Origin of the sequence: Streptacidiphilus sp. BW17 (genome assembly GCF_041262485.1) — a bacterium.
In the GTDB taxonomy this organism is placed as follows: Bacteria; Actinomycetota; Actinomycetes; order Streptomycetales; family Streptomycetaceae; genus Streptacidiphilus.
Genome location: NZ_JBGCCR010000047.1, coordinates 1 through 45,188, shown reverse-complemented (window position 1 = coordinate 45,188; position 45,188 = coordinate 1). Strand labels below are relative to the sequence as shown.

At 72.3% G+C, this 45,188-nt stretch carries 32 protein-coding genes, 1 tRNA gene, 1 other RNA gene and 1 pseudogene; 28 read left to right on the top strand and 7 right to left on the bottom strand.

The features are described from left to right. Positions 1-181: 181 nt before the first annotated feature. Entirely contained in the window at positions 182-3,211 is a 3,030-nt protein-coding gene (locus ABH940_RS34505; protein ID WP_370067940.1) for an FHA domain-containing protein, read from the bottom strand. 426 nt (positions 3,212-3,637) lie between these two features. On the opposite strand from ABH940_RS34505, the gene ABH940_RS34500 reads away from it, so the two are divergent. The 4 genes and pseudogenes from ABH940_RS34500 to ABH940_RS34485 all read left to right on the top strand — a co-directional run bounded on the left by ABH940_RS34500 (position 3,638) and on the right by ABH940_RS34485 (position 10,209). Further along, positions 3,638-5,476, top strand: coding sequence for a serine/threonine-protein kinase (locus tag ABH940_RS34500; RefSeq protein WP_370067938.1), 1,839 nt, complete (start codon positions 3,638-3,640; stop codon positions 5,474-5,476). A 253-nt stretch (positions 5,477-5,729) separates the two neighbouring features. Next, positions 5,730-7,016: pseudogene (locus ABH940_RS34495) on the top strand (serine/threonine-protein kinase); the annotation flags it as partial. 1,277 nt (positions 7,017-8,293) lie between these two features. Then, the gene (prfB, locus tag ABH940_RS34490) at positions 8,294-9,406 is read left to right on the top strand and encodes a peptide chain release factor 2 (RefSeq protein ID WP_370107079.1); all 1,113 of its coding nucleotides are present in this window, start codon (positions 8,294-8,296) and stop codon (positions 9,404-9,406) included. A 284-nt stretch (positions 9,407-9,690) separates the two neighbouring features. Then, a complete protein-coding gene (locus ABH940_RS34485; protein ID WP_370067934.1) occupies positions 9,691-10,209 on the top strand; it encodes a hypothetical protein in 519 nt (172 codons plus the stop codon). Between the two features lie 126 nt (positions 10,210-10,335). Here ABH940_RS34485 and ABH940_RS34480 read toward each other — a convergent pair whose 3' ends face one another. Beyond that, complete coding sequence (locus ABH940_RS34480) at positions 10,336-10,530, bottom strand: hypothetical protein (protein ID WP_370067932.1); 195 nt, start codon at positions 10,528-10,530, stop codon at positions 10,336-10,338. A 282-nt stretch (positions 10,531-10,812) separates the two neighbouring features. On the opposite strand from ABH940_RS34480, the gene ftsE reads away from it, so the two are divergent. The 5 genes from ftsE (at position 10,813) to ssrA (ending at position 14,773) form a co-directional block, all read left to right on the top strand. Next, positions 10,813-11,502 carry a cell division ATP-binding protein FtsE gene (gene ftsE, locus ABH940_RS34475; protein WP_370067930.1) on the top strand — a complete coding sequence of 230 codons (690 nt, stop codon included), beginning with the start codon at positions 10,813-10,815 and terminating at the stop codon, positions 11,500-11,502. 15 nt (positions 11,503-11,517) lie between these two features. After that, positions 11,518-12,438, top strand: a complete 921-nt coding sequence (ftsX, locus tag ABH940_RS34470; RefSeq protein ID WP_370067928.1) for a permease-like cell division protein FtsX — start codon at positions 11,518-11,520, stop codon at positions 12,436-12,438. A gap of 118 nt (positions 12,439-12,556) precedes the next feature. Then, on the top strand, positions 12,557-13,717 hold the full coding sequence (locus tag ABH940_RS34465; RefSeq protein WP_370067926.1) for a S41 family peptidase: 1,161 nt from the start codon (positions 12,557-12,559) through the stop codon (positions 13,715-13,717). Between the two features lie 70 nt (positions 13,718-13,787). Further along, complete coding sequence (gene smpB, locus ABH940_RS34460) at positions 13,788-14,282, top strand: SsrA-binding protein SmpB (RefSeq protein ID WP_370067924.1); 495 nt, start codon at positions 13,788-13,790, stop codon at positions 14,280-14,282. A gap of 122 nt (positions 14,283-14,404) precedes the next feature. Beyond that, positions 14,405-14,773, top strand: a transfer-messenger RNA (tmRNA) gene (ssrA, locus tag ABH940_RS34455). A gap of 59 nt (positions 14,774-14,832) precedes the next feature. On the opposite strand, the gene ABH940_RS34450 is transcribed toward ssrA, so the two are convergent. Further along, positions 14,833-15,402 carry a flavoprotein gene (locus tag ABH940_RS34450; protein WP_370107078.1) on the bottom strand — a complete coding sequence of 190 codons (570 nt, stop codon included), beginning with the start codon at positions 15,400-15,402 and terminating at the stop codon, positions 14,833-14,835. 88 nt (positions 15,403-15,490) lie between these two features. Further along, positions 15,491-16,726: an FAD-dependent oxidoreductase gene (locus ABH940_RS34445; RefSeq protein ID WP_370107077.1), complete on the bottom strand. Its 1,236-nt coding sequence runs from the start codon at positions 16,724-16,726 to the stop codon at positions 15,491-15,493. Between the two features lie 127 nt (positions 16,727-16,853). On the opposite strand from ABH940_RS34445, the gene ABH940_RS34440 reads away from it, so the two are divergent. The 5 genes from ABH940_RS34440 to ABH940_RS34420 all read left to right on the top strand — a co-directional run bounded on the left by ABH940_RS34440 (position 16,854) and on the right by ABH940_RS34420 (position 23,944). Beyond that, entirely contained in the window at positions 16,854-17,990 is a 1,137-nt protein-coding gene (locus tag ABH940_RS34440; protein ID WP_370107076.1) for a winged helix DNA-binding domain-containing protein, read from the top strand. A 173-nt stretch (positions 17,991-18,163) separates the two neighbouring features. After that, positions 18,164-20,458 carry a UvrD-helicase domain-containing protein gene (locus ABH940_RS34435; protein WP_370067972.1) on the top strand — a complete coding sequence of 765 codons (2,295 nt, stop codon included), beginning with the start codon at positions 18,164-18,166 and terminating at the stop codon, positions 20,456-20,458. 489 nt (positions 20,459-20,947) lie between these two features. Next, positions 20,948-22,393 carry an NAD-dependent malic enzyme gene (locus ABH940_RS34430; protein WP_370067916.1) on the top strand — a complete coding sequence of 482 codons (1,446 nt, stop codon included), beginning with the start codon at positions 20,948-20,950 and terminating at the stop codon, positions 22,391-22,393. 399 nt (positions 22,394-22,792) lie between these two features. Then, on the top strand, positions 22,793-23,074 hold the full coding sequence (locus ABH940_RS34425; RefSeq protein WP_196197630.1) for an HU family DNA-binding protein: 282 nt from the start codon (positions 22,793-22,795) through the stop codon (positions 23,072-23,074). 96 nt (positions 23,075-23,170) lie between these two features. After that, positions 23,171-23,944, top strand: a complete 774-nt coding sequence (locus tag ABH940_RS34420) for a GNAT family N-acetyltransferase (RefSeq protein ID WP_370107075.1) — start codon at positions 23,171-23,173, stop codon at positions 23,942-23,944. Between the two features lie 86 nt (positions 23,945-24,030). Here ABH940_RS34420 and murA read toward each other — a convergent pair whose 3' ends face one another. Next, positions 24,031-25,362: a UDP-N-acetylglucosamine 1-carboxyvinyltransferase gene (gene murA, locus ABH940_RS34415; protein ID WP_370067911.1), complete on the bottom strand. Its 1,332-nt coding sequence runs from the start codon at positions 25,360-25,362 to the stop codon at positions 24,031-24,033. A 283-nt stretch (positions 25,363-25,645) separates the two neighbouring features. Between murA and ABH940_RS34410 the strand changes: the two genes are divergently transcribed. The 7 genes from ABH940_RS34410 (at position 25,646) to ABH940_RS34380 (ending at position 35,099) form a co-directional block, all read left to right on the top strand. After that, positions 25,646-26,224, top strand: a complete 579-nt coding sequence (locus ABH940_RS34410; protein WP_370067909.1) for a YqgE/AlgH family protein — start codon at positions 25,646-25,648, stop codon at positions 26,222-26,224. Positions 26,225-26,285: 61 nt separating this feature from the next. Further along, complete coding sequence (locus tag ABH940_RS34405; protein ID WP_370067907.1) at positions 26,286-26,585, top strand: DUF3039 domain-containing protein; 300 nt, start codon at positions 26,286-26,288, stop codon at positions 26,583-26,585. Between the two features lie 131 nt (positions 26,586-26,716). Next, positions 26,717-28,357: a beta-N-acetylhexosaminidase gene (locus tag ABH940_RS34400; protein ID WP_370067905.1), complete on the top strand. Its 1,641-nt coding sequence runs from the start codon at positions 26,717-26,719 to the stop codon at positions 28,355-28,357. A 327-nt stretch (positions 28,358-28,684) separates the two neighbouring features. Next, positions 28,685-29,536 (top strand): xanthine dehydrogenase family protein subunit M, encoded by an 852-nt coding sequence (locus ABH940_RS34395; protein WP_370067970.1) that lies wholly within the window; start codon positions 28,685-28,687, stop codon positions 29,534-29,536. Continuing rightward, entirely contained in the window at positions 29,533-31,494 is a 1,962-nt protein-coding gene (locus ABH940_RS34390; protein ID WP_370107074.1) for a (2Fe-2S)-binding protein, read from the top strand. The genes ABH940_RS34395 and ABH940_RS34390 overlap by 4 nt, the downstream gene beginning before the upstream one ends. 128 nt (positions 31,495-31,622) lie before the next feature. Further along, positions 31,623-33,953, top strand: a complete 2,331-nt coding sequence (locus ABH940_RS34385) for a xanthine dehydrogenase family protein molybdopterin-binding subunit (protein ID WP_370067968.1) — start codon at positions 31,623-31,625, stop codon at positions 33,951-33,953. A gap of 243 nt (positions 33,954-34,196) precedes the next feature. Further along, positions 34,197-35,099 (top strand): hypothetical protein, encoded by a 903-nt coding sequence (locus ABH940_RS34380; RefSeq protein ID WP_370067901.1) that lies wholly within the window; start codon positions 34,197-34,199, stop codon positions 35,097-35,099. An 8-nt stretch (positions 35,100-35,107) separates the two neighbouring features. Here the strand turns inward: ABH940_RS34380 and ABH940_RS34375 are convergent. Beyond that, positions 35,108-35,179, bottom strand: a tRNA-Cys gene (locus ABH940_RS34375). 146 nt (positions 35,180-35,325) lie between these two features. Between ABH940_RS34375 and ABH940_RS34370 the strand changes: the two genes are divergently transcribed. The 3 genes from ABH940_RS34370 to ABH940_RS34360 all read left to right on the top strand — a co-directional run bounded on the left by ABH940_RS34370 (position 35,326) and on the right by ABH940_RS34360 (position 40,318). Continuing rightward, positions 35,326-36,708, top strand: coding sequence for an MFS transporter (locus ABH940_RS34370; protein ID WP_370067899.1), 1,383 nt, complete (start codon positions 35,326-35,328; stop codon positions 36,706-36,708). A 220-nt stretch (positions 36,709-36,928) separates the two neighbouring features. Further along, positions 36,929-38,722, top strand: a complete 1,794-nt coding sequence (locus tag ABH940_RS34365) for a DEAD/DEAH box helicase (RefSeq protein ID WP_370107072.1) — start codon at positions 36,929-36,931, stop codon at positions 38,720-38,722. A 159-nt stretch (positions 38,723-38,881) separates the two neighbouring features. Then, positions 38,882-40,318 (top strand): sensor histidine kinase, encoded by a 1,437-nt coding sequence (locus ABH940_RS34360; protein WP_370067895.1) that lies wholly within the window; start codon positions 38,882-38,884, stop codon positions 40,316-40,318. A 26-nt stretch (positions 40,319-40,344) separates the two neighbouring features. Here the strand turns inward: ABH940_RS34360 and ABH940_RS34355 are convergent, their stop codons facing one another. Next, the gene (locus tag ABH940_RS34355) at positions 40,345-40,773 is read right to left on the bottom strand and encodes an SsgA family sporulation/cell division regulator (RefSeq protein WP_370067893.1); all 429 of its coding nucleotides are present in this window, start codon (positions 40,771-40,773) and stop codon (positions 40,345-40,347) included. 299 nt (positions 40,774-41,072) lie between these two features. On the opposite strand from ABH940_RS34355, the gene ABH940_RS34350 reads away from it, so the two are divergent. The 4 genes from ABH940_RS34350 (at position 41,073) to hppD (ending at position 45,071) form a co-directional block, all read left to right on the top strand. Continuing rightward, positions 41,073-41,549 carry a response regulator transcription factor gene (locus ABH940_RS34350; protein WP_370107069.1) on the top strand — a complete coding sequence of 159 codons (477 nt, stop codon included), beginning with the start codon at positions 41,073-41,075 and terminating at the stop codon, positions 41,547-41,549. Positions 41,550-42,151: 602 nt separating this feature from the next. Then, the gene (locus ABH940_RS34345; RefSeq protein WP_370067889.1) at positions 42,152-42,805 is read left to right on the top strand and encodes an IclR family transcriptional regulator; all 654 of its coding nucleotides are present in this window, start codon (positions 42,152-42,154) and stop codon (positions 42,803-42,805) included. Between the two features lie 130 nt (positions 42,806-42,935). Beyond that, positions 42,936-43,754 (top strand): S16 family serine protease, encoded by an 819-nt coding sequence (locus ABH940_RS34340; RefSeq protein WP_370067887.1) that lies wholly within the window; start codon positions 42,936-42,938, stop codon positions 43,752-43,754. A 201-nt stretch (positions 43,755-43,955) separates the two neighbouring features. After that, a complete protein-coding gene (gene hppD, locus ABH940_RS34335; protein WP_370067885.1) occupies positions 43,956-45,071 on the top strand; it encodes a 4-hydroxyphenylpyruvate dioxygenase in 1,116 nt (371 codons plus the stop codon). The last annotated feature ends 117 nt before the right edge of the window (positions 45,072-45,188 follow it).

The window sequence follows — 45,188 nt, the reverse complement described above, 5'->3', positions numbered from 1 at the left end:
GGTCCCCACCCCCCCCGGGGGGGGGGGGGGGGGGGCCCCCGCGGGGGGGGGGGGGGGCGCGGGGCCCCCCCGGGGGGGGGGGGGGGGGGGGGGGGCCCCCCCCGGGGGGGGGGGGGGGGGGGGGGGGGCCCCCCCCCCCCCCGCGCCCCTGAGGTATGTACAACCGACCCGGCTGCAAACGCTAGAGCAGCTTCGGTATCGGCGGAGCGCCCAGCGACTCCGCTGCCCGCTGCAACGCGCTGGCGAGCAGCGCGAGGTCGGTGGGGCCGTTGCCCAGTTCGCGGACCGGGCGTTGGGTCGGGGGTTCGCCGAGGCTCGTCCAGTCCAGCGGGGTGACCGTCGGTCGCAGCGTCGCGGTACGCGGAATGCGGCCGGTGATGCGCGCGGACTGGAAGGCGCTGACCCCGCCGTCCGGGTGGCGGGCCAGGCCGCGGCCGGGTTGGTCGTCGGCGAGGGCCGCGGCGTCCTCGACGTGGATCAGCAGGGCCGAGGCGACCGGGGAGTCGGTCCGCAGGGCGACCCGCAGTTGTGCGGCCTCGTCGACCGCTGTGCCCGCGCCGCGTTCCGGGTGGGAGGTGGTGACGGCGAGGCGCACGCCGAGCCGGGGGCCGCGCTGGGCGACGTCCTCCAGGACATGGGCCAGCGGGGAGCCGAGCAGCTCGTCCCAGTCGTCGACGGCGACGACCAGGTGGGGGAGTGGCTCGGCCTCGACCGCGACGGCGCTCTGCGTCGCCTGCTGCGGGTAGTCGTCGGCGGCGCGGCGCGGCGGGGCCAGCCGCGCGAGCGCGCGCTCGGCGTGCCACGCGGCGAACGAACGGCCCTGCAACAGCGAGGCGCGGCGGTCCAGTTCGGCGCTGAGCCCCTGCGCGGCGTCGCGCAGACCGGGGCCGTCGGTGGTGGCCACATGGCCGATGACGTGCGGGAGTTCGACGGCGGGGGCGAGGCCGTGGGCCGGATCCTGCGGCGGGCGGCCCTCGATCAGCAGCAGGCCAAGCCGGTCCGGGCGTTCGGCGACGGCGAGTGACGCCAGGAGTGACCGGAGCAGTTCGGTGCGGCCTGACTGGGGTGCGCCGCCGATCAGCAGATGGTCCGTCAGGTCGAAGGAACAGCCACCGTCGCGGGCGACGCCGACCGTCGCGGTCGGCACATCGCCGGAGCTGAGCCGCAGGTCGGCCCAGCGGGCGGAGATCTTGGCCGGGGTGACCAGGTCGAGATCGAGCAGGTCGAGCAGGCGGGCGGCCTCGGGCAGGGCGGCACGGGTGCTGCCCGGACGGCGGGCCGCGTCCTGCTCGCGAAGCGGGGCGAGGGCGCGGGCCAAGCGGCCGGCCCACGCGGCGCCGACCGCGTCCAGAGCGACCCCGGCTACCAACTCCCGCTCGGGCGCGGCACGGTGCTGTCCGGCCGCACCTCGCGCGGCGGAACCGGCCGAGGGGGCGGGGCGCTCCATGTCGAGCAGGGTGCCGACCTCGCCGGAGATCTGCACGACGGCTCCGCAGCCCTGCGGCAGCGCCTCCGGGTACTCGTCGAGGTGGAGCACGTGGATGCCTCGGGCGGGGCCGTGGGCCAGCAGTTCGGCGATGGCCTCGCGGGCCTCCTCGCTGCCCGGGTCACCGTCGATGACGATCACGGTGGCCCGACCGCGCGGGCCCGGATGCGCGTGAACCGACGCCGCGCCGGAGGCGGCGACCGGAGCGGCGTCCTCGCCCCAGCCGGGGGCCAGTTCGCCGAGTCGGGCCAGGGCCTGCTGGGCGTCGAAGGCGGTCAGCGCGCGGCACGGCTGTCCGTGGGTAGGGCGCAGATGCGGCAGCCAGGGCAGCCAGGACCAGGCGTCGGTGCGGTCGTCCAGCGGGCGGGACTCGTCGGCCGAGATCAGCACCAGCTCCAGCGCGGACGGTGCGTGCAGCACCGCGAGCTGCGCCAGCAACGCCCGGACCAGGCCGGTCAGCCGGGGACGCGGGCCGGTGAGACCGAGGCTGCCCGCCGCGCGCAGGTCCAGGGTGACCGGCGTGTGCGCGCGGGTGCCGAGGCGGAGCACCAGGGCGTCGGGGTGGTCGAGCGTGCGCTCCCAGAGCCGGGGGCCCGGGCCGATCGCGGTGAGCAGCACCTCCGCCGGGTCGGGCCAGCGGCCTGAGTCGCGCGGCGGGGCCTGCGCCGGGACCACGGCCGCGGGCTGGGCGGGACGGCGCAGGCCGAGGCCGATCCGGAAGCCGCGCCCGTGCGTCAGCTGCGGCCGACCGCCGGAGCCGGGATCGGACGCGCCACCGGCCGGGGCGTCGGACGCGGACACCGCCGAGGCTCCCGACGGGTGTTGAGGAGCGTGGTTGCGGGCGCGTGGTGCGCGCGGTGCGCCCGGTGCGGCCTCGGGCGCCGACGGCAGCATGCCCGTGCCGGAGGCGGTGCGCCCCGAAGGACGGCCCGGACCACCAGCGGCGCTGAGGCCGCCCGGACCACCCGAGAAGCCAGGACTGCCGCCCGGCGCGAAGGCCCCGGCGCGGGTGGGGACTTGGACCGTGCCGTGGCCGTCGGGCACGACATCGGCCCGGTCCGGCGAGGCGGGGACGACCCGCAGCGCGCTCTCGCCCAGCGCGATCAGCGCGCCCGGCGGCACCGGACGCGGCTCCGCGCCGACCGGCCGGCCGTCGAGCTCGGTGCCGTTGGTGGAGCCGGTGTCCGCGATCGTGACCCGCCCGTCGGCACCGACCTCCAGCGCCAGATGGAAGCGGGAGACGTCCGGGTCGTCCAGCGGGACGTCGGCGTCGGAGGAGCGGCCGACCACCACCCGGCCCGGGTGGAGCAGATGGATGCCGCCCGCGTCGGGGCCGCCGACCACGTGCAGCGCCGTGGTCGCGCCGCCGGGCTCGGCCGCGTCGTCCGGGTCAGGCGCGTCCAGGCGCAGCACCGCGCCGTCGACCAGCGGCGGGTGACCGAGCACGGTGTGCTCGTCGAGGCGGCGGCCCTGGGCGTAGAGATGGATGTGCGTGGCCGCGCGACCGGCGCGTCCGCCGGGACGCGCCCCCACCGCACCCGCGAGCGCCCCCGCGACCGCGCCGAGGGTGGTGCCCACCGGCGCACTGACCAGCACGTCCGCCACGGGGACGGAGGCGTCGCCACCGGAACGGTGGGCCGTTGCGACATGCGGGAGCGACGTGTGTGCCGTCTGCGACGGCGAACCGCTCTCGCGCGGCCCAAGCACGGTCAGCCGGATCTGCATGCGCCCTGCCCCTTCCGCCCGCACGCGATGGTCGTCGCCACGGTGTCGGATGCATCCTCCCATCCGCCACCGACAGTTCGCGCACAGCACCCGATCGGATGATCTTCGGAACGTATCAGTGCGCCCCGGGCGTCCTAGGGTGCGGCACCGGCATGCGGAACGCCCCGTCGCCGTCGCCCCGCCGAGTTCTGCCCCCAGTCTTGTCGCAGTCTTGTCGCAGTCCTGGCGGGGTGTTGTCGAGGTGTCGGCGAGGCCCCGTCGGCGCTTCTGCCAGGTCCGTGTCAGGATCTCGGCCGGATCGCCGCCTGCACGACACGACGGCGGCTTCGAACGCCGTTAGAGTTGCCGAAAACGCGAGCAGCCCCCATGGGGCCGGGGGACCGGCCACTCACGGCGCGGGACAGATGGCACGACGAGGAGCGCACGGTGCGGCCGGTTGGCAGTAAGTACCTGCTGGAGGAGCCGCTGGGACGCGGCGCCACCGGGACGGTCTGGCGTGCGCGGGTCCGCGAGGACCTCGACGCCACGGCGAGTGGCGACGGTCACAGCCTGGGCGTGGTCCCCGGTGCGGCCGTGGCGATCAAGGTCCTCAAGGAGGAGCTGGCCACCGACCCGGACGTGGTGATGCGGTTCCTGCGCGAACGCGCGGTGCTGGTGCGCCTGGTCCACCCGAACGTCGTCCGGGTCCGCGACCTGGTGGTCGAGGGTGAACTGCTGGCCCTGGTCATGGACCTGGTCGACGGCCCCGACCTGCACCGCTATCTCCGCGCCCACGGCCCGCTCAGTCCGGTGGCCGGTGCGCTGCTGATGGCGCAGATCGCCGACGCGCTGGCGGCCAGCCACGCCGACGGCGTCGTGCACCGCGACCTCAAGCCCGCCAACGTGCTGCTGGCCACGGTCGACGGACCGGACGGCGGCACCATGCACCCGCTGCTCACCGACTTCGGCATCGCCCGGCTCGCCGATTCGCCCGGCATCACCCGCACGGCGGAGTTCGTCGGCACGCCCGCGTACGTCGCGCCCGAGTCGGCCGAGGGCCGGCCGCAGACGGCCGCGGTCGACATCTACGGCGCGGGGATCATGCTCTACGAGCTGCTCACCGGTCAGCCGCCGTTCCGGGGCGACGGCGCGCTGCAGATCCTGCAGGCGCACCTGTCGCAGCGTCCGGAGCGGCCGCGGTCGATGCCCGAGCCGCTGTGGACCGTGATCGAGCGCTGCCTGGAGAAGGACCCGGCGCGCCGCCCGTCCGCGGTCGCGCTGGCCACCGCGCTGCGCACGGTGGCGGCGGGGATCGGCGTCCACGCCTCGGTCAGCGAGATCGAGGCGGCCAACGCGGTGGGCATGCTGCTCACGCCGCCGGTCCAGCCCACTCCGGCGGGCTCGGAGGATACGACGCTGCCGCGCGGCGTCCCGTCCTCGGCCGACGGTTACCCGCCCTCCGCACTGACCGAGGTGCTGCCGCACGGCGGTTACGGTCAGGCTGCGAGTGCTGCGAGTGCTGCGACGGCGGCTGGCTTCGCTGCCTCGGCGGCGGACCCGACGGCGGTGCTGCCGCAGAGTCAGGGGCAAGGCCCAGGACAAGGTCAGGCGCAGGGCCACGGCATGGGTCCGGGCCAGGGCCGTGGCTTCGGCCAACCCGCCGATCCCACCGCGGTGTTGCCGCAGGGTCAGCTCGGCGGCGGGCAGCAGCCCCTGCCGGACGGACCCCATCCCTGGGAGTCGCAGCTGCGCGCCGCACGGCACCGGAACGAGCAGACCCAGGTCGGTCAGCTGGGCGAGTTCGGGGTCGAGGACCCGTTCGCCGCGCCGCCGCAGGTCGCGCCCGCGCCGTACCGGCCGCAGCAGGCCCGCGCGCAGGCGGCGCAGGCCCAGCGTGGGCGTCCGCAGGTCGCGCCCCCGGTGTACCGCCCCGAGCCGGAGCCCGCCCCGCAGCCCGCGCGTCGCGCGGCGGAACGTGCGCCCGAGCGTGCGCCCGAGCGCGAGCGGGAACGCGAGCCGGAGCCCGCGCCCCGGCGTGAGCGTGCGCCCCGGAGGCGGCATCACATCCCAGGCAGCGGCTGCCTGAAGTTCCTGCTGGTCCTGATCATCGCCGGGTTCCTGATCTGGGAGTTCTCGCCGCTGCACGGCTGGATCGACCACATCGTGGGCACCGTCGAGGGCTGGTGGCACCAGGTCTCCAACTGGTTCCAGCAGATCACCAACACGGCCAACAAGGTCAAGCACACGGTCAACCAGATCCCGGGCACGGGGAGCAGCGGCGGCTGACGCCCCGTCGCCGGCCTCTGCCCAAGCCCCTCCTGGGCCCGGACGTGTTGCCACGGCGAGGGGTTGCAGGACGGGGTCGGATCCCAGGTTTGACGATTTGTCGACACCTGACGGCCCGTCCACCCCCTGCTGTCCCCCAAACGGCTCCAAGCCGCGTACTTTGGTCGCTGACACCGACGCTGGTCGACCGGCAGCCGTCGTCCCTATCGGCGTGCGTCGGTCCCAGCAGCCTCAGATCGCGCACGGAGCAGCCTTGGCACGCAAGATCGGTAGCCGTTACACCGCGCACACGGTGATCGGCCGTGGCTCGGCGGGCACCGTCTGGCTCGGCGATGGCCCGGAGGGTCCGGTCGCCATCAAGATCCTGCGCGAGGACCTCGCCTCCGACCAGGTCCTGGTCGGCCGGTTCGTGCAGGAGCGCACCGCGCTCACCAGCCTGGACCACCCCCGGGTGGTCGGCGTGCACGACCTGGTCGTCGACGGCGACGACCTGGCCCTGGTGATGGAACTCGTCCACGGCAGCGACCTGCGCTCCCGGCTGGAACGGGAGGGTCCGTTCACCCCGCAGGCCGCCGTCTCGGTCGCCGCCGACGTCGCCGAGGGGCTGGCCGCCGCCCATGCGGCCGGGATCATCCACCGCGACGTCAAGCCCGAGAACATCCTGCTCGACCAGGCCTCCAGCCCCGGCCCCGGCGGAGTGCCCCGCGCCAAGCTCTCCGACTTCGGCATCGCCCGCCTGGTCGACGCGCCCCGCCGCACCAGGAACACCCGGATCATCGGCACGCCCGACTATCTGGCCCCGGAGATCATCGAGGGCCTGGAGCCTCGCGCCGCGGTCGACATCTACGCGCTGGCCACCGTCCTCTACGAGCTGCTCGCCGGGTTCACCCCCTTCGGCGGCGGCCACACCGGTGCGGTGCTGCGGCGCCACGTGACCGAGACCGTGCCGCCGCTGCCCGGTCTGCCGGAGCCGCTGTGGAAGGTGCTGGCCCAGTGCCTCGCCAAGGCGCCGGCCTCGCGCCTGCGCGCCACCGAGCTCGCGTCCGCCCTGCGCGACCTGCTGCCCGGCCTGGCCGGACTGCCCGCGCTGCGCATCGCCCACCCCGACGCCCCGGACGTCCCCCCGCTGCCCGGCTACGACCCCGACATCCCGGCCGACTACGACGAGGACGAGGACGACCACGACGAGGGCGGGGACGGGGACTGGGACGACAGGGACGACCGGGGCGCCTTCGCGCGGTCCGCGGCCGAGGGCGCCCACCGTGGTTCCGGCTCTGCGCAGCGTCGTCGCCGGGGCGCGGCCGTGCCGCTGGTGCCCAGCAGCGCGCCCGACTCGACCCGCGAGACCCACACCAACCTGCGCCGCCCGCGTCCCGAGGACCTGGCCGCGCTCGCCGAGGCCTCCCGCGCCCAGCGCAACGGCCTCGGTGGTCTCGGCGGCCTGGGTGGAGCGCTCGGCGGTCTCGGCACCGGCCGGGGGCGCATCCCCGGCGGATCCCAGCGCAGCGGCGCCGGAGGCGCGGCGGTCCGGCGTCGTCGCCGGCTGCTGGCCGCGGCGGCCGTGGTCGTCTGTGCGGTCACCCTCCTCGGCGGCTACGCCGCACTGTCCGGCTCCGGTGACGGGAACCGGGACAATCCCGGCGACGCCGCCTCGCCCACCGCCCACCAGAGCCGGTCGGCCGGGCTGCCGCAGGCCCCGGTGGCAGGCCAGAGCGACGCCACCGACGCCGGCGGCACGGCCCACCTGCCGAGCTGGGCCTCCTGGTCCGACGCGCCCACGCCGCCGGCCCCGCTGGTCAGCGGCGTCCGCGCGCTGCGGCTCGGCACCACCGGCACCGTCTTCGTCTTCGGCACCGACGCGACCGGCGCCGTCCGCTACGTCACCCGCAACGGCCAGGCCTTCGGCCCCTGGGGCAAGTTGACGGGCATACACGTCAGCGGCGAGCCCGCACCGGTGGCGCTGCCCGACGGAACGCTGCGCCTGTTCGCGCGCGGCACCGACGGCCTGATCTACCTGCGCGACCTCGCCCCTGACGGCAGCTGGACCCCCTGGAGTCAGCTCGACGGTCAGATGCACGTCGACGCGCCCCCGGCAGCGGTCGCCACCGGCTCCCGGATCGACCTGGTCGCCCGGGTCGGCAGCGGGCTCGCCACCACCTCCTACGTCAACGGCGCGTGGACCGCCTGGGCGGCGGTCTCCACGGTCGGTGCGATCGGCGGGACGCCCACGCTGATCGGCGAGAGCGGGGGCCGGGTCGACGCCTTCGTCACCACCGCCTCGGGCACGGTCCAGCACACGCTGCTTGCCGGCGGTCTCTGGCATCTCGCCCGCCCGGTCACCGGCGTGACGGCGGCCAACCGCGTGGAGGCGGTTCAGGACGCCTCGGGCGGGCTGTTCGTCTTCTCCACCGGCACCGACTACGCGGCGTCCAACGGCGCCGGTCAGTCCTGGCTCGGGGCCTCCCTGCCCAGCGCGCCGGACTCCCCGTACGCCGCGGCGGCCTGCGCGGACGCGGGTGGTCTCGTCCTCTTCCGGGTGACCTCCTCGGGCAGCCTCCAGTTCACCCACGGCCGCTAGGCCCTGTCGTCAAACTCGCGTCGGATCAGCCCGGGTTGTCTGGTGCGGCCAGCTGCAAGGCGGAGGGTCGCCCTCGTACTGGGCCGTACTTGGGCGATGCGACAACGCAGCGTGGGGGCACCCCCTAGCCGAAGGCCGGGGGAGGCCGTGCCAGGCAAGCCGGGCCCGGCGGGAGTTTGACGACAGGGCCTAGGCCCTGGCGCGGTAGGCAGCTTGCCACTCTGCATTAGGCTTGGCCTGTGGCAGCCATTGATCCTTCCGAAGAGCTCAAGTCCCTCGAATCGACCATCGGGTCGATCGAGGCAGTCGTCGACCTGGACAAGCTCCGGGCCGACATCGCGGTCTTCGAGGAGCAGGCCGCCGCACCGGACCTGTGGGACGACGTCGACAACGCGCAGAAGATCACCTCCAAGCTCTCCTACCTCCAGGGCGAGCTGCGCAAGATCCAGACCCTGCGCAGCCGGATCGAGGACCTCGGCGTCCTCTTCGAGCTGGCCGAGGCCGAGGGCGACGCCGAAGCGCGCGCCGAGGCCGAGAACGAGCTGGAGTCGGTCCGCAAGTCGGTCCAGGAGATGGAGGTCCGCACCCTCCTCTCCGGTGAGTACGACGCCCGCGAGGCGCTGGTCAACATCCGCGCCGAGGCCGGTGGCATCGACGCGGCGGACTTCGCCGAGCAGCTGATGCGCATGTACCTGCGCTGGGCCGAGCGCCACGGCTACCCGACCGAGGTCTACGACACCTCCTACGCGGAGGAGGCGGGTATCAAGTCCGCGACCTTCGCGGTCAAGGCCCCCTACGCCTACGGCACCCTCTCCGTCGAGCAGGGCACCCACCGCCTGGTCCGGATCTCGCCGTTCGACAACCAGGGCCGCCGTCAGACGTCGTTCGCCGGCGTCGAGGTGCTGCCGGTCGTCGAGTCCAGCGACCATGTCGACATCGACGAGAAGGAACTCCGGATCGACGTCTACCGCTCCTCCGGCCCCGGCGGCCAGGGCGTCAACACCACCGACTCGGCGGTGCGCATCACCCACCTCCCGACCAACATCGTCGTCTCCTGCCAGAACGAGCGCTCGCAGATCCAGAACAAGGCCTCGGCGATGAACGTCCTCCAGGCCAAGCTGCTGGAGCGCCGCCGCCAGGAGGAGCGCGCCGCGATGGACGCCCTCAAGGACGGCGGCAGCTCCTGGGGCAACCAGATGCGCTCGTACGTGCTGCACCCGTACCAGATGGTCAAGGACCTGCGTACCGAGTTCGAGGTGGGTAACCCGCAGCAGGTGCTGGACGGTGAGCTGGACGGCTTCATCGAGGCCGGCATCCGCTGGCGCAAGGAGCAGGAGAAGGCCGCTTCGTAGATGCCGGCCGAGATGAACAATCGGCGCAGCACCGAGGCGGGCATCCGGTGGCGCAAGGAGCAGGAGAAGGCCGCTTCGTAAGCGCGCCGACGGACGTTCCGGCGCACGCCTTCACGGGGCCTCCACGGGCCCCTGACGGGGCCTCCACCGAGCATCTGGAGAGTCAGTAGGGGCCCGGCGGTCACAAGTTGACCGCCGGGCCCTCGTCACACCATGCTGTCGCGCGGCAGAGCCTTAAGTGAGTCTTTTGTGCGAAAGCCGCACGAAGTACGGAAGGGGCGGAAGTGGCGCGGGGACACCGGAGAAAGAGCGGCGGTATACGTGTCGCGGGCGTTGCGCTCGCGCTTGCCGGGGCGGGGCTGACGGTAGCGGGGGCGGCAAACGCCGCGACGACGACGCAGCCCGCTCCGAGCGCCTCACCGTCCACGGGAAGCAGCGGGGGTCTCCTCGGTGGGCTTCTCGGCGGCGGCAGCGGAAGCGGTGGTGACGACGGCGGCCTCGGCGGCAGCGCCAGCGCCACGCCGTCGGGGAGCGCGACGCCCTCCGGCTCGGCGTCCGCCACGGGATCGGCCTCCGCCTCGCCGTCGGGCTCGGCGTCCGCGTCGGCCTCGGCGTCGGACAGTGCGAGCAGCAGCGCCGCGCCGACCTACGCCGTGCCGACCCAGGCTCCGGCGCGGACCCAGCTCGCGGAGACCGGTGGCGGCTCGGACACCACGCTGATCCTCGTCGGCGGTTTCACCTTCGTGCTGGGCGGCCTCGTCTTCCGCTTCGGCCCGCGCGCGGCGAACGCCCGCAAGCACTGAGGCACCGGCACGACGTACCGGCACGACGCATGCAAAGGGCCCGGGCTTCCGACCGACCGTCGGAACCCGGGCCCTTTGCTGTGTTTCGGTCTGCTGTGTATCGGTGTAGGGGTGTATCGGTCGCCCTCAGGCGAAGGCGTGCCGCGCTATCAGCACGCATGCCACCAGCGCCGCCACCAGCGCGATCACGGCGGCGGGGGACAGGGAGGCGAAGAGCCCCTGCTGCTGCAACATGCGCTGTCGGCTCGCCCGGCAGGTCGGGCAACGGCCCTCGCTCACGGGACCCGAGCAGTTGGCGCACACCAGACGGTCGAGCGTCATCGCGATCTCCTCCTCCGATGTGCACAACGCACCACCTGGTCCGGGTGGTTCCCTCCACTGTGCCACGTCACTCGCGATCCAGCGTGATTCCGGTCTTTCCCCTGGTGGCCGTCCGTGATCAACCACATACGCAGGCGGATTTTGCCTGATGGATTGTCCTTGAATGTCCGCTACTGTCCGTGAACTCCCCCACCTTTCGCGGTGTGAACCTGCGGGTCCGCATCGGCTTCGCGTAAGGTCGGCCGAGCCCTGTCCGCCTACACTGCCCACCGTGATGCAGCCGTGATCCGATTCGACAACGTATCCAAGACCTATCCGAAGCAGAACCGTCCGGCGCTGGACAACGTCTCGCTCGAGATCGAGAAGGGTGAGTTCGTCTTCCTCGTCGGTTCCTCCGGCTCGGGAAAGTCGACCTTCCTGCGCCTGATTCTGCGCGAGGAGCGTCCGAGCACCGGAAGTGTGCACGTGCTCGGCAAGGACCTGGCCAAGCTGTCCAACTGGAAGGTGCCGCACATGCGCCGCCAGTTGGGCACCGTGTTCCAGGACTTCCGCCTTCTCCCCAACAAGACCGTGGGCCAGAACGTCGCGTTCGCCCTCGAAGTCATCGGCAAGCCCCGCGGGACCATCAAGAAGGTCGTCCCCGAGGTCCTCGAACTGGTCGGCCTGGCCGGCAAGCAGGACCGCATGCCCGGTGAGCTCTCCGGTGGTGAGCAGCAGCGTGTGGCCATCGCCCGCGCCTTCGTGAACCGCCCGATGCTCCTGATCGCGGACGAGCCGACCGGAAACCTCGACCCGCAGAACTCCGTCGGCATCATGAAGCTGCTGGACCGGATCAACCGGACCGGCACCACCGTGCTGATGGCGACCCACGACCAGGCGATCGTCGACCAGATGCGCAAGCGCGTCATCGAGCTGGACCAAGGTCACCTGGTCCGCGACCAGTCCCGTGGCGTCTACGGCTACCAGCACTGATTAGAGGACCTGTCCATGCGAGCCCAATTCGTCATGTCGGAGATCTGGATCGGTCTCCGACGCAACCTGACGATGACCATCGCCGTGATCGTGAGTGTGGCCCTGTCACTCACCCTCGCCGGTGCGGCCATGCTGCTGAACTCCCAGGTCAGCCAGATGAAGGGGTACTGGGGCGACAAGGTCGAGGTCTCGATCTACTTCTGCAACCACGACAACACGACCAACCTGCAGAAGACGCCCAACTGCGCCTCCGGCGTGGCGACCCAGGCGGAGATCAACCAGGTCCACGCGAACCTGGACAAGAACTCCCTGGTGCAGACGGTCTACACGGAGACGCAGCAGCAGGCGCTGGTCAACTTCAAGGCCCAGTTCCCGGATTCGCCGCTCTCTCCGTACATCAACGCTGACGCGTTCAACAACGCGCTGCGCGTCAAGCTGACCAACCCTCAGGACTACGACCAGATCGCCGGTCTGGTCGCGGGCCAGCCCGGCGTGGCCTCCGTCGACGACCAGAGCGCCGTGCTCAAGCCGCTGTTCAACCTGATGGACACCGGCCAGTGGGTCGCGGTCGTGGTGATGGTCGTCATGCTCGGCGTGACGCTGCTGCTGATCGTCAACACCGTTCGTGTGTCGGCGTTCAGCCGTAAGCGCGAGACCGGCATCATGCGACTGGTCGGCGCCTCCAACTACTACGTGCAGATGCCGTTCATCGCGGAGGCGGCCTTCGCCGCCGTGGTGGGCGCGGTCCTTGCCTCCGGCATGCTGGCGATCGGCAAGTACGTGCTGATCGACATGGTGCTGAAGAAGCAGATCACCCTGATCAGCTTCATCGGTTGGGGTCCGGTGGTCCAGGTCATGCCACTGCTGCTGGTGATCGGTGTCGGCATGTCCTCGTTGGCGGCCTTCCTCACGCTGCAGAAGTACCTGAAGGTCTGACGGACCGACAACTCTGCTGATCACCCCATACGAAAAGCCCCGGAACGCGTACTGCGTCCGGGGCTTTTCGTCGTCTTCGGGCATGTCGCCCGAGCCCGCACCTCTAGACTCTTCGTCCATGTCACCAACTCGTCGCGTACTACGGCTCCAGCTGACGCTGGGGCTGGTGTTCGTGACGGTGTGCGCGGTGGGTGTCGGGACCGGTGCGTGGGGGAGCGAGGGACGGTCGACGACGTCGGTCGCCGCGGCCGCTCCGTCGTCACACAGAGCAGACAGCTCCGACAACTCCGACGGCTCGGGAGCCTCCGGAGCTGCGGACCGGTGGGCCGCCGACTACACCGCGCAGCAGTTCGCCGCCTACAGCCAGGAGTTGGACGGTCACTACGTCGGCGTCGGGCTCTGGGTGGCCCGCTCGCCGCAGGGCGAGGTGAGCGTGACCCGGACGCTTCCGGGAGGCCCCGCCGCGCTCGGCGGTGTCCGCGCGGGCGAGCGGCTGCTCGCGGTCGGCGGCACCCCGGTGACCGGGCTGCCCGTCACCGAGGTGGTCGGCCTGCTGCGCGGCGGTGCGTCCGACGCGGTCGGCTCGCCGGTCGTGCTGCGGCTCCAGGAGGGCCCCACGAGTACGTCCAGGGCGGTGGATGCGACGCTGCACCGGGCCCTGTTGGACGAGGACGACGTCCACGTCGACCACCCGGCGCGCGGCGTCACCCGGATCAGCATGGACGCCTTCACCCTCGGTGTCTCCGAACAGGTCCAGGCCGCCGTACGGCAGTTGGAGCTGCATCCGGCGACGGACGGGCGCGGCATCCTGCTCGACCTGCGCGGCAACTCCGGTGGCCTGGTCAGCGAGGCGGTCGCCACGGCGTCCGTATTCCTGGACGGCGGACCGGTCGCCCGCTACCAGTCAGGCGGCGGCGCGCCGCAGCAGGTGCTGCAGGCCGCGTCCGGCGGCGACACCTCGACGCCGTTGGTGGTGCTGGTCGACAGCGGCACGATGAGCGCCGCCGAACTCGTCACCGGCGCGCTCCAGGACCGCGGTCGCGCGGTCGTGGTCGGCAGGCCCACCTTCGGCAAGGGTGCTGTGCAGCAGCCGCAGACCCTCTCCGACGGCGTGGTGCAGGAGCGCACGGTCGGCAACTACCTCACCCCCTCCGGCCACTCGCCGGACGGCCAGGGCATCCAGCCCGACGTCGAGGTCCCGACCGACGCCACCCCGCAGGCTGCGGAGAGCACTGCCCTGACTGTCCTGGACGACCTCTCCGACATGGACAGCCAGTAGGGCCTCCTGTACGGGCTCCGGAAAACGCCCGTGCCCGGAGCGGGTACGAAGTGCGAGAATGGCCCGCACTATGGCGAAGAAGAAAGACGACCCGCGCAACAAGCTCATCGCCTCCAACAAGAAGGCGCGGCACGACTACAACATCATCGACGAGTACGAGTGCGGCATGGTGCTGACGGGCACCGAGGTCAAGTCACTCCGCGCCGGCCGCGCCTCCCTGGTGGATGGCTTCGCCGACGTGACCAGCGGCGAGGCGTGGCTGCACAACGTGCACATCATGGAGTACGCCCAGGGCACCTGGACCAACCACGCCGCGCGGCGCAAGCGCAAGCTGCTGCTGCACAAGTGGGAGATCGACAAGCTCGACCAGAAGCTGAAGGAGACCGGCTACACCCTGGTGCCGCTCTCCATCTACTTCAAGGACGGCCGGGCCAAGGTCAGCATCGCCCTCGCCCAGGGCAAGAAGCAGCACGACAAGCGGCAGACGCTCCGCGAGAAGCAGGACCGCAGGGAGACGGACCGCGCCGTGGCCGCGGCACGCCGCCGTCAGCGGGCCCAGGGTTAATGAACTGGACCTTGCCAGTCGCTGCGCCGTAGCATGGACAGCGTTCCGCAGGGTCTCCCCGGACCAGGTGGGACGGCAACGGCGAAAGCCGGTGCTTTGACAACTGAACAGCACCCTTGCATGGGGGTGATCGGTTTCGACTGGGGATGTCGAGCCAGGAGAAGCGAGCCGAGGAACGCGGCAATGATCTCGTAAACCACGTGTCGCAAAACATAATCGCCAACACCAAGCGCGATACCTTCGCCCTCGCCGCCTGAGCGAGCATCGAAGGAGTCAGACCGGGCGCGTCTCCGTCCCGGATCCTGGCTTAATCTAGGAGACTCCACCGTTCGGCCCGGTCGCGGGGGCGCACGGAACACTAAACAGTGACTGAGCCCGTCGGGAGCTTGTCTGCGTGACTCCCGGGGCCGAGAAAAGCACAGCAGACTGCGCTCGGAGAAGCCCTGGTTCCGCACCACAGGACGCGGGTTCGATTCCCGCCACCTCCACCGATTCCCATGTGAACAGAGAGCCGCCCGGTCCGCCGGGCGGCTCTCTGCGTTTATGGCGTTCATGCCGTTCCGGTACGCGCTGCCTGGAGGCTGGCGTAGGCGGCGCGGGCCTCGGCGAGGCCCAGCGGCCAGTCGAAGCCCGGGGTGTCGTCCTGGCCCGGGGCGGTGACCGAGAGCGGGTCCGGGGTGGGGATGCGGGCGCCGGCGGCGCGGAGGGTGTCCAGGGAGCGGGCGTACTGCGGGTGTGCGGCGAGGGCCGCGTTGACGCAGGGGAGGGCGACGGTCGGGATGCCGCGGCCGAGCGCCTCGGCGGCGTAGCCGAGGACGAAGGAGTCGGTCAGGCCGAGGGCCCAGCGGTTGATCGAGTTGAAGGTGGCCGGGGCGAGCAGCACCACGTCCGCGGTGGGCCAGACGTCGGGCTCGCCGGGCAGCTTGTAGTGGGCGCGCACGGGGTGCCCGGTCAGCGCCTCCAGACCGGGAAGGTAGGGGTGGAGCCAGCCGGCCGCGGTCGGGGTGAGTCCGAGGCAGACCTGCCAGCCGTCGGCCTGGGCGCGTTCCACGGCGACAGCGATGTTCAGTACGGGTTGCGCACCGGTGCCGAGGAGATAGAGGGTGGGGTCTCCTGTCATGGCTCCACCCAACATCGCGATCGGTGGATCTTGCAAGTGATTCACCGATCGGCCCCAGGGTGTACCCAAACCGTCCTGAACTGCCTGTTCAGGCCACCGGTGCGGCGAAGTCGATCGGGTGGACGTACTGCCAGGCCGACTTCTCCGGCTTCATCACTCTGAACATCAGCGGCAGCAGCGCGTCCCTGACCACCCGTCCGACCGGGCCCGCGGCCTTGCGGGCGTTGGTGCGGGCGGTCGCCTTCATGATCCGCTCCACCCGGGGCCGGCGCAGCTGCTCGTAGGCGACCAGCGCCCGGTCGACCGGGAGGTCGCGCAGGCAGCGGGCGAGCTGCACCGCGCTCTCGATCGCCAGCGACGCGCCCTGGCCCGAGCTGGACGACGGCGCGTGCACCGCGTCGCCGACCAGCACGATCCGGCCGCGGCTCCAGTTCGGGACCGGCGGCATGAACTCCATACTGCCCGCGAAGATCAGCGCCTCCGGGTCGGTCCGCTCCAGCAGCCGGACGGCCGGGCTGGCGTCCTCGCGGAAGAGCTCGACCATCGTCCGGAGCCAGAACTCCGCGCCCTTCGCGCGCTGTTCGGCCACGGTGACCGGCATCGGGCTGGGGAGGTTGACGAACCAGAGGCAGCGGCCGTCCTCGAAGACCTGCCAGCCGAGGAAGGCCCGCTTGCCGAACGACATCCGCATCTTGCCGCCGGTGTCCGGCAGGCCGCTGTCCTCGACCCAGGCGCCGAAGCTGTGCGTGCCCGCGTACTGCGCCTCGGGGGCGGCGGGGTCGATCAGCCGCCGGACCGTGGAGTGGATGCCGTCCGCGCCGATCAGCAGGTCGGCCGTGGCGGTGGTGCCGTCCGCGAAACGTGCCGTGACCTGGGTGCCGTCGTCGACCGCGTCGACCAGGCGGCGGCCGGTCAGCGTGGTGACGCCGCCCGCCTCGGCCGCGTCGTTCAGCACCCGGTAGAGGTCGGAGCGCTCCACGAACCGCTGCGGCGGGATGCCCGGCAGATTGCCGAACTCGCCGAGCTGCCTGCCGTTCCAGCTCTCGATGATCATGCCCTCCATCGGCGTGCTGACGGCGCGGACCGCGTTGCCGATGCCGACTGCGTCCAGCGCCTGGAGGCCGTTGGGGGCGAAGCCCATGCCGCCGCCGACGCCGTCGGCGGTTCCGGCGTAGGCCTCGCAGACGGTGGCGCGGATGCCGACCTGCTGCAGGGCGGTCGCGACGACGGGGCCGGCGATGCCGCCCCCGATGACCAGTGCGGTGCGGACCCGCTGCTGCGGAGCGGTGTCCGTGGGGTGCTGGGTGGTGGTCGTCTCGTCCATGAGTTGATAGTTGCATTGCAACTAGTCTTGAGTCAACTAGTCAGATTGGGTCTATCGAGGCGGCGCGCGGCGTGGAGATCGGTGTAGTGCGCTCCGAGGGAGGGGGTGGCTGCCTAGGCTGGGTCCCATGGCGACCCTCCGCGCACTCGACCGCCGGGCTCTGAACCGTGCTCTGATGGAGCGTCAGTTCCTGCTGTCGCGCGTGCACAGGACGCCGCTCGACGTGATCGGGAGGCTGGTCGGCCTGCAGTCGCAGATCCCGCTCAACCCCTACACCGCGCTCTGGTCCCGGATCGCCGGGTTCGACCCCGCCGAGGCCTCCGCGCTGCTGGCCGAGCGGCGCACCGTCCGGCTTTCGACGCTGCGGGGGACGATCCACCTGCACGACGTCGACGACGCGCTCACCCTGCGCGCCTTCACACAGCCGGTGCACGACGCCACCCCGTTCGGCGAGCGGGCGGTCTTCCGCGGCCCGCTGGCCGGGGTCGAGCCCGAGGCGCTCTGGGCCGCCGCCCGTGAGCTGCTGGACGCCGGACCGCTGACGCCCGCCAAGCTGGGCGCGGCGCTGGCCGAGCGGTTCCCGGGCTGCGAACCCGCCGCGCTCGGCACGGCCGTCCGCTACAAGTTCTCGCTGGTCCAGGTCACCCCGCGCGGCGAGTGGGGCCGCAGCCGGGCGGCCACCCTCGCCACCGTCGAGTCCTGGCTCGGCCGCCCCCAGCAGCGGCCCGACGTCGAGGCGATCGTGCTGCGCTACCTCGCCGCCTTCGGGCCCGCGAGCGTCCAGGACGCGCAGAGCTGGAGCGGGGTGACCCGGCTCGGCGAGGTCTTCGAGCTCTTGCGGCCACGGCTCGCGGTCTTCGCCGACGCGGTGACCGGCCGGGAGCTGTTCGACCTTCCCGACGCGCCGCGTCCCGACCCGGAGACCCCCGCGCCGCCGCGCTTCCTGCCGGACTACGACAACGTGCTGATCGGGCATGCCGACCGCAGCCGGGTCCTTGCCGAGCGCGATCGGGCCGAGCTGTTCGCCCGCGGCAACGGCTACCGTCCCGCGCTGCTGGTGGACGGGCGGCTCGGCGGCGCGTGGTCGTACACCAGGCCGAAGCGGAAGGGCGAACCGGCCGCACTGGAGATCGAACTGTTCGCCCGGCAGTCGGCGGCCGTGCGTGAACGGATCGAGGCCGAGGCCGCTGAGCTGCTGACTTTCCTCGCACCCGACGCGACCGAGCGGACCGTGGCCCTCCACCCGAGCGCCCGGAGGGCGTAGGATCAACAGTTCCCTTTTTCAGGGAGCGCAGCGCCCACGTTGGACCACAGGGGATCTCATTGGCCTCGCCCACGCAGCACACGACCGATCACACGGCCGACCACAGACCCGACCGCGTCCACGACCGCGGCCCCACGGCGGCGGAGACGCCCGAGGGGTCCGGGACGCCCGCATTGTCCGGGACGCCCGCAGCGTCCGAGGAGGGGGTTCTCGACCACGAGATCGCGGTCGAGCAGGCCCACCTCGACACGGTCTACCAGCGGCTCGGCGAGAAGCTGGCCGAGGCCGAGTTCATCCTGGACGACGCCAACCGCAAGTTCCTGGCCGGGACGCCGGGCGCGCTCGCCGAGCGTGACGCCCAGGCCTACCAGGCTGGACGTCATCTCCAGCGACTCACCAACGAGTTCGAGGACTTCCTCTTCGGCCGGATCGACCTCCAGGCGCCGGACCGCCCCGAGGAGGACGGTTTCCCCTCGCAGACCCCGCTCGACCCGGCCGACCCGGACATCGCGGAGACCCTGCACATCGGCCGTCTCGGCGTACTCGACGCCGAGTACGGTCCGCTGGTGATCGACTGGCGTGCGCCCGCCGCCGCGCCCTTCTACCAGGCCACCCCGCGTCGGCCCGGCCGGGTGGTGCGCCGCCGGGTGATCCGCTCGCGCGGGCGCAAGGTGCTCGGCGTCGAGGACGACCTGCTCCGCCCCGACCTGGAGCCGCGCCTTGCCGGGCGGCCGATCACCGTCGTCGGCGACGGCGCGCTGATGGCGACGCTCGGCCGGGCCCGCGGTCACTCGATGCGCGACATCGTCTCCTCGATCCAGCAGGAGCAGGACGAGGTGATCCGCGCCCAGGCGGCCGGGGCCACCCTGGTCACCGGTGGTCCGGGCACCGGCAAGACCGCCGTCGCCCTGCACCGTGCCGCCTACCTGCTCTACCACGACCGCCGCCGGTACGCGGGCGGCATCCTGGTGGTCAGCCCGACGCCGCTGCTCGTCTCCTACACCGAGGGAGTGCTGCCCGCGCTGGGCGAGGAGGGCCAGGTCGCCATCCGCGCCATCGGCAGCCTCGTCGACGGCGAGCAGGCCGACCGCTACGACATCCCGGAGACCGCCCGGCTCAAGGGCTCCTCCCGGATGGTCGCGCTGCTGCGCCGCGCCGCGCGCGCCGCGCTCGACGGCCAGGACACCCCCACCGAGCTGCGCGTCGTCGCCATGGGCGAGGTGCTCAAGCTGGACGCCGCCGCCCTGCACGGACTGCGCCGCACCGTGCTCGGCGGCAACACGCCCGTCAACCTGCTCCGGCCGCGTGCCCGGCGGGCGCTGCTCGACGCGCTCTGGACCCAGCTGCGGCGCGGCCGGCCGACCCCCGTCGACCGCTACGAGCGCGAGGAGGCGCAGCGGCAGCGGGAGAGCTTCGAGGAGTACGTCACCGACGAGGACGCCTTCCTCGACTTCCTGGACGCCTGGTGGCCCGCGCTGACGCCGCGTGCGGTGCTGGCCGCCCTCGCCGACCAGCGCCGTCTCGGCGGCCTGGCCCGTGGCGCCTTCACCCGCGCGGAGCTACGGCTGCTGGTCGACTCCTGGCGGCATCTGGACCGGCGCGGTCGCGGCGGCGTCAGCGTGGCCGACGTGGCGCTGCTGGACGAGCTCCAGGTGCAGCTCGGCGAGCCGTACCGGGCGCGGGTGCGCGAGGTCGACCCGACCGAACTGCTCACCGGTCTGGACGAGGTCACCACCTACGGCGACCGCCAGCGCCGCGAGCAGGAGCAGCGCGCCGTGGCCGCGGCCGAGCGTCGCGACTACGCCCACGTCATCGTCGACGAGGCCCAGGACCTGACGCCGATGCAGTGGCGGATGGTCGGCCGCCGCGCCCGCAACGCGACCTGGACCATCGTCGGCGACCCGGCCCAGTCGTCCTGGATCGACCCGGCCGAGGCACAGGCCGCGATGGACGAGACCCTCGGGTCGAAGCCGCGGCGGCGCTTCACGCTGACCACCAACTACCGCAACCCGGCCGAGATCGCCGAGGTCGCGTCGCGGATCCTGGCCCAGGCCGCGCCCGGCATCGAGCCGCCCGTCGCGGTCCGCTCGACCGGCGTCGCCCCGCGCTTCGCGGCGGTCGCGGACGAGGAAGCGATGGGCGAGGCGGCGCGCACGGAGGTGGCGCGGCTGCTGGACGAGGTCGCGGGCACCGTCGGCATCGTTGTCCCGATGGAGCGCCGCGAGGAGGCGCGCGGGTGGATCGCGGGCCTGGGTGAGCGCGCAGTCGCGCTGGGCAGCCTGGAGGCCAAGGGCCTGGAGTACGACGCCACCGTGGTCGCCGACCCGTCCGGCATCGCGGGGGAGTCGGAGGCGGGTCTGCGGGTGCTCTACGTGGCCCTGACCCGCGCGACGCAGCGGCTGACCGTGCTGAGCGGCCCGCTCGACCTGCCGAACTCGGCCGGCGTCCCGGCGCTGCTGCACGGCTGACGCTGCGTCAGACTGCCGGGCGGCGGGCCGCCGGGGTCGGCGGAAGACGCAGTTCGGGCCCCCTACCGAATCGGTAGGGGGCCCGAACTGACTGAGCGTCTGATACGGCACCGACCCGCCATGCTCGCCTCGCGGCAAGTGGTCGCTCGAAGCGACGAAGGTTGGGCCCGGGGGCTTGGATCGAGCCGGTGCCGTACAGCCAGAGTAACAAAGGTCCCCCGGAACGCATTCCCCTCTTCCACATCTGTCCTGAAGTGCCTCCGTTCCGAACTCGGCGCGAACTCTCGGCGGGGCGCCGCCCCGGACGGCCGGGATCGGCAGCGGCGCAGGCAGGATGGTCTGTGGAAGCCGCGCGCGGCGGCCGGAGTATCTCAGGCTTCGTCCGCGCTGCGGAACAATATTTCCGCCTACCGGCAAGTAGGTGGGACGATCGGGACGACTCATCCACAGCACGGTTGAAGCAGCGGGTACAGGAAGAAGGCAACGTCGATGGCGGCGGTCCCCAGTGTGTCCAACTCGATCACGGTGCGGCTGGAGGTCCCGGCCCGCGGCAACGCGGTGAGCCAGATCACCACGTCCGTGGAGTCCTCCGGCGGGACCGTGACCGGTCTCGACGTGACGGCGTCCGGCCTTGAGGCGCTCCGGATCGACGTCACCATCGCGGCCGTCTCGGTCGCCCACGCCGACGAGATCGTCGAGAAGCTCCGCACCATCGAGGGCATCTCCATCGGCAAGGTCTCCGACCGCACCTTCCTGATGCACCTCGGCGGCAAGATCGAGATGTCCAGCAAGCTGCCGATCCGCAACCGTGACGACCTGTCCATGATCTACACGCCGGGCGTCGCCCGCGTCTGCATGGCCATCGCCGAGAACCCCGAGGACGCGCGCCGCCTCACCATCAAGCGCAACAGCGTCGCCGTGGTCACCGACGGCTCCGCGGTGCTGGGCCTCGGCAACATCGGCCCGATGGCCGCGCTCCCGGTCATGGAGGGCAAGGCGGCCCTGTTCAAGCGGTTCGCCGGGATCGACGCCTGGCCGATCTGCCTGGACACCCAGGACAGCGACGAGATCGTGGCCATCGTCAAGGCGATCGCCCCCGGCTTCGCGGGCATCAACCTGGAGGACATCTCCGCCCCGCGCTGCTTCGAGATCGAGGCGCGGCTGCGCGAGGCGCTGGACATCCCGGTCTTCCACGACGACCAGCACGGCACCGCGATCGTCGTCCTCGCCGCGCTGATGAACGCGCTGCAGGTGGTCGGCAAGCACATCGGTGACGTGCGCGTGGTCATGTCGGGCGCGGGCGCGGCCGGCACGGCGATCCTGAAGCTGCTGATGGCGGCGGGCGTGCAACACGCCACGGTCGCGGACGTGAAGGGCGTGGTCCACCTGGGCCGCGACGACCTCAACGACTCGCTCCGCTGGATCGCCGAGAACACCAACCGCAGCAACCGCACCGGCTCCCTGAGGGAGGCCGTGCGCGGTGCGGACGTCTTCATCGGTGTCTCCGCGCCGAACGTCCTCGACGGCGACGACATCGCGGCGATGGCGGAGGACGCGATCGTCTTCGCCCTGGCCAACCCCGACCCGGAGGTCGACCCGGCCGTGGCCCGCCAGACGGCCGCGGTCGTCGCCACCGGGCGCAGCGACTTCCCGAACCAGATCAACAACGTGCTGGTCTTCCCAGGCGTCTTCCGCGGCCTGCTGGACGCGCAGAGCCGCACGGTCAACACCGAGATGATGCTGGCCGCGTCGCGTGCGCTCGCCGGGACGGTGGGCGCGGACGAGGTCAACGCCAACTACATCATCCCGAGCGTCTTCCACCCGGACGTCGCGAAGACGGTCGCGGCGGCGGTGCGGGAAGCTGCGCACGAGGCGGGCTCGGCGCAGGCTCCGGCGGTGACGGAGACCGGGGCGATCCCGGTGGTCAACGGCTGACAGGCAGGTGCACCGCTCAGGGAGCGCGGGGTACTACGCGCCGAGCCATCCGCGCAGGTGGCAGGCCGAACGCGCAGGGCCGCGAGACAGAGCCGTTTCACGTTTGGGGACTACGCACAGCAACCGATACGGTGGCCCCGGCGCGTCGGTTCCGAAAGGTGTGGAATCGTCCGCTTAGAGTGTCCGGCGAGAGTCCGGGCGGCGTGTTCGTTGGCGCTGTTCGTGTGACTCTCAAGGGTGCCGGATTCGCTTTCCCGGCGGGAATGGGGGCAGGATTCGTGCTCAGCACACCCCTCGCCTGCTGGGACGTCACCTAGGTGGCGCTCGGCTCGGCAGCCGAGGTGGCGGTCCTCCGGGGCAGCCGAGGATCGCAACGCGACAGACCACAATGGAGTACACATGAACCGCAGTGAGCTGGTGGCCGCGCTCTCGGAGCGCGCCGAGGTGACCCGCAAGGACGCGGACGCCGTCCTGGCCGCCTTCGCCGAGGTCGTCGGCGACGTCGTCGCCAAGGGCGACGAGAAGGTCACCATCCCCGGCTTCCTGACCTTCGAGCGCACCCACCGTGCCGCCCGTACCGCCCGCAACCCGCAGACCGGTGACCCGATCCAGATCGCGGCCGGTTACAGCGTCAAGGTGTCGGCGGGCTCCAAGCTCAAGGAGGCCGCCAAGGGCAAGTAAGCCCTGGGCGTCAGACACCACGAGCCGGTCACTCCGCGTCAGCGGGGCGGCCGGCTCGCGGCGTTCCCACGGGACACCCCGGTGCATACTGAGCGGATGTCAGCCGAGCAGCAGTTCGACCGGGCCACCGCCTTCCTCGCCGGGTTCGCACGCCGGCAGGCGGCTGTGTGCAAGGACTTCGAGGGCGGCTTCGCGGTGCGCGACCCGGCCTACGCGGGGTCGCACGAGCACAACCAGCTGGTGGTCGACGGCACCCCCGACCCCGCCGATCTGACCGCGCACGCGGACGCGCTGCTGGACGGTCTGGGCCACCGTCGGATCCTCGTCCTCTCCGAGGCCCACGGGGAGGCCTGTGCGGGGCCGCTGACGGCCGCCGGATACGCGTACGGGACCGAGGTGGTGATGATCCACCAGGGCCCGCGTCCGGAGCCTGCACGGGCCGCCGAGGAGCTCACGCTGGACGAGGTGCGTCCGGCGCTGACCCGGCAGACGCGCGTCTGGATGCCGCACCAGGCCGAGGAGACTGTCCGTCACCTCGTGGACCGACGGACGGCGCGGCTGCGCGGCGCGGACGAGGTGGTCCTCCTGGGCGTCCGGGACGAGCCGGGCGGGGAGGTCGCCTCCTGGGCGGACCTCTACCGGGACCTCGGGCACGACCACGTCGCGCAGTTCGAGGACCTGGTCACGGCCGACGAGTACACCCGGCGCGGGTACGCCGACGCCGTCCTCGCCACCGCCCTGCACCGGGCTTCTGCCGCGGACCTGTTCTTCCTGCTCGCCGAACCCGACGACTGGCCGCGGCACTGGTACGCCCGGCGCGGCTTCGTCCCGGTGGGCCGGGTGCACGTGTTCACCCGCTACCGCGTCTGAAAGCCGTCTGAAAGTCAGGGGAAAGCACGACGCGCCGCCCGGAGCCGGGCGGCGCGTCGTGTGCGTGCGGGGGAGCGGAGCGGCCGTCAGGCCGCCTCGCCCGGGAGCTCGATGTCCGCGCCGAGCGCGCGGAGCTTGGCCATGAAGTTCTCGTAGCCCCGGTTGATCAGGTCGATCCCGTGCACCTGCGAGGTGCCCTGCGCCGCCAGCGCGGCGATCAGGTAGGAGAAGCCGCCGCGCAGGTCGGGGATGACCAGCTCGGCGCCCTGGAGCTTGGAGGGGCCGGAGACGACCGCCGAGTGCAGGAAGTTGCGGCGGCCGAAGCGGCACGGCGTGCCGCCCAGGCACTCGCGGTAGAGCTGGATGTGCGCGCCCATCTGGTTCAGCGCCGAGGTGAAGCCGAGCCGCGACTCGTAGACCGTCTCGTGGACGATGGAGAGGCCCGACGCCTGGGTCAGCGCGACGACCAGCGGCTGCTGCCAGTCGGTCTGGAAGCCGGGGTGCACGTCGGTCTCCAGGGCGATGGCCTTGAGCTCGCCGCCCGGGTGCCAGAAGCGGATGCCCCCGTCGTCCACCGCGAAGGCGCCGCCGACCTTCCGGAAGGTGTTGAGGAAGGTCATCATCTCCAGCTGGCGCGCGCCGTGGACGTAGATGTCCCCGCCGGTGGCCAGCGCCGCGCAGGCCCAGGAGGCCGCCTCCAGGCGGTCCGGCAGGGCGCGGTGGTTGTAGCCGCCCAGACGGTCGACGCCGGTGATCAGGATGGTCCGGTCGGTGCCCATCGAGATGATCGCGCCCATCTTCTGCAGCACGCAGATGAGGTCCACGATCTCCGGCTCGATCGCCGCGTTGGCCAGCTCGGTGACGCCCTCCGCGAGGACGGCCGTGAGCAGCACCTGCTCGGTCGCGCCGACCGAGGGGTAGGGCAGCTCGATCTTGCAGCCGCGCAGCCGCTGCGGGGCGTTGAGCACGGTGCCCTGCGGGTGCTTCTCGATGACCGCGCCGAACTGCCGCAGCACGTCGAAGTGGAAGTCCACCGGACGTCCGCCGATGTCGCAGCCGCCCAGGCCCGGGATGAAGGCGTGGCCGAGACGGTGCAGCAGCGGGCCGCAGAAGAGGATCGGGATCCGGGACGAGCCCGCGTGGGCGTCGATGTCGGCGACGTTGGCGCTCTCCACATGCGTGGGGTCGAGGACCAGCTCGCCGTCCTCCTCGCCCGGGCGCACGATGACTCCGTGCAGCTGGAGCAGGCCGCGGACCACCTTGACGTCGCGGATGTCCGGCACGTTGCGGAGCCGACTGGGCTCATGGCCCAGCAGCGCGGCCACCATGGCCTTGGGCACGAGGTTTTTGGCGCCGCGGACGCGGATCTCGCCCTCGAGCGGTGTACCGCCGTGGACGATCAGGACATCGTCGGTCATGTTCTCGCGATCCTGGGGTGGTCGTGGAGCTCATATGGACAGGAAAGTGCACAAGGGTGCAGGCACTCTGAGAGATGGTAGTGGTCACCGGAGTGGTTCCTTGCTGTCGTGGAATCCCTGTGAAGACGCCGCGTCGCTGGCCGGGGTGCGTGTGGGCGGTGCTATCGGCTCGGGGCCCCTGTGGGCAAGGTCTCAGGCGAACGGTCCCGCGCCCCTCGAAGGAGCCCTCACGCGCCCTCCGAGGGACGTGTTCGAATGCCCGGAGCGCCTCAGGTGCGGGATCATGTCTGCCATGACGGAGCCCGTCCTGCTCACCGGCCGCCTCCTGGTGGCGACGCCCGCGCTGACCGACCCGAACTTCGACCGGGCCGTGGTGCTGCTGCTGGACCACGATGCCGAGGGCAGTCTCGGGGTGGTGCTGAACCGGCCGACGCCGGTGGAGGTCGGCGCGGTGCTCGACGTCTGGGCGGACCTCGCGGGCGAGCCCGCGGTGGTGTTCCAGGGCGGTCCTGTCGGGCTGGACTCCGCGCTGGCCCTGGCGGTGGTGCCGGGGGAGCAGGGGGACGACGGAGTGCTCGGCTGGCGGCGGGTCCACGGCGCGATCGGGCTGGTCGACCTGGAGGCCCCGCCGGAGCTGCTGGCCGCCGAGCTGGGCGGGCTCCGCGTCTTCGCCGGTTACGCGGGCTGGGCCCCGGGCCAGCTGGAGGACGAACTGATGGAGGGCGCCTGGTACCTGGTGGACTCCGAGCCGGGCGACGTCTCCTTCCCGGATCCGGAGCGGTTGTGGCGCGCGGTGCTGCGCCGGCAGCGGGGCGAGCTGGCCCTGGTGGCGACCTACCCGGACGACCCGACGCTGAACTGAGCCGACACGGGCACCGGCGGCCCGCTCCCGCGTCGTCGGACACCGCCTAGACTTGACCGGCATGAGCACCCTTGAACCCGAGCGCGGCCTCGGAACCGGCACTCTGATCGAGGAGGTCCCGCAGACCTCCCACGGCGACGGCGACCACGAGCGCTTCGCGCACTACGCCGACAAGAACAAGATCATGGAGAGCGCCCTCTCCGGCACCCCGGTCGTCGCGCTCTGCGGCAAGGTCTGGGTGCCCAGCCGCGACCCCAAGAAGTACCCGGTCTGCCCGCTCTGCAAGGAGATCTGGGAGGGTATGGAGGCCGGTGGCGGCGACAAGGGCGGCAAGGACGGTAAGGGCGGCAAGGGCAAGTAGGCCCCGCCCGGCCGGGTGGAGTCCGACCCGCGAAGGCCGGTGAAGGGCTGCCGCGGAAGCCGGTAAGGGCTCCTGACAATCGGCCGTCGGGCACCTGTTCCGGGTGGCGGCGGCGCGGCAGGATGGGCGCCATGCACCTACTCCCCGCGCCGCTGTCTCTTGCCCAGCCCGCCGCTACGGGCGCGTTTCCGCTGACGCCCGGCACCGCCCTGGACGCCGCTCCCGGCGCCGAGGCGGTGACCGCCTGGCTGCGTGCCGAGCTCGGCGCGGCCACCGGCCTGCCGCTGCTGCCCTCCGCCGCCTCCACCGTGGTCGAGGGCGCCGGCATCCGCCTCGCCCTCGACGACGAGCTGGAGGCCGAGGGCTACCGCCTCACCGTCGACGCCGACGGAGTCCGGCTGGACGGCGGCAGCGCGGCGGGGCTGTTCTGGGGTGCCCAGACGCTGCGCCAGCTGCTGGGCGCGGACGCGTACCGCCGCTCGCCGGTCCGGGGCAAGGACGAGGCGGGCTGGGCCCTGCCGCACGTCACGGTCCACGACGCGCCGCGCTTCGGCTGGCGCGGGGTGCTGCTGGACGTCGCCCGGCACTTCCTGCCCAAGGCGGACGTGCTGCGCTACGTCGACCTGCTCGCCGCGCACAAGCTCAACGTGCTGCACCTGCACCTGACCGACGACCAGGGCTGGCGCGTCGAGATCACCCGCTACCCCCGGCTGACCGAGGTCGGCTCCTGGCGCGAACGCTCGATGGTCGGCTTCCGCGACGGCAACCGCCGCGACGACCGCCCGCACGGCGGCTTCTACACCCAGGCCGACCTGCGCGAGATCGTCGCCTACGCCGCGGCCCGGCAGATCACCGTGGTGCCCGAGATCGACATCCCCGGCCACTCGCAGGCCGCCATCGCCGCCTACCCCGAGCTGGGCAACCACGACGTCGTCGACACCGCGCAGCTGAGCACCTGGACCGACTGGGGTGTCAACCCCAACGTGCTGAACGTCGAGGACGCGACGCTGCGCTTCTACGAGAACGTTCTTACCGAAGTCCTGGAGATCTTCCCGAGCACGTTCGTCCACCTCGGCGGCGACGAGTGCCCCAAGGAGCAGTGGCGTGCCGGCGCGTCCGCCCAGGCCCGGATCAAGCAGGAGGGCCTGGCCGACGAGGACGAGCTGCAGAGCTGGTTCATCCGCCACTTCGACCGCTGGCTCGCCGAGCGCGGTCGGCGGCTGATCGGCTGGGACGAGATCCTCGAAGGCGGGCTGGCGCCGGGCGCGGCGGTGTCGTCCTGGCGCGGCTACACCGGCGGAATCGCCGCCGCCCAGGCGGGACATGACGTCGTGATGTGTCCGGAGGAGTACGTCTACCTGGACCATCGCGAGTCCGGCAGCCCCGACGAGCCAGTCCCGGTCGGCTACGTCCGCACGCTGGAGGACGTCTACCGGTTCGAGCCGCTGCCGCCACAGCTGCGTCAGGACGCGGAGGCCGCCCGGCACGTGATCGGCACTCAGGCGAACCTGTGGACCGAGTTCATGGACGACGTCCGCGAGGTCGACTACCACGCCTTCCCGAGGCTGGCCGCCTTCGCCGAGGTCGCCTGGTCCGATCTGCCGCGTGAGCCCGCGGCGCGGGACTACGCCGGGTTCGCCGCGCGGATGGAGACCCACCGGGCCCGCCTCGACGCGCTCGGCGTCGAGTACCGGCCCGCCGACGGCCCGCGCCCCTGGCAGCGCCGCCCCGGCGTGCTGGGACGCCCCCACGACGCGACGCCCGAGGGGTGACCCGCCGGCCTGGGCCTGGCTCCAAGCCCCCGGCGGCCGTGTCAGGCGGGCCGGGCCCGGCGGGAGTTCGATGGACGGGCCCGGCGGGAGTTTGACGACAGGGCCTAGCACCCCAGGTGACCGCTTCGGGCCGGGACGCGCCATGGGTCACCCTCGGGCGGGACCGGGGGTGACCCGTCACCTCACGTTGACCCGCGTGTGCCAGAGTGGTGCCCCACGCCGCCACGAGGAGGGTGCGCAGCAGGTGCGTTTGCACGTACCGTACGGCCAGGAGGGTGGCGGTGTGAGCAGCCCGAGCACGGTGGGACACGAGTGAACCAGACGATCATGCTCCCGGCCTCGCTGGACGAGGCCGTCGGCGCGGTGGCGGCCTCGCCCGGCGCGGTTCCCGTCGCGGGCGGGACCGACCTGATGGGCGCCGTCAACGCCGGTCTGCTGCGCCCGATGGCGCTGCTCGGACTGGGGCGGATCTCCGAGCTCAGAGGCTGGCAGTACCAGGACGGCGCGGCGCTGCTCGGCGCCGGACTGACCCACGCGCGCATGGCCCGTCCCGACTTCGCCGCGCTGATCCCGGCGTTGGCCGAGGCGGCGGGTACCGTCGGCCCGCCGCAGGTGCGCAACGTCGGCACGCTGGGCGGCAACGTCGTCAGCGCCCATCCGGCCGGGGACACCCTGCCGGTGCTGGCCGCACTGGAGGCCACCCTCACCCTGATCGGCGCGGACGGGGCGCGCGAGGTGGCGGTCAGTCATCTGCTGACCGGCCTGGACCCGTTGCGTTCGGGCGAGTTGCTGGCTTTTGTCCGAGTTCCGCTGCTCCATGCACCCCAGGTTTTCCTGAAGTCCACCGGCCGGACGGGTCCCGCTCGCGCGGCGGCGTCCGTCGCGCTCGTGCTGGACCCGGCCCGGCGCGCGGTGCGCTGCGCGGTCGGCGCGGTCGCGCCGGTCCCGCTGCGGCCGCTGGAGGCCGAGCAGTGGGTGGCCGGCTGCATCGACTGGGACGGCGAACGCACCGTCGACCCGGGGGTGGCCGCCGCGTTCGGCGAGTACGTGGCCTCCGCCTGCGTCCCGGACGCCGAGGGCGAGTCGGCCCTGCCGGCCAACCCCGACCCTGCGGCCCAGCGCCTGCGGCGTACTGTGTCCGTACTGGCCCGCCGCGCACTCGGGAGGGCGCTGACGTGACGGACTATCTGACAACCCCGGTGGGGTCCGGCGACGACTCGCCGCGCGCCTCGTACACACTCCGGGTCAACGGGATCGAGCGCCCGGTCGCGGACGCCTGGATCGGCGAGAGCCTGCTCTACGTGCTGCGCGAGCGGCTCGGTCTGGCCGGGGCCAAGAGCGGTTGCGACCAGGGCGAGTGCGGTGCCTGCTCGGTGCAGGTGGACGGCCAGTTGACGGCCGCGTGCCTGGTCCCGGCGGCACTGGCGGCGGGCGTGGAGGTCCGTACCGTCGAGGGGCTGGCCGAGGAGGGCGTCCCGTCCGACGTGCAGCAGGCGCTGGCCGAGAGCGGCGCGGTCCAGTGCGGATTCTGCGCCCCCGGCCTGGCCATGGCCGTGCACGACCTGCTGGAGCGCAACCACCACCCGAGCGAGCTGGAGTCCCGGCAGGCCCTGTGCGGCAACCTCTGCCGCTGCACCGGCTACCAGGGCGCGTTGGCGGCCGTCCGCACCTGCGCGAAGTCACGGGCCGAGGCGGCGGAGGAGGATTCGCCGGAGACGGCGACGACCGGCGGCGATTCCGGCTTCTTCGGCGACGGACCGGTCGAGGGCGTGGTCGAAGCGGCCTCGCCGGTCGAGGAGCTGGTCCCGCTCCCGATCCCGGAGTCGATGCCCGAACCGCCCGTGCCGTCCACCGCCGAGGCGGAGTACGCGGCGCCGGAGTACCCGGGCTACGGGGACGCGGGCGCCGGGTATCCGGCTGCCGGGTACACCGGCGCGGAGTACAGAGCCGGCGAGTACGCAGCCACCGAGTACCCGGGCTATGGGGAGGCGGGTGCCGAGTACGCCGCCGGGGCCGAGTACACCGGCGCGGAGTACGCCGCCGCCGAGTATGCGGAGCCGGCGTACGGCGACGCGGACGGCGAGGCGGAACTCCCGGTCTACGTCGACGCCGACGTGCACGCCGAAGTGCACGCGGACGTCCCGGCGCAGCACGGCGGCTACGACCAGGCGACGTACCAGGGGGCCGGCCAGGACGGCTACGGCTACGAGGGCTACGGCGAGACCTACCAGGACGTCGGCCAGGGCGGCCAGGGTGGACAGGGCAGCCACAGCGGTCACAGTGGTCACGGCGACGGCGTGTACGGCGGCGACGGGCACGTCGGCCAAGCCCCGTACCAGGGAGGTCCGTTCGCAGCTCCGTTCCCCGGCCGGGCCGACGGCCCGGACGCACGCGGCGCGGCCGGAGCACTGCGCACTCCCGGACAGGCCTCCGCTCCGGCGGAGGAGAACTTCCAGGCCGGTGAGGCGGAGGGTGGCGCACGGCGTGTGGGCGCGGTCCTCGGCGCCGGGCTGATGGCCAAGGGCATCGCCGACCGCCAGCGCGCGGCGGGTGCCGACAGTCAGGGCCTCGGCACTCACGGCCTCGACGCTCAAGGCCCCGAGGACACCGGCGCGTTCGGCGCGTTCGCGGGCCTGAACCCCGACAGCACGGGCGCCTTCCGGATCGACGTCCAGCGCGGCGAGCCGACCGACGGTGCAGCCGGCGCGGTCGCCGTGGACGCGCCCCCGGCACCGGCGGCCACCCGGACCGAGGCCTACGAGCAGTACCCGGCCGGGGAGTTCGACACCGGACAGTTCCACGTCGGCCAGTTCGACACGGGGACGTTCGACGCGAGCGCGTTCCAAGCGGGCCACTTCGAGCCCGGTCACGTCGACACCGGCTCGTTCGCGACCGGTCACTTCGAGGCGGGCACGTTCGAGACAGGCCAGTTCCCGACCGGCCAGTACGACGCGGCCGCGTACCAGACGGGCCAGTTCGACACGAGTCACCTCGACACGAGTCACCTCGGCACCGGGCACCTGGACACCGGCCAGTTCCCGGCCGACGAGTTCGGTGCGCACGGGCCCGGCGCGCCCGACCCGGCCGCCGGCATGTACGTCCTGCCCCACCAGCACGGCCAGGAGAGCGGTTCGTGACCACCCCCTCCACTCCGTCCGGCACCGGCGGCACCGCCGGGACCGGCGAGGAGACGCTGACCAACCTCACCACCGTCCCCGCGGGCGCGCCCGGCAGCGCGACCGGCGGGGCGATCGGCAGCCTGCTGATCACCCCGGCGGCCACCGCGGCCGTGGCGGCGGGTGCCCAGCCGGACGCCGCCGAGGCGCCCAAGCCACCGACGGGCATCGGGGTGTCGCCCGTGCGCGAGGACGCCGCCGCCAAGGCGATGGGCGTCTTCCCCTTCGCCGCCGACCTCTGGGCCGAGGGCCTGCTCTGGGGGGCGCTCGCGCGCTCGCCGTACGCGCACGCGCGGATCAAGAGCATCGACACCGGCCCCGCTCTCGCCGTCCCCGGCGTCTACGCGGTGCTGACCGCGGACGACCTCCCGGCCGGTCCGGACGGCAGTCGCAACGGTGCGCCCACCGGTCCCGTCGTCGCCGACCGACCGGTGCTCGCCGCCGACGTGGTCCGGCACCACGGCGAGCCGTACGCCGCCGTCGCCGCCGACCACCCGGACACCGCGCGGCTGGCCGCCGCCGCGATCCTGGTCGAGTGGGAGCCGCTGCCCGCGCTGACCGACCCGGACCAGGCGTTCCAGGCCCCGCCGCTGCACCCGGACGGCAACATCTTCCGCCAGCTGCCGATCCGCTTCGGAGACCCGGACGTCGTCGGCGAGGTCGTCATCGAGGGCATGTACCAGGTGGGCCGTCAGGACCCGGCGCCCATCGGAGCGGAGGCCGGGCTGGCGGTGCCGCGCCCCGACGGCGGGGTCGAGCTGCACGTCGCCTCGACCGACCCGCACGGCGACCGGGACCGCGCCGCCGCCTGCCTCGGCATCGAGCCGGATCGCGTGCGCCTGGTCGTCAGCGGCATCCCGGGTGCCACCACCGACCGCGACGACCTCGGCTTCCAGTCCATGCTGGCCCTGCTGGCGATCCGCACCGGTCATCCGGTCAAGATGGCGCTGACCCGTGAGGAGTCCTTCCTCACCCACCCGCACCGCCACCCGGCGCTGCTGCGCTACCGCCACCACGCCGACGCCGAGGGCCGCCTGGTCAAGGTCGAGGCGCAGATCCTGCTGGACGGCGGCGCCTACGCGGACGTCTCCAGCGAGGTGCTGGCCGCTGCGGCGGCGATGGCGGCCGGGCCGTACGTCGTCCCGCACGTCTTCGTCGACGCCTGGGCGGTGCGCACCAACAACCCGCCCGCCGGGCGGATGCGCGGCGAGGGCGCGCTGCAGGTCTGCTTCGCCTACGAGTCGCAGCTGGACCGCCTCGCGGCGGCGCTCGACCTGACGCCGCTGGAGATCCGCCGCCGCAACGTCATGGCCACCGGGGATCTGATGCCCACCGGCCAGGCCGTCACCTGCCCCGCGCCGGTGCGCGAGCTGCTCGACGCCGTCGCGGACGAGCCGCTCCCGCCGTTGCCGGTGGACCAGCCGGACGCGGAGTGGCTGCTCCCTGAAGGCCCCTGCGGCGCAGGCGACCCGGCCGCCGTGCGGCGCGGGATCGGCTACGCGGTCGGCATGGTGCACATGCTCGGCATCGAGGGCACGGACGAGGTCGCCACGGCGTCGGTCCGGGTCACCGGCTCGCAGGCCTCCGTCATCTGTGCGGCGGTCGACCCCGGCTCCGGCTTCGCGACGCTGGCCAAGCAGATCGTCCAGGAGATCCTGGGGGTCGAGGAGGTCTACATCGCCCCGGTCGACACCGACCAGCCGGCGACGGGGCCGTCCGCGCGCGGGCGGCAGACGTGGGTGGCTGGCGGCGCGGTCGAGCGGGCGGCGCTGATGGTGCGTCAGCAACTGCTCCAGCCGTTGGCGGCGCGGTTCGCCATGTCGCCGGAGCTGCTCAGCATCAAGGACGGCCGGATCACCTCCTACGACGGCGTCCTCGGCATGTCGGTCCTGGAGGCGCTGGAGGGCAAGGACCTGTGGGCGACGGCCCAATGCCGCCCCCACCCGACCGAGCCGCTGAACCCGGAGACGGGCCAGGGCGACGCGTTCGTCAGCATCGGCTTCTGCGCGATGCGGGCCGTTGTGGACGTCGACATCGAGCTGGGCACGGTCCGGGTCGTCGAGGTCACCGCGGCCCAGGACGTCGGCCGGGCACTGAACCCGAGCCAGATCGAGTCCCGCATCGAGGCGGGCGTGACGCAGGGCCTGGGACTCGCCCTGATGGAGGAGCTGGCGGTCGGCGACGGCCGCCTGCTGGCCCCGTCCTTCGTCGGCTACCGCCTGCCGACCGCGTTGGACGCCCCGGAGATCCGCGTGGCCGCGCTGATCGAGGACCACGACGTCGTCGCCCCGTTCGGCGCGAAGGCGGTCGGCGCGGCGAGCGCGGTCGTCGCCCCGGCGGCGGTGGCCTCGGCGGTACGGGCGGCGACGGGGATGGCGGTTACGCGGCTGCCGATCCGCCCGGAGGACGTCTGGGTGTAGCGGGTCCTCAGGGGCGCGGGTCCCTGGAGGAAGCTGCAACTACCTCTTATCGCATTTGTGATCCGGTGCTCATCGCCCTCTCATGCCGGACATGCACGGTGTTTCTGTAGTCAACGGACGACGGGAGCACCACCATGATCCTCACAGCAGCAACCAAGCGCCCGGGTGAGGCACCCCTGCGGCGGCTCGCGCCCAGCGGCGGGACCGTCGTGGTCGCCGTGGCCGCGCGGAAGAAGTAGCCACATGACCGTCGCGACCCTCCCGCACCGGGTGACCCTGCCGCGGCTGCTCGCCGTGGACGCGGTGGACGGGCCCGTGCCCTGCGTGGACGACCTGCCGGGGCTGCTCGGTGAGGCCGGACTGGACGGGCTCGGACTCGCGGTGACGCGGCCCGCGCGCGGTGTCGTCGTGGTCGCTCGGGACGGCGACCCGGCCTGTCACAACAACGAGACGCTGCTGCGGCGCTCCCCGCTCCTGGTCGACGAGGGCCTGCACCACGTCACCGCCGCGCTGCACCGGACCGCCGCCGCGCCCGTCCTCGCCCTCCCCGCCGAGGCGCTCGCGCAGATCGCGCTGCTGGCGCGGTACGGCGCGGCCTGGTTCCGGGCGGTCGGCACGCCGGACGCGCCGGGAAGCGTGCTCTGCACCGTGCACGCCGGGGAGACCCTGCCGCAGGTGGTCGAGACGGCGGTCGGGACGCCCGTGCGGACACTCCTCGGGGCGTCGGCGCGCAACGCCCAGGCCGTTCTGGTGGGCGGCTCGCGCGGGACCTGGGTCGCCACGGAGCGGGCCCTGGCCGCGCGCTGGGAGACGGGAAGCCTCGGCGTGCCGGTGGGTGAGCCGCGCGTGCTGACCGCGTTCCCGCAGGGCCGCTGCGGGGTGGACGAGACGCTGCGGCTGCTGCGGCTCCAGGAGCGGAGCTGCCGCGTCGACCTGACCCGGATTGTCGGCGCACTCGCCGACCTGACCCGGCCGACCGCGTTCGACGCGGTGGTGCGCTGGTCGACCCAGTCGCACGCGCGCGGCCACTGCCGTCACGCCGTCGACGCGGCGCGGCTGTTGCGCAGCGCGCTGGCGGTCTTCCCGCAGGAGTTCGAGGCGCATGCCGCAGGGCGTTGCGGCGCGTCGGTACAGCCGTCTCGCTGACGGCGCAGAGCCCATGACCGGAATCGAACCGGCGTAAACCGCTTTGCAGGCGGTTCCCTCAACCACTCGGGCACACGGGCGAGTTGTGCTTGCGAGAAAGACGTTACGGGGCTGCTCCAGCGGAGGTCGACGGTTATGCCGCAGTGTTCACAGGGGGACGGGCGACCGTGATCCTGCGCAACATTTGACAGGGGTGCTTTGGGGATCCACCCCTTACACTCGATCGGTGACCACCCTCGACCGCGCCACCGACGCCAACCGTGCTGACGACGCCGACGGCTCCGTCGGGATCCTGACGCGGCCGTACCGGATGCTCACCGTGGGCATCGTCGCCTGCGTCCTGCTGATCGCCTTCGAGGCGACCGCCGTCAACACGGCCATGCCGGTCGCGGCCCGGGCACTCCACGGCGTCGGGCTCTACGCCTTCGCCTTCTCCGGCTTCTTCACCGCGAGCCTGCTCGCGATGGTGGTCTCGGGGGAGTGGTGCGACAAGCGCGGACCGCTGACGCCGCTCGGCGCGGGGATCGGGATCTTCGGGGCCGGGCTGGTGGTGGCCGGGACCGCCACGTCCATGTGGACCTTCGTCAGCGGCCGGGTGATCCAGGGCCTCGGCGGCGGGCTGGTGATCGTCGCGCTCTACGTGGTTGTCGGACGCCGCTATCCGGAGCGGCTGCAGCCCAAGGTGCTGGCGGCCTTCGCCGCGTCCTGGGTGCTGCCGTCGGTGGTCGGGCCGCTGGTGTCCGGGGCGGTGACGCAGCATCTGGGCTGGCGCTGGGTCTTCCTGTCCATCCCGGTGCTGATCGTCGCGCCGCTGGTGCTGATGCTGCCGCAGCTGCGCGGCCTCGAGTCGGGGGACAAGGCGGGGCAGCCGCTGGACCGGCGCCGGATTCGGCTGGCCTTCGCGCTGGCCGCGGGCGCGGGGGTGCTGGAGTACGCCGGGCAGCGGCTGACCCTGTGGTCGTTGGTGTACGCCGCGGTGGGTGCGGCGTTGCTGGTGCCGTCCGCGCTGCGGCTGCTGCCGCGCGGGACCTTCCGGGCCGGGCGCGGGCTGCCGACGGTGATCCTGCTGCGCGGGATCGCGGCGGGCGCGTTCATCTCGGCGGAGGCGTTCGTCCCACTGATGCTGGTCACCCAGCACCACTACTCGCCGACCCTGGCCGGGCTCTCGCTCGCGGGCGGCGGCATCGCCTGGGCCTTCGGGTCCTGGCTGCAGGGTCGGCCTTGGGCGGAGCGGCACCGGGTCACCCTGGTCCGGTGCGGGTTGGGCGCGGCGGCGGTGGCCGTCGCGGGCGTCGCCGTCGCGGCGCAGCCGTCCGCGCCGGGGCTGTTGGTCGCCGGGTCCTGGGTGCTGGGCGGCCTCGGCATGGGGCTGGCGATCGCCACGATCAGCGTGCTGATGTTCCAGCTCTCCGCGCCGGAGGAGACCGGCGCCAACTCGGCGGCACTGCAGGTCGGCGACGCCCTGGGCAACATCCTCTGCACGGCCCTCGCCGGGCTCCTCTTCACCGCGCTCGGTACGGGCTCCACCCCGGCCTTCACGGCGGTCTTCGTCGCGATGACCGCCATCGCCACGGCGGGCGCGCTGCTCGCCGGTCGCGCGGCGGAGTGATCGAGGCAAGGAGGCACAGCCCCGCGCCCCTGGGTGTTGCAACTACCCGCGGTGGCCTCCGCCTCTGCCGAAGAGGTGGCCGACATCGCACGCCGACTGCGCGAGCTCCACGAGTCCGAACCGCCGCGCCGGTAAGCTTGCCGGGTTGTCGGACCGAGGGCCTGGGGTGGATCGGGCGGGTGCCGGCAGTCCTGACCAGCCGCCTACCCCGTCGGAGACCGTGAGTACCGCCGCCTCTTCCCATGCGTCGCACCATCTGTCCCCCGCCTTCCCCGGCCGTGCGCCCTGGGGTACGGCAGGCAAACTGCGTGCCTGGCAGCAGGCCGCGATGGAGAAGTACGTCGAGCAGCAGCCGCGCGACTTCCTCGCGGTGGCCACGCCCGGCGCAGGCAAGACCACGTTCGCGCTGACGCTCGCGTCGTACCTGCTCCACAACCATGTGGTGCAGCAGCTGACCGTCGTCGCGCCGACCGAGCATCTGAAGAAGCAGTGGGCCGAGGCAGCCGCCCGGATAGGGATCAGGCTGGACCCGGCCTACAGCAGCGGTCCGCTGCCGCGTGACTACGACGGCGTCGTCATCACCTACGCGGGTGTCGGCGTCAACCCGATGCTGCACCGGAACCGGGCCGAGAACCGCAAGACGCTGGTGATCCTCGACGAGATCCACCACGCGGGCGACTCCAAATCCTGGGGCGAGGCCTGCCTGGAGGCGTTCGAGCCGGCCACCCGGCGGCTCGCGCTGACCGGTACGCCGTTCCGGTCCGACACCAACCCGATCCCGTTCGTCACGTACGCGGCCGGCGGCGACGGCATCCGCCGCAGCCTCGCCGACTACACCTACGGCTACGGCAACGCGCTGGCGGACCACGTCGTCCGTCCGGTGATCTTCCTCTCCTACAGCGGCAACATGCGCTGGCGCACCAAGGCCGGTGACGAGGTCGCGGCCCGGCTCGGTGAGCCGACGACCAAGGACGCCATCGCCCAGGCCTGGCGCACGGCGCTCTCGCCGCTCGGCGAGTGGATGCCCAACGTGCTGAAGGCCGCCGACGTCCGGCTGACCGAGGTGCGCAAGTCCATCCCGGACGCGGGCGCGCTGGTGATCGCCTCCGACCAGGAGTCGGCCCGCGCCTACGCCAAGATGATCCGCGAGATCACCGGTGAGGGCGCCACCCTGGTCCTCTCCGACGAGGCGGAGGCCTCCCAGCGGATCACCGACTTCTCCCAGGGCACCTCGCGCTGGATGGTCGCGGTCCGCATGGTGTCCGAGGGCGTCGACGTGCCCCGGCTCGCCGTGGGCGTCTACGCCACCTCGATCTCCACGCCGCTCTTCTTCGCCCAGGCCGTCGGCCGATTCGTGCGTGCCCGCAAGCGTGGTGAGACCGCGTCGGTCTTCCTGCCCACCGTGCCGACGCTGATGAGCTTCGCCAACGAGATGGAGGTCCAGCGCGACCACATCCTCGACCGGCAGAAGAAGAACGAGGACGGCCTCTTCTCCGAGGAGGACGCGCTGCTCGCCGAGGCCGAGAAGACCAAGGACGAGGCCGACGGCGGCCTCGACGAGATGGCCTGGGAGGCGCTGGAGTCCGACGCCGTCTTCGACCGCGTCCTGTACGAGGGCGCCGAGTTCGGCATGCAGGCGCATGCAGGCTCCGAGGACGAGTCGGAGTACCTCGGCATCCCGGGCCTGCTGGAGCCGGACCAGGTGCGGCTGTTGCTGCAGCGCCGGCAGACCCGGCAGATCCAGCGCAGCAAGACCAAGCCCGCCGAGGAGGCGGACCTGCTGGAGATGCCGGCCGAGGACCGTCCGGTGGTCACCCACCAGCAGTTGATGGAACTGCGCAAGGAGTTGAACGGCCTGGTCGGCGCCTGGCACCACCGCACCGGCCAGCCGCACGGCACCATCCACAACGAGCTGCGCCGGATCTGCGGCGGTCCGCTCACCGCCCAGGCGTCGGCGAACCAACTCCAGACACGGATCGGAAAGATCCGCGAATGGGCGACGAAGATCGATTGACGTCGAAGTAGGCTGTACAACCGTCGGGGTATGCCGAACAGGCAGGTCCGCGCGGTCGCACCCGGCGCACGGGCCCATGCTGCGCTGCCCGAACTCCGCACAGCTGTAGGTGAGTACGCGTCAGGTGTGACGGGCGCGACCCGGCGAAGGGGGGACAGGGTGTCGCAGGCAGCCATGGTGTGGGACCGGGCCCGTCGTCGCCTCCTCCGGACGGGACGCGGGCTGCTGGCGCCGGTGCACCTGGTCGTGCTCTCCCTGCTGGTGGCACTCACCCTGCAGGTCCGGCTCCGGGACGGGACCTGCCCCCACGGGCTCCTGCTCAGTCTGGTCTTCGCGGCCGTCTACGCCCTGGCGCCGGAGGTCTGCCGGCGCAGCGGCGCGGACGCCGGACGCTGGATCCCGGCCCGGGAGGTCTGTCAGGAGGCGGTGCTCTGGCTGATCGCCCTGACCGCGCTCTGGCTCGCCCTGACCGTGGTGCGGATGGAGTACGAGACCCTGGTCGCGCCGCTCTACTTCGTCTACCTGCTGGTCCTGCCGGCCCGCCCGGTCTACGTCATCGGCGGGCTGACGGCCGCGGCCTTCGTGATGCGCACGCTGGCCCACGGCGCCAACGGCTCCCTGCCCATGCTCGGGCTGCTGGTCGGCGCCGGGATGGCGCTCGGGCTGGCCCGAAGCCTGATGCAGATCCGGCTGCTGAAGCTCCGTGACCGGGCCCTGGTCGCGGAGTTGCGCCGGGTCCACGGGGACAGTCAGGCGCGTCACGACGAGGGCCGTGTCGACGGCCGCGAGGAGGGCCGGGTCGAGGAGCGCGGCCGGATGGCCCAGGACATCCACGACACCGTGGCCCAGGAACTCTCCGCCGTGGCGATGCTGCTCAAGGCGGCGGACGAGTCGCTGCCGCCCGCCGAGCAGGTCGAGAAGGCCCGTACCAGGCTGCGGGCGGCAGCGACGATCAACTCGGTGGCGCTGGGTCAGGCCCGCGACATGGTCCACGGCATCGCCTACAGCGAGTTGGGCGAGGGTGGTCTGCCCGCCGCCGTCGGGCGCTACGTCGCGTTGGTACGGCGGAGCCTGGCCGCCTCGGAGCAGGCCTGGGGGAGCGCGGCCCGAAGTCGCGCGCCGCGGGTGGACTGCCTGGTGCTCGGCACGCCGTTCCGGCTGTCACCGACGCGGGAGAGCGCGATGCTGCGGGTGACCCAGGAGGCGGTCAACAACGCGCTCCGGCACGCCTGGGCGACGCGGGTCGACGTGACGCTCCGGTACGCGGACGGAGAGCTGACCCTGGAGGTCCGCGACAACGGAGTGGGCCTGCCGCCCGGCCTGGTGGCCGGCGCCACGCGGCCCTCGCGTGAGGTCCACGCGGCGGGCGAGGTCCACGCGACGGGTGAGGTCCACGCGGTGGGCGCGACGGGCGCGAAGTGCCCCAGGACGGCGGGGGTTGACCTCGAGGAGGCCGTGGGCGTCGGACTCGGCGCGATGCGGGACCGGGTCCGACGGGCAGGAGGGGAGTTGGCGCTCTCCTCCTGCGTCGGCATCGGCACCGTGGTGTCGGTCAGCCTGCCTCAAGGAGCCTTCGCGCCACGGCTGCTGGCGTAGGCGCTCAGGCAGGGGCGCAGGCCGGGCTACTGGTGCAACTCGGCGCCGGAGCCGAGCAGGCGAGCGATGCCCTGGTCCAGCCACTCCTCCGGGAACTCGTCGCCGAAGGGCGCGATCAGGTCGGTCCGGAGCAGGAAGGCGTGCAACGCGGCCAGCGGGGCCAGGAGTTCGGCCTCACCGTCCGGCGAGCGCAGGGCGATCGAGACCAGATCCTGGTCGAGCCACTCGACCGGCCGCACCTGGATGTCGCCGTCTCCCGCGACGTCGCTCAGACCGTCCAGCAGCAGTTCCCGCGAGATGGTCCAGGAGACCGGATCGTCGCCCGGGAGGAGGAACGTCAGGCCCACCGCCCAGGGGGTGGAGCGCTCGAAGGTCAGCCGGACGGGGACCTGGAAACTGATGTCTGAACGGGTCGCCAGTTCCATGATGATCTGGCCGCGCAGCGTGCTGTTCATAAGTGAGAGTCCGTACCTTTCGGTGGGTGCCGGACGGATTCCCCCCGTCGTGCAACCCGGTGGTGTGCATGAACCAATGCGCTTGAACATGACCACGATCATTACTGATCGGTCACAACCGGTTCATCCCCGTTCCATCGGCATCAAATCGATCTGAATGGGTGCAGAAAAACCAACCGATCGAACCTGGACAGAGAGCGCGAAGAACTGGTAAGTGGCCGAAAGTAACCATTCCGCCCGGCTGAAGGTGCGTGCCCCCTACACTGGTCCCGAAACCAGGGCGAGGAGTTGATGCGGAAGTGGCAGTTCGCGGTCCGGACGCCGACGCCCGTGTGCGCGTCCTGGTTGTCGACGACCACCCCGCCATTCGGCTCGGTCTGCGGGTGTTGATCGAGGATCAGTACGACATGCACCTCGTCGCCGAGACGGGGATCGCCGCCGAGGCGTTCGCCCTCGTGGAGCGTGCCGCCGCACCCGAGGGCCGCGTGGACGTCGTGCTGCTCGACCTCGACCTCGGCCAGGGCACCGCCACCGGGCTCGACTTGGTCCGGCGGATGGACGCGCTGCCCGAACCCCCCGCTGTGCTGGTCTTCAGTGCCCACAGCGGTGACCCCGACATCTTCGCGGCCATCGACGCCGGTGCGGTCGGCTTCCTGGGCAAGGAGACCGACCCGGAGGCCCTGCTGGCCGGTGTCCGGGCCGCTGCGCGCGGTGAGACGGTCCTCGGCGCGGCCGTGGCCACCGCCGTACGCGAAGGCCTGCTCCGCCTCGGCTAGAACAGCCAAGCAATACACGGTTTTTGTCGTTGTGTCAGTTCGTACTCGGCATGGCTGGACCGTCGGTCGACAGCCAGGGGCCGGGGTGGGGATCCCCCGGCCGATTCCCCGAATCCCCGATTGCCTGATCCGTCAGGGGTCGGCGCATCCCTCCTGTTTCCGATCCACGGAGTGAGATTCTCCGTCGAATCATCACCGTTCTTACCGGGGGGTCGTCCGCGGAATTCGTCGGGACTCGGATGAGCGGCCTTTCCGAATGCGGTGATCGCGATGTGGTGATCGTGTTGCGCCGCGTGGTGCCGGGCGGCGGCGCGGGCGTCGGGAGTGACGCCTGGGGGGTGAAGTACCCAACGTGGCACGGGCGATCGGCGTGGCAGGGGTGCCGCGGAGGTGCGCGGGCGGGGCGGTCTCGCAGGCCGGAGCCCGGGCGTCGGGCGGGTCTCCGTTTGGGGAGCTTTGCCCAATTCTCGTCCCTTTTTGGATAACGAATGGTGACCGAAATCTGGACAGGGCCTTCCGCACAGCGGTGCATCGTCATTAAGTTCCTCGCACCCGCCGACGGACGTCCGGTGGAACCGAATCCCCGGAAGGAGGCACGCAGCGTGACCGCAGAGACCTCACAGACGCTCGACCGCGGCGTTCGTGTCCTCAAACTGCTGGCGGATTCGGAGCGCGGCCTGACCGTCACCGAGCTCGCCGCGCGACTCACGGTCAACCGCACCGTCGTCTACCGCCTGCTGGCCACCTTGGAGCAGCACGGGCTGGTCCGCCGCGACATCGGCGGTCGCGCCCGCGTCGGACTCGGCGTGCTCCGCCTGTCGCACCGCGTCCATCCGCTGCTGCGCGAGGCCGCGCTGCCCGCGCTGCGGAGCCTGGCCGAGGACCTGGGGTCGACCGCGCACCTCACCCTGGTCGACGGGAACGAGGCGCTGGTCGTCGCCGTCGTCGAGCCCAGCTGGACCGACTTCCACGTGGCCTACCGGACCGGCGTCCGCCACGGGCTGGACGACAACGCCGCGGGGCGCGCGATCGTCTCCGCGCGCGGGCTGCGTTACGGCACGCGACCGGATCCGGAGTTCGTCACCACCGTGCCCGAGGACCGCGGCGGCGCTGCGGCGGGTGCGGCGGCCCCACTGTTGGGGCTGAGCGGGATCGAGGGCAGCGTCGGCGTCCTCGTCCTCGGCGAGACCATGCCGGAGCGGCTGGGCGTCCGGGTCGTCGAGGCGGCGACGGAGGTCGCGGAAGCCCTGAGGTGACGCCGAGCCGGCCTGCCGGGGCCCGGCGGAGGCCCTGTGGGGGCCCGGCGGAAGCCCGGTGGTGACTCCGAACGGTGCGAGCGACGTGCCCCTTACGGCCGGGCTTGTCACCTCCGCCTAGAATTCCGGCGTGTCCCCTTATCTGAGCTGGCTCGCTCCGCGGTGGTCGCGGCTCGCGCTCTGCGGTGCCTTCGTCGTCGCCCCGATCGTCGTCGCGACGACCGTGCACCTGCCCTATGCCGTGCTGGAGCCCGGGATCTCGGTGAACACCCTGTCCGGCTACCAGGGGGCCCAGGTGATCACGATCACCGGTCACCCCACCCGGCAGACCGACGGCCAGCTCCGGATGGTCACCATCTCCGCGACCCTGCCCGACTACAGTCCGAGCCTGAGCGAGATCACCCAGGCGTGGTTCGACCCGACCAAGGCCGTCGTCCCGCGCGGTGCGGTCTACGCGGCCGGACAGTCCGTCTCGCAGGTCAACGCGACCAACCAGCAGCAGATGGACCAGTCCCAGCAGTCGGCCACCGCGGCGGCGCTGAACTACCTCGACCTCTCACCGGACAAGGTCAAGGTCTCCCTCAAGCTGGCCGACGTCGGCGGTCCCAGCGCCGGGCTGATGTTCACCCTCGGGATCATCGACGAACTGCACGGCAACGGCAGCGGCAAGCCCGGCGCGGCCGGTGACCTGACCGGCGGTCGGAACATCGCCGGCACCGGCGAGATCACCGACAGCGGCGCCGTCGGCGCGGTCGGCGGCGTCGCGCTCAAGACGCACGCAGCGGCTGCCGACGGGGCGACCGTCTTCCTGGTGCCGACGAGCGAGTGCGGCGATGCCAAGGTCAACACGCCCAAGGGCATGCAGCTGATTCCGGTGAACACGCTGAACCAGGCGATCACGGCACTGGACGCGCTGGAGACCGGCTCGGGCTCCGTTCCGCACTGCTGAGGCGCTCGGCGCGGGTGGTGACGCGCTGCCTGGTGGGGAGTGCTGCTTCAGAATGGAGGCAGGTGCGCACTCTGCACAGCTCGTGCCCCCGGTAGTGGGGTGAGCTGTACAGCTTGCGCAGCGTTGAGGGCCATGGTTGCGCAGCTCGTGGATCGGCGGGACGGTACGCGCATCGGCCTCACCCACCGGAGGTGCACCACCATGAGCAGTCAGACCGACGTCTTCCCGGTCAAGGGAATGGATGCCGTCGTCTTCGCCGTAGGCAACGCCAAGCAGGCCGCGCACTACTACTCCACGGCGTTCGGAATGCGCCTGGTCGCGTACGCCGGCCCGGAGAACGGCGAGCGCGAGACGGCGAGCTATGTCCTGGAGTCGGGCGGCGCCCGTTTCGTGTTCACCTCCGTGATCAAGGAGAGCACCGAGCGCGGCAAGTTCCTGAACCGCCATGTCGCCGAGCACGGCGACGGCGTGATCGACCTCGCGATCGAGGTCCCGGACGCCCGCCACGCCTACGAGCACGCGGTCGCCCACGGCGCGACCGGCCTGGTCGAGCCGCACGAGCTCACCGACGAGCACGGCACGGTGGTGCTGGCGGCCATCGCCACCTACGGCGAGACCCGGCACACGCTGGTCGACCGCAGCCGCTACACCGGCCCGTACCTGCCGGGCTTCACGGCCCGCAAGCCCTTCGTGGCCGCGCCGGAGAAGCGTTTCTTCCAGGCGATCGACCACTGCGTGGGCAACGTCGAGCTCGGCAGGATGAACGAGTGGGTCGAGTTCTACAACAAGGTCATGGGCTTCACGAACATGAAGGAGTTCGTGGGTGACGACATCGCGACCGAGTATTCGGCGCTGATGTCCAAGGTCGTCGCCGACGGCACCCGCAAGGTGAAGTTCCCGCTGAACGAGCCGGCGGTCGCGAAGAAGAAGTCGCAGATCGACGAGTACCTGGAGTTCTACGGCGGCCCCGGTGTGCAGCACATCGCGCTGGCGACGAACGACATCGTCGCGTCGGTGCGGGCGATGCGCGAGGCGGGCGTCGAGTTCCTGGACACCCCGGACGCGTACTACGACACGCTGGGCGAGTGGGTCGGCGACACGCGCGTCCCGCTGGACGAGCTGCGCGAGCTGAAGATCCTGGCGGACCGCGACGAGGACGGCTACCTGCTGCAGATCTTCACCAAGCCGGTCCAGGACCGGCCGACGGTGTTCTTCGAGATGATCGAGCGCCACGGGTCGATGGGCTTCGGCAAGGGCAACTTCAAGGCCCTCTTCCAGGCGATCGAGCGCGAGCAGGAGCTGCGCGGAAACCTGTGAGAGTTCGCTACCGCAGGTAGTCGCACTTTCCTCAGGGGCGCGGGGCTCTGCTGATGTGCGGCTCCGCCCCGTGGGCGCGACAAGCCGAGCATGCGCTCCCGCAGGTGGTTGCACCAT

What these genes read in the sequence shown, in the direction of transcription:
- ABH940_RS34505 (WP_370067940.1), bottom strand. Translation starts at nt 3,211, where the DNA reads ATGCAGATCCGGCTGACCGTGCTTGGGCCGCGCGAGAGCGGTTCGCCG.
- ABH940_RS34480 (WP_370067932.1), bottom strand. Translation starts at nt 10,530, where the DNA reads ATGACGCTCGACCGTCTGGTGTGCGCCAACTGCTCGGGTCCCGTGAGC.
- ftsX (WP_370067928.1), top strand. Translation starts at nt 11,518, where the DNA reads ATGCGAGCCCAATTCGTCATGTCGGAGATCTGGATCGGTCTCCGACGC.
- ABH940_RS34465 (WP_370067926.1), top strand. Translation starts at nt 12,557, where the DNA reads ATGTCACCAACTCGTCGCGTACTACGGCTCCAGCTGACGCTGGGGCTG.
- smpB (WP_370067924.1), top strand. Translation starts at nt 13,788, where the DNA reads ATGGCGAAGAAGAAAGACGACCCGCGCAACAAGCTCATCGCCTCCAAC.
- ABH940_RS34450 (WP_370107078.1), bottom strand. Translation starts at nt 15,402, where the DNA reads ATGACAGGAGACCCCACCCTCTATCTCCTCGGCACCGGTGCGCAACCC.
- ABH940_RS34445 (WP_370107077.1), bottom strand. Translation starts at nt 16,726, where the DNA reads ATGGACGAGACGACCACCACCCAGCACCCCACGGACACCGCTCCGCAG.
- ABH940_RS34440 (WP_370107076.1), top strand. Translation starts at nt 16,854, where the DNA reads ATGGCGACCCTCCGCGCACTCGACCGCCGGGCTCTGAACCGTGCTCTG.
- ABH940_RS34430 (WP_370067916.1), top strand. Translation starts at nt 20,948, where the DNA reads ATGGCGGCGGTCCCCAGTGTGTCCAACTCGATCACGGTGCGGCTGGAG.
- ABH940_RS34425 (WP_196197630.1), top strand. Translation starts at nt 22,793, where the DNA reads ATGAACCGCAGTGAGCTGGTGGCCGCGCTCTCGGAGCGCGCCGAGGTG.
- ABH940_RS34420 (WP_370107075.1), top strand. Translation starts at nt 23,171, where the DNA reads ATGTCAGCCGAGCAGCAGTTCGACCGGGCCACCGCCTTCCTCGCCGGG.
- murA (WP_370067911.1), bottom strand. Translation starts at nt 25,362, where the DNA reads ATGACCGACGATGTCCTGATCGTCCACGGCGGTACACCGCTCGAGGGC.
- ABH940_RS34410 (WP_370067909.1), top strand. Translation starts at nt 25,646, where the DNA reads ATGTCTGCCATGACGGAGCCCGTCCTGCTCACCGGCCGCCTCCTGGTG.
- ABH940_RS34405 (WP_370067907.1), top strand. Translation starts at nt 26,286, where the DNA reads ATGAGCACCCTTGAACCCGAGCGCGGCCTCGGAACCGGCACTCTGATC.
- ABH940_RS34400 (WP_370067905.1), top strand. Translation starts at nt 26,717, where the DNA reads ATGCACCTACTCCCCGCGCCGCTGTCTCTTGCCCAGCCCGCCGCTACG.
- ABH940_RS34395 (WP_370067970.1), top strand. Translation starts at nt 28,685, where the DNA reads ATGCTCCCGGCCTCGCTGGACGAGGCCGTCGGCGCGGTGGCGGCCTCG.
- ABH940_RS34380 (WP_370067901.1), top strand. Translation starts at nt 34,197, where the DNA reads ATGACCGTCGCGACCCTCCCGCACCGGGTGACCCTGCCGCGGCTGCTC.
- ABH940_RS34355 (WP_370067893.1), bottom strand. Translation starts at nt 40,773, where the DNA reads ATGAACAGCACGCTGCGCGGCCAGATCATCATGGAACTGGCGACCCGT.
- hppD (WP_370067885.1), top strand. Translation starts at nt 43,956, where the DNA reads ATGAGCAGTCAGACCGACGTCTTCCCGGTCAAGGGAATGGATGCCGTC.